The sequence below is a fragment of the Kineococcus sp. AC630 genome, from assembly GCF_979255925.1.
Window position 1 is genome coordinate 1 of sequence record NZ_CEEDMJ010000018.1, and the last position, 57,671, is coordinate 57,671.

Annotated in this window: 46 protein-coding genes and 1 tRNA gene (1 of these 47 running past the window's edge); 30 read left to right on the forward strand and 17 right to left on the reverse strand. The window is 72.2% G+C overall.

The window, feature by feature from the left end:
• A partial coding sequence (locus tag AC0I8G_RS18410) for a chemotaxis protein CheA (RefSeq protein WP_471731240.1) occupies positions 1-1,774 on the forward strand: 1,774 nt, incomplete at its 5' end.
• A 1-nt stretch (position 1,775) separates the two neighbouring features.
• Entirely contained in the window at positions 1,776-2,222 is a 447-nt protein-coding gene (locus AC0I8G_RS18415) for a chemotaxis protein CheW (RefSeq protein ID WP_380159021.1), read from the forward strand.
• A gap of 71 nt (positions 2,223-2,293) precedes the next feature.
• Here the strand turns inward: AC0I8G_RS18415 and AC0I8G_RS18420 are convergent, their stop codons facing one another.
• A complete protein-coding gene (locus AC0I8G_RS18420; RefSeq protein WP_471731241.1) occupies positions 2,294-3,091 on the reverse strand; it encodes a hypothetical protein in 798 nt (265 codons plus the stop codon).
• Positions 3,088-3,933, reverse strand: coding sequence for a hypothetical protein (locus AC0I8G_RS18425; protein ID WP_471731242.1), 846 nt, complete (start codon positions 3,931-3,933; stop codon positions 3,088-3,090). Before AC0I8G_RS18425 ends, AC0I8G_RS18420 begins: the two co-directional genes overlap by 4 nt.
• Positions 3,934-4,134: 201 nt before the next feature.
• On the opposite strand from AC0I8G_RS18425, the gene AC0I8G_RS18430 reads away from it, so the two are divergent.
• The 8 genes from AC0I8G_RS18430 (at position 4,135) to AC0I8G_RS18465 (ending at position 10,944) form a co-directional block, all read left to right on the forward strand.
• Positions 4,135-5,061, forward strand: a complete 927-nt coding sequence (locus AC0I8G_RS18430) for a hypothetical protein (RefSeq protein WP_471731243.1) — start codon at positions 4,135-4,137, stop codon at positions 5,059-5,061.
• 99 nt (positions 5,062-5,160) lie between these two features.
• Positions 5,161-5,784: a hypothetical protein gene (locus AC0I8G_RS18435; RefSeq protein ID WP_471731244.1), complete on the forward strand. Its 624-nt coding sequence runs from the start codon at positions 5,161-5,163 to the stop codon at positions 5,782-5,784.
• Between the two features lie 20 nt (positions 5,785-5,804).
• Positions 5,805-6,521 carry a YcnI family copper-binding membrane protein gene (locus tag AC0I8G_RS18440; RefSeq protein WP_471731245.1) on the forward strand — a complete coding sequence of 239 codons (717 nt, stop codon included), beginning with the start codon at positions 5,805-5,807 and terminating at the stop codon, positions 6,519-6,521.
• A gap of 538 nt (positions 6,522-7,059) precedes the next feature.
• Positions 7,060-8,319, forward strand: coding sequence for a protein-glutamate methylesterase/protein-glutamine glutaminase (locus AC0I8G_RS18445; RefSeq protein ID WP_471731246.1), 1,260 nt, complete (start codon positions 7,060-7,062; stop codon positions 8,317-8,319).
• A 1-nt stretch (position 8,320) separates the two neighbouring features.
• On the forward strand, positions 8,321-9,151 hold the full coding sequence (locus tag AC0I8G_RS18450) for a CheR family methyltransferase (RefSeq protein ID WP_471731247.1): 831 nt from the start codon (positions 8,321-8,323) through the stop codon (positions 9,149-9,151).
• Entirely contained in the window at positions 9,148-9,531 is a 384-nt protein-coding gene (locus AC0I8G_RS18455) for a response regulator (protein ID WP_380257720.1), read from the forward strand. Before AC0I8G_RS18450 ends, AC0I8G_RS18455 begins: the two co-directional genes overlap by 4 nt.
• Positions 9,528-10,043, forward strand: coding sequence for a chemotaxis protein CheX (locus tag AC0I8G_RS18460; RefSeq protein ID WP_380257722.1), 516 nt, complete (start codon positions 9,528-9,530; stop codon positions 10,041-10,043). Before AC0I8G_RS18455 ends, AC0I8G_RS18460 begins: the two co-directional genes overlap by 4 nt.
• Before the next feature lie 4 nt (positions 10,044-10,047).
• Positions 10,048-10,944 carry a response regulator gene (locus tag AC0I8G_RS18465; RefSeq protein WP_471731248.1) on the forward strand — a complete coding sequence of 299 codons (897 nt, stop codon included), beginning with the start codon at positions 10,048-10,050 and terminating at the stop codon, positions 10,942-10,944.
• 96 nt (positions 10,945-11,040) lie between these two features.
• On the opposite strand, the gene AC0I8G_RS18470 is transcribed toward AC0I8G_RS18465, so the two are convergent.
• Positions 11,041-12,147, reverse strand: coding sequence for an EAL domain-containing protein (locus AC0I8G_RS18470; RefSeq protein WP_471731249.1), 1,107 nt, complete (start codon positions 12,145-12,147; stop codon positions 11,041-11,043).
• Positions 12,148-12,428: 281 nt separating this feature from the next.
• On the opposite strand from AC0I8G_RS18470, the gene AC0I8G_RS18475 reads away from it, so the two are divergent.
• On the forward strand, positions 12,429-12,842 hold the full coding sequence (locus AC0I8G_RS18475; RefSeq protein WP_471731250.1) for a VOC family protein: 414 nt from the start codon (positions 12,429-12,431) through the stop codon (positions 12,840-12,842).
• Positions 12,843-12,887: 45 nt separating this feature from the next.
• Here AC0I8G_RS18475 and AC0I8G_RS18480 read toward each other — a convergent pair whose 3' ends face one another.
• Entirely contained in the window at positions 12,888-13,628 is a 741-nt protein-coding gene (locus AC0I8G_RS18480; protein ID WP_471731251.1) for a polyprenol monophosphomannose synthase, read from the reverse strand.
• 129 nt (positions 13,629-13,757) lie between these two features.
• Between AC0I8G_RS18480 and AC0I8G_RS18485 the strand changes: the two genes are divergently transcribed.
• From AC0I8G_RS18485 to AC0I8G_RS18510, 6 genes are all read left to right on the forward strand, one after another.
• Positions 13,758-15,974, forward strand: a complete 2,217-nt coding sequence (locus AC0I8G_RS18485) for a sensor domain-containing protein (protein WP_471731252.1) — start codon at positions 13,758-13,760, stop codon at positions 15,972-15,974.
• A gap of 70 nt (positions 15,975-16,044) precedes the next feature.
• Positions 16,045-16,137 (forward strand) — tRNA-Ser (locus AC0I8G_RS18490).
• Between the two features lie 78 nt (positions 16,138-16,215).
• Complete coding sequence (locus AC0I8G_RS18495) at positions 16,216-16,593, forward strand: hypothetical protein (protein ID WP_380257734.1); 378 nt, start codon at positions 16,216-16,218, stop codon at positions 16,591-16,593.
• A gap of 98 nt (positions 16,594-16,691) precedes the next feature.
• Positions 16,692-18,242, forward strand: coding sequence for a GGDEF domain-containing protein (locus AC0I8G_RS18500; protein ID WP_471731253.1), 1,551 nt, complete (start codon positions 16,692-16,694; stop codon positions 18,240-18,242).
• A gap of 10 nt (positions 18,243-18,252) precedes the next feature.
• Positions 18,253-19,041, forward strand: coding sequence for an alpha/beta fold hydrolase (locus tag AC0I8G_RS18505; RefSeq protein ID WP_471731254.1), 789 nt, complete (start codon positions 18,253-18,255; stop codon positions 19,039-19,041).
• A 50-nt stretch (positions 19,042-19,091) separates the two neighbouring features.
• Positions 19,092-19,886: a nucleotidyltransferase domain-containing protein gene (locus AC0I8G_RS18510; protein WP_471731255.1), complete on the forward strand. Its 795-nt coding sequence runs from the start codon at positions 19,092-19,094 to the stop codon at positions 19,884-19,886.
• Here AC0I8G_RS18510 and AC0I8G_RS18515 read toward each other — a convergent pair.
• The 5 genes from AC0I8G_RS18515 to AC0I8G_RS18535 form a co-directional block, all read right to left on the reverse strand.
• Positions 19,879-20,757, reverse strand: coding sequence for a diacylglycerol/lipid kinase family protein (locus AC0I8G_RS18515; protein WP_471731256.1), 879 nt, complete (start codon positions 20,755-20,757; stop codon positions 19,879-19,881). The genes AC0I8G_RS18510 and AC0I8G_RS18515 overlap by 8 nt on opposite strands.
• Complete coding sequence (locus tag AC0I8G_RS18520; RefSeq protein WP_471731257.1) at positions 20,754-21,743, reverse strand: D-2-hydroxyacid dehydrogenase; 990 nt, start codon at positions 21,741-21,743, stop codon at positions 20,754-20,756. Before AC0I8G_RS18520 ends, AC0I8G_RS18515 begins: the two co-directional genes overlap by 4 nt.
• The gene (locus AC0I8G_RS18525) at positions 21,740-24,013 is read right to left on the reverse strand and encodes a putative bifunctional diguanylate cyclase/phosphodiesterase (protein WP_471731258.1); all 2,274 of its coding nucleotides are present in this window, start codon (positions 24,011-24,013) and stop codon (positions 21,740-21,742) included. Before AC0I8G_RS18525 ends, AC0I8G_RS18520 begins: the two co-directional genes overlap by 4 nt.
• A 138-nt stretch (positions 24,014-24,151) precedes the next feature.
• Positions 24,152-24,823 (reverse strand): NADPH-dependent F420 reductase, encoded by a 672-nt coding sequence (locus tag AC0I8G_RS18530; RefSeq protein ID WP_471731259.1) that lies wholly within the window; start codon positions 24,821-24,823, stop codon positions 24,152-24,154.
• Positions 24,824-24,920: 97 nt separating this feature from the next.
• On the reverse strand, positions 24,921-25,964 hold the full coding sequence (locus AC0I8G_RS18535; protein ID WP_471731260.1) for an NAD(P)-dependent alcohol dehydrogenase: 1,044 nt from the start codon (positions 25,962-25,964) through the stop codon (positions 24,921-24,923).
• A gap of 158 nt (positions 25,965-26,122) precedes the next feature.
• On the opposite strand from AC0I8G_RS18535, the gene AC0I8G_RS18540 reads away from it, so the two are divergent.
• A complete protein-coding gene (locus tag AC0I8G_RS18540; RefSeq protein ID WP_471731261.1) occupies positions 26,123-26,491 on the forward strand; it encodes an ATP-binding protein in 369 nt (122 codons plus the stop codon).
• 10 nt (positions 26,492-26,501) lie between these two features.
• Here AC0I8G_RS18540 and AC0I8G_RS18545 read toward each other — a convergent pair whose 3' ends face one another.
• The 3 genes from AC0I8G_RS18545 to AC0I8G_RS18555 all read right to left on the reverse strand — a co-directional run bounded on the left by AC0I8G_RS18545 (position 26,502) and on the right by AC0I8G_RS18555 (position 33,459).
• Positions 26,502-28,994 (reverse strand): SpoIIE family protein phosphatase, encoded by a 2,493-nt coding sequence (locus AC0I8G_RS18545; RefSeq protein ID WP_471731262.1) that lies wholly within the window; start codon positions 28,992-28,994, stop codon positions 26,502-26,504.
• Between the two features lie 115 nt (positions 28,995-29,109).
• Complete coding sequence (locus AC0I8G_RS18550) at positions 29,110-31,227, reverse strand: SpoIIE family protein phosphatase (protein ID WP_471731263.1); 2,118 nt, start codon at positions 31,225-31,227, stop codon at positions 29,110-29,112.
• A 78-nt stretch (positions 31,228-31,305) separates the two neighbouring features.
• A complete protein-coding gene (locus tag AC0I8G_RS18555) occupies positions 31,306-33,459 on the reverse strand; it encodes a putative bifunctional diguanylate cyclase/phosphodiesterase (RefSeq protein WP_471731264.1) in 2,154 nt (717 codons plus the stop codon).
• Positions 33,460-33,706: 247 nt separating this feature from the next.
• Between AC0I8G_RS18555 and AC0I8G_RS18560 the strand changes: the two genes are divergently transcribed.
• The 3 genes from AC0I8G_RS18560 (at position 33,707) to AC0I8G_RS18570 (ending at position 35,699) form a co-directional block, all read left to right on the forward strand.
• The gene (locus AC0I8G_RS18560) at positions 33,707-33,994 is read left to right on the forward strand and encodes a hypothetical protein (RefSeq protein WP_471731265.1); all 288 of its coding nucleotides are present in this window, start codon (positions 33,707-33,709) and stop codon (positions 33,992-33,994) included.
• 8 nt (positions 33,995-34,002) lie between these two features.
• Positions 34,003-34,506, forward strand: coding sequence for an OsmC family protein (locus tag AC0I8G_RS18565; protein WP_471731266.1), 504 nt, complete (start codon positions 34,003-34,005; stop codon positions 34,504-34,506).
• Positions 34,507-34,655: 149 nt separating this feature from the next.
• Complete coding sequence (locus AC0I8G_RS18570) at positions 34,656-35,699, forward strand: DUF559 domain-containing protein (protein WP_471731267.1); 1,044 nt, start codon at positions 34,656-34,658, stop codon at positions 35,697-35,699.
• Here the strand turns inward: AC0I8G_RS18570 and AC0I8G_RS18575 are convergent.
• Both AC0I8G_RS18575 and AC0I8G_RS18580 read right to left on the reverse strand, forming a co-directional pair.
• Positions 35,674-38,034 (reverse strand): diguanylate cyclase domain-containing protein, encoded by a 2,361-nt coding sequence (locus AC0I8G_RS18575; protein ID WP_471731268.1) that lies wholly within the window; start codon positions 38,032-38,034, stop codon positions 35,674-35,676. The genes AC0I8G_RS18570 and AC0I8G_RS18575 overlap by 26 nt on opposite strands.
• Before the next feature lie 74 nt (positions 38,035-38,108).
• Entirely contained in the window at positions 38,109-40,373 is a 2,265-nt protein-coding gene (locus AC0I8G_RS18580) for a putative bifunctional diguanylate cyclase/phosphodiesterase (protein WP_471731269.1), read from the reverse strand.
• Between the two features lie 146 nt (positions 40,374-40,519).
• Between AC0I8G_RS18580 and AC0I8G_RS18585 the strand changes: the two genes are divergently transcribed.
• A complete protein-coding gene (locus AC0I8G_RS18585) occupies positions 40,520-40,957 on the forward strand; it encodes a cold-shock protein (RefSeq protein ID WP_328294293.1) in 438 nt (145 codons plus the stop codon).
• A 196-nt stretch (positions 40,958-41,153) separates the two neighbouring features.
• Here AC0I8G_RS18585 and AC0I8G_RS18590 read toward each other — a convergent pair whose 3' ends face one another.
• The 3 genes from AC0I8G_RS18590 to AC0I8G_RS18600 are packed head-to-tail and all read right to left on the reverse strand — an operon-like array spanning position 41,154 to position 44,144.
• On the reverse strand, positions 41,154-41,558 hold the full coding sequence (locus AC0I8G_RS18590) for a type II toxin-antitoxin system VapC family toxin (RefSeq protein WP_471731270.1): 405 nt from the start codon (positions 41,556-41,558) through the stop codon (positions 41,154-41,156).
• On the reverse strand, positions 41,555-41,872 hold the full coding sequence (locus tag AC0I8G_RS18595; RefSeq protein WP_471731271.1) for a type II toxin-antitoxin system Phd/YefM family antitoxin: 318 nt from the start codon (positions 41,870-41,872) through the stop codon (positions 41,555-41,557). Before AC0I8G_RS18595 ends, AC0I8G_RS18590 begins: the two co-directional genes overlap by 4 nt.
• A gap of 43 nt (positions 41,873-41,915) precedes the next feature.
• The gene (locus AC0I8G_RS18600; RefSeq protein WP_471731272.1) at positions 41,916-44,144 is read right to left on the reverse strand and encodes an EAL domain-containing protein; all 2,229 of its coding nucleotides are present in this window, start codon (positions 44,142-44,144) and stop codon (positions 41,916-41,918) included.
• 370 nt (positions 44,145-44,514) lie between these two features.
• Here AC0I8G_RS18600 and AC0I8G_RS18605 point away from each other — a divergent pair, with 370 nt between their 5' ends.
• The 8 genes from AC0I8G_RS18605 to AC0I8G_RS18640 all read left to right on the forward strand — a co-directional run.
• Entirely contained in the window at positions 44,515-47,262 is a 2,748-nt protein-coding gene (locus AC0I8G_RS18605) for a beta strand repeat-containing protein (protein ID WP_471731273.1), read from the forward strand.
• Positions 47,263-47,405: 143 nt separating this feature from the next.
• The gene (locus tag AC0I8G_RS18610) at positions 47,406-50,540 is read left to right on the forward strand and encodes a beta strand repeat-containing protein (RefSeq protein WP_471731274.1); all 3,135 of its coding nucleotides are present in this window, start codon (positions 47,406-47,408) and stop codon (positions 50,538-50,540) included.
• 440 nt (positions 50,541-50,980) lie between these two features.
• The gene (locus tag AC0I8G_RS18615) at positions 50,981-51,988 is read left to right on the forward strand and encodes a glycosyltransferase family 2 protein (protein ID WP_471731275.1); all 1,008 of its coding nucleotides are present in this window, start codon (positions 50,981-50,983) and stop codon (positions 51,986-51,988) included.
• Positions 51,985-53,289 (forward strand): hypothetical protein, encoded by a 1,305-nt coding sequence (locus AC0I8G_RS18620; RefSeq protein ID WP_471731276.1) that lies wholly within the window; start codon positions 51,985-51,987, stop codon positions 53,287-53,289. Before AC0I8G_RS18615 ends, AC0I8G_RS18620 begins: the two co-directional genes overlap by 4 nt.
• Positions 53,290-53,561: 272 nt before the next feature.
• Positions 53,562-55,727: a M57 family metalloprotease gene (locus tag AC0I8G_RS18625; RefSeq protein WP_471731277.1), complete on the forward strand. Its 2,166-nt coding sequence runs from the start codon at positions 53,562-53,564 to the stop codon at positions 55,725-55,727.
• A 157-nt stretch (positions 55,728-55,884) separates the two neighbouring features.
• On the forward strand, positions 55,885-56,625 hold the full coding sequence (locus AC0I8G_RS18630; protein ID WP_471731278.1) for a helix-turn-helix domain-containing protein: 741 nt from the start codon (positions 55,885-55,887) through the stop codon (positions 56,623-56,625).
• A 136-nt stretch (positions 56,626-56,761) separates the two neighbouring features.
• Positions 56,762-57,454: a Fic family protein gene (locus tag AC0I8G_RS18635; protein ID WP_471731279.1), complete on the forward strand. Its 693-nt coding sequence runs from the start codon at positions 56,762-56,764 to the stop codon at positions 57,452-57,454.
• Positions 57,455-57,566: 112 nt separating this feature from the next.
• Positions 57,567-57,671, forward strand: partial view of a methyl-accepting chemotaxis protein gene (locus tag AC0I8G_RS18640; protein ID WP_471731280.1) — the beginning only. The gene runs 1,629 nt beyond the window's last position; 105 of the gene's 1,734 nt are visible here — the first part of the coding sequence; the start codon lies at positions 57,567-57,569; its stop codon lies beyond the right edge, outside the window.

Sequence of the window (57,671 nt, forward strand, 5' to 3'; positions counted from 1 at the left end):
GGGGAGCACCGCCCCCGCCGCCGCCCCGGCCGGTGGGGGCGGTGCTCCCCCCGAGAAGGCCTCCGCGGCCGAGTCGACCATCCGCGTCGACGTGGAACTCCTCGAGTCCCTCGTCCGCCAGGCCGGTGAGCTCGTCCTCGCCCGCAACCAGATCCTGCAGCGGGCCGGAGCCCTGCGCGACGAGGACCTCACCCGCGCCTGCCACCGCCTGAACCTCGTCGCGAGCGAGATGCAGGAATCGGTCATGCGCACCCGCATGCAGGCCATCGACCACCTGTGGTCGAAGCTGCCCCGCGTCGTCCGCGACCTCGGGAACATGCTGAACCGCAAGATCAAGCTGGAGATGGAGGGCGGCGACACCGAACTCGACCGCACCCTCCTCGAGGCCGTCAAGGACCCCTTGACCCACATCGTCCGCAACGCGGTCGACCACGGCATCGAGTCCCCGGACGTCCGCCTCGCCGCCGGCAAGAACGAGGTCGGAACCCTCAAGCTGCGCGCCGCCCACGAGGGCGGCCAGGTCGTCGTCGAGATCCGCGACGACGGCAAGGGCATCGACCCGGTCATCATCGGGAACAAGGCCGTCGAGAAGGGCCTGGTGTCCGCGGCCAAGCTCGAGACGCTGACCCCCAACGACATCCTGCAGTTCCTCTTCCTGCCCGGGTTCTCCACCGCGGCGAAGGTCACGAACGTCTCCGGCCGTGGGGTCGGGATGGACGTCGTGAAGACGAACATCGAGCGCATCGGCGGTTCCGTCGACGTCGAGTCCGTCACCGGGCAGGGCACCGTCTGGCGTCTGCGGATCCCGTTGACGCTGGCGATCGTCCCGGCCCTGACCGTCGAGTGCGCCGGTCAGCGCTACGCCATGCCGCAGGTGAACCTGCTCGAACTCGTGAGCCTGGACACCGAGAAGATGGGCAAGGCGATCGAGGACGTCGGTGGCGCGAAGGTGTACCGCCTGCGCGGTGCGCTGCTGCCGCTGATCCGCCTCGAGGAGGCGCTGGAACTCAAGCGCCCCACCGACGTGGAACTCCCGACGAACCTCGTCATCGCCGTCCTCGAGTGCGACGGGCGCCGCTTCGGCCTGCTCGTCGACCGGGTCCTGGACACCGAGGAGATCGTCGTCAAGCCGCTCTCCGGGGCGTTGAAGGCCATCGGCGCCTACGCGGGCGCCACCATCCTCGGTGACGGTCGCGTCTCCCTGATCCTCGACGTGCAGTCGCTGGCGCGCCGCACGATGCGTTCCGACGGCATCGACCACGCCAACGACCAGGCCGCCGCGGAACAGGCCGCGAGCAGCGACGGGCAGCGCCTGCTGGTCGTCGGTCTCGGCGGGAACCGCCGCGTCGCGATCCCGCTGGACGTCGTCACCCGCCTCGAGGAGTTCAAGACCGACTCCATCGAACGGGTCGGGCGCCGCGAGGTCGTCCGCTACCGCGGCGAGATCCTGCCGCTGGTCCGCCTGGCGAACCACCTCGGTGGCGGTTCGCGCTCGTCGTACTCGGGGGGCGAGGTCGCCTCGGTCCCGGGTGTCGTCTACTCGGCCCGCGGTCGCTCGGTCGCGATCGTCGTCGACGAGATCGTCGACATCGTCTCCGGCCAGGACGCGCACAGCGACATCGACGACGCCGGTCTGGTCGGTTCCGCGGTCATCCGCGACCGCGTGACCGAACTCCTCGACGTGCGGTCCGCGATCCTCGCGGCCGACCCGAACTTCTTCTCCGAGCAGGCTCAGAACGAGCTCGCCGCAGCATCCACGCGACTGGGGGTCTGACGTGTCCACGCAGTACGCCACGTTCCACCTGGCCGGACACCTCTTCGGTGTCGAGGTCCGGCGAGTGCAGGAAGTGCTCACCGAGCAGCCGCGCACACCCGCGCCGCTGGCTCCGCGGGCCGTCGCGGGTCTCATCAACCTGCGCGGTCAGGTCGTCACCGCGCTCGACCTGCGCCGCCGGCTCAACATGCCCGACCGCGAGGAGGGGCGCGTCGCGATGAACGTCGTCGTCCGCGCCGGCGACGAGGTCTGGAGCCTGCTGGTCGACTCCATCGGCGGCGTCATCGAGGTCACCGACTCGACCTTCGAGCCGCCGCCGGACACGCTGTCCGGCCCGATCCGCGAACTCATCCGCGGTGCCTACAAGCTCGACGAGGCGCTGCTGCTCGTCCTCGACGTGGACAAGGCGCTCGAGATCGAGGGCATCGGCGCGGTCGTCGCGGCCTGACCTGACGGCGAACGGGGTGGGACCTTCCGGGTCCCACCCCGTCCTGCGTTCCCGGACCCCGCGAGCGGGGTTCAGCGGGGGCGGCGGTAGGCGTCGAGTTCCGCGGCCGAGAGCCGGGGGACCTCGGACGGTCGTTCCTCGACCGGTGGTTCGGGGCGGGGTTCCGCGCAGGGTTCCGCGACCGGTTCGGCGGCGGGTTCGGCGGCGAGTTCGGCGGCGGGTTCGGCGGCGGGTTCCGCGGCGGGTTCCGCGGCGACTCGGGCGGCGCTCGGGGCCCGCCAGAGCACGAGGGCCGCGACGGCCGGCACGACCGTCAGCACCACCAGCAACGCCATGACCGGCGCGATCTCGGGGAAGTCCCCGGTCGAGGGGAGCAGGTAGCTCAGCTGCAGGTTGCCGTAGGCGCTGCTGCGGGGTTCGTCGGCGAGTTCGACGAGCATCACCAGGCACACCAGGCTCTCGAGCGCGCTCAGCACGGCGGCGCCCGCGACGACGCGGGCACCCCACCGCGGCGGGACGAGCCACTCCGGCCGCCCGGCCACGACGACGGCGGCCAGCCCCAGCACCACCGGCAGGGCCGCGATCAGGACGTCCGGCACCGCGACGCTCGCCCACAGCAACCGGAACCGGACGGTGAACGTGAAGTCGAGACGCGCGCGGACGTCGGCCTCCGAGACGTAGGCCCCGAAGTAGCTCGCGTCCGCGCTCCCCGTCAGGAACCGCCGGGACACCTCGGCCAGGACCACCGGCGGGGTGACCGCGACGAGGACGAGCAGCCAGGAGACCCAGCCCAGGGGCACCTGCCGCGCCTCGTCCTCCTCCTCGTCCCCCGCCGGCCCCTCGTGCTCCCCGTCCCGCTCGGACGTCACGCGCCCTCCCCGGAGACCGGCCGGCGGTAGGCGTCGAGGTCGTCGGCGGAGGGTTTCGGGACGTCGGCCACCCCGGCCTGCGGTGCGGGCCCGGGCCCGGGCCCGGGTGCGGGATCGGGTGCGGGATCGGGCGTCGGCTCGGGTTCGGCGTCGACCACGGTGGGGGCGGCGGGTTCCGCGGGTTCGGCGGGAACCGGTCCCGCCGCCGGGTCCACGGCCCGCCACAGCACGAGGGCGGCGAGCGCCGGCAGGGCCGTCGTCACGACCAGCAGCGCGAGGACACCGAGGAGTTCCGGGAACTCCCCCGTCGAGGGGATGTAGTAGCTGATCTGGGAACCGCCGAAGGACTCCCGCTCGGGTTCCCCGGCGCGCGTGACCAGGCTGACCAGGCAGGCCAGGCTCTCGAGCGCCGTGAGGGCCGCGGCCCCCGCGCCCACCCGGGCCGCCCAGCGCCGCGGGACCAGCCAGTCCGGCCGGCCCGCCACGACGAGAGCGGCCACGACGAGCACGCCGCACAGGGCCGCGAGCAGCACCTGCGGGACGGGGACCGTCATCCAGAGCAGACCGAACCGGTTGGACCAGCCCAGGTCGATCCCGTCACCGTCGCCGGGGTCGGCGCGGGTCCCGACGTAGGCGGCGTCCGCCCCACCCCCCAGGAACCGGCGGCCGAGGACGGCCAGCGCGAGCGGTGGGACCGCGGAGACGGCGACGACCAGCCAGGACGCCCACCGGCCGGGAGCCGACCCCTGTTCCGCGCCCGTCTCGGACCCCCCGTCGAACTCGTCGGGTCCCTCGTCGGCGAGCGGGTGGGTCCCCGGGTGCTCGCTGTGCTGGTGGTCCACGACCTGACGTTACGGCGGTCGTGCTCCCACGTCCCCCGGACGGCGCAACGCCGTCGCGGTGGGTGCGCCGCACGGGGGGTGCGGACCTCTGGCGTGCCGCCGGACGGCTGACGACGTGTGGCCCCCTCGTTCACCCAGTGTCAGGGTGGGACCACTCCGCCGGAACCGGCGGTGAGACACCACGCACCGGAGGCGACGACCGTGCACTACTCCCTGGTGAGTTCTCCTGTCCTGGGCTTCGACCTCGTGCGACTGCCCGCGGGCGACTCCGCGGCGGAGGTCCTGCTGCGCGCTCTCGACTCCGGCCCCCGCGAGATCGAGGTCCTGGCCGAGCGTCACGACCCGGCGACCCGGGCCTCGGCCTGGGACGCGGTCCGCACCGCCACCGACGCCGTCCCGCAGATCGGCGACGTGCTGCACCAGGTCGCCAACGGCCTCGCCCACGAGGACTTCGCCGACGAGGTGTCCGGCGCCCGGGTCGAGGCCGGCATCGTCCGGGTCCTGCAGACCAGCACCATCGCCGACGCCGACGCCCTCGTCCGCCTGGTCCACCACGACGTCTTCGACTGGACATGGTCGGCCCCGCTGGAGGGCGGGCCCCGGCTGCGCACCGAGGACGCGGGTCGCGCCGCCGACGTGCTCGCCGACGCCGCCGTCTCCGCCTACCTCGGCGACCGGCTGCCCGACCACGCGCGACGGGTCCTCGCGCACCCCTACCTGCAGGCCGCCCGCGACCTCGCCCCGCTGCCCGAGCACCCGACCGGTCTCGGGGAGGCGCAGGCCGGGGTGACCCGCGTCCTCGACACCCTGCGCCGCCTCGACGGCACCGACCGCGCCTGCCTGCGGGCGGTGGGGGAGACCAGCCGTCCGAGCGCGGGCGAGTGGGCCGGCGCCGTCCACGACGCCTCCTGGGCCGTGCACCTCTCCGACCGCGTCCGCACCGCCGCGGTGGCCCAGCTGCTCGCGGTCCGCGCCTTCCGCGCCGGTGGGCTCGACGCCGCCGACGGCGCGAACGGTCTGTGGAACGTCGTCAGCGGGGTCGTGCACGCCGAGGTCGTCGCCGACCTGCTGTCCTCCGACGCCCGTGCGGTCCTGATGCGTCCGTGGGAAGCGGCCTTCGGCGCCTGAGCCAGCAGAGCCACCTAGGACCACCCCGGAGCGCCCGGTCACCGGCCCGGTCGGTGACCGGGCGCTCTCGCGTCCGGCGCGCGGCGGTACGGTGCTGGCGTGTCCAGCCCCCTGACGTCCGGCCCCGCCGGGCCGTCGCGGGGGTCGCTGCGGGTGCTGCGCGCCGGGGCCGTCTCCGCGAGCGTCGTGGGGCTCGCCGCGGGCGCCCACCTCGCCGGTGGGGGAGAACTCCCCGGCCCGGCGCTGCTGCTCGCGGTCGTGGTCGTCCTCGCCGCGGTGACCCTGCTGCTGGCCGGTCGCCGGTTCACGTGGCCGGTCCTCACCGCTCTGCTGGGCACCGGGCAGGTCGTCCTGCACGAGGTCTTCGAGCAGTGCTCCGGACCGGCCGCCACGGTCGTGGGCCACGGACACCACCAGACCCTCGCCCCGGCGCTCGGAGCGGGCGCCGCGACCGCCGCGGGATCCCCTGCGATGACGGTCGCCCACGTCGCGGCCACGGTCGTCGCGACGGTCCTGCTGCTGCACGGCGAGGCGCTGGTGTGGTCGCTGTGGGCGTGGTTGCGCCCGCTGGTCCGGGTGCTGCTCGCCCTGCTGGGCCCGGCCGTGGGAGTCCTGCCGCGGTTCCCGAGGACGACGGTGCCGCGACCGCGTTCAGTGCTCGCCCGTCGGGTTCGTCGACGTGGGCCACCGGGAGCGACCGCTCTCGCCACCCCATCGTCCTGACGACACCCCGAGGATCCACCGTGAAGAGCTCCACCCTGCCCACCCGCGCCCTCGCCGTCTCCGTGACCGCCTGCGCCGCAGTGCTCCTGGGCGCCTCCAGCGCCTCCGCCCACGTGCACGCGACCCCCGACACGACCGCCGCCGACGGCTACAGCGTCGTGACGTTCCGGGTCCCGAACGAGTCCGACACCTCCGCCACGACGTCGGTCGAGGTGTCCCTGCCGACCGACCACCCCTTCAGCTACGTGGCCGTGAGGCCCCTCCCGGGGTGGACCGCCGTCGTCACCGAAGGCGCCCTGCCCGCACCCGTCGAGCACGACGGGACGACCGTGACCAAGGCCGCCCTGAAGATCACCTGGACCGCCGCGGCCGGATCGCCCGGGATCGCCGTCGGGCAGTTCGAGGAGTTCGAGGCGAACGTCGGCCCGCTGCCCGACGCCGGCACGCAGGTCGTGCTGCCCACCGTCCAGACCTACGCCGACGGTGAGGTGTCGGACTGGACCGAGGTGGCCGCCGCGGGCGCGGCCGAACCCGAGAACCCCGCGCCCGGGTTCACCACCACCGCGGCCACCGACGACGAGCACGCCGGTGCGAGCACCGCGCACGAGGCGGCGGGCGCCGACACGACGTCGACCACCGGCGGGTCGGACCCGCTGGCCCGCGGCCTGGCGGGGGGCGGACTCGTCCTCGGTCTCGCCGCGCTCGTGATCGTCCTGCTGCGTCGCCAGCGGTCCTGAGCCCAGCCCGTCCCGGCAGGGACGGGACCTGAGCGCTCCACCCGTGATCGCGGGTGGTGCGACCGAGCCGGTCCACCACCCGCGGTCCGCGGCGCGACCCGGTGCCCGTCGGCACCGTCGCCCACCCGCCGAGCTACCCCGAGACGACGGGAAACCCGAGCTCGTCCAGCTCTCCCACGCCCGGAAGGACCCCACCCCGCCCAACCCGTGATCTTGCTGGGAGACCCTGCAAGATCGCGGTGCGGTGGGGGCCGGCAGGGGCGGGTGCGCAGGCGGGGTTCCCGCCCGACGGGCCGATCCCCGCGGCCCGGTCCTCCGCGCGTCACCGTGGCGGCGTCCCCCTACCCCGTCGAGCGACGCGGCACCACTCGACGCGTGACGAATGGAGACGCACAGTAGCTGTGTACACGGAGTGACGACACGTGCGCTTCGCCGTTCAGGGTTGGCCGCCGAGCGCCGATGGACAGGTAGTCGTCCGCCCCCGGACGGTGTTCACGGTGCGGTCCTCCGCACCGACGGCAGGAAGGCAAGGTGCGACGTGAGCCAACGCATCAAGGTGCTCACCGTGGACGACTCGGTCGTCGTCCGCCGACTGGTCACCGACGTGCTCGCGTCCGACCCGGCCATCGAGGTCGTGGGGACCGCCGCGAACGGCAAGATCGCGCTCGAGAAGATCGCCCAGCTGAAACCCGACGTGGTCACCCTGGACATCGAGATGCCCGTCATGGACGGCCTCGAGACGATCAAGGAGATCCGCAAGATCGACCGGAGACTCCCGGTCATCATGTTCTCCACCCTCACCGAACGCGGGGCCACCGCCACGCTGGAGGCCCTCTCCTCCGGGGCGTCCGACTACGTGACGAAACCCGCGAACGTCGGCTCGGTCAGCGAGTCGATGGAGTCGGTCCGTCAGCAGCTCATCCCCAAGATCAAGGCGCTCGTCCCGCACCTCGGTCTGACCGCCGCGCCCGCCCCGGCGGCCCGGACGGCGACGTCCGCCCCGGCGGGCCACGCGAGCTCCTCGACGCCCGTCACGACCCGGGCCCGCAGCGGAGCCACCAAGGCTCCCCGCGCGCTCGTCATCGGGTCCTCCACCGGCGGCCCGGAGGCGCTCTCGGCCGTCCTGGCCAAGCTCCCCGCGAACCTCGGCGTGCCCGTGCTGGTGACCCAGCACATGCCCCCCGTCTTCACCCGCCTCTACGCGCAGCGACTGGACAAGGCCAGCGCGCTGCGCGTCGTCGAGGCCACCGACGGCGAGCCCGTCGTGGCCGGAACGGTCTACGTGGCCCCCGGCGACTTCCACATGGAGGTCGCCCGACGCGGTCCGCAGATGGTGATCAAGTTGCACCAGGGACCTGCCGAGAACTTCTGCAGACCCGCGGTGGACGTCATGGTCCGCTCGGCGGTCGCCGCGTTCGGTGGGGAACTCCTCGCCGTGATCCTCACCGGCATGGGCTCCGACGGGAAGCTCGGCTGCAAGGACGTGGCGGCGGCCGGCGGCCAGGTGCTGGCGCAGGACGAGGCCACCTCGGTGGTCTGGGGGATGCCCGGAGCCGTGGCCCGGGAGGGCATCGCGGACGAGGTGCTCCCCCTGTCCGGAATCGCCGACGCGATCCAGCGTCGACTCGGTTCCGCCGCCCGCACGCACGCAGCCCCACCGGCCCCGCCCGCACGCCCCGCGGTCGGCGCCGGCTCCACCAGCACCTCCCGCTTCACCCCCAGCAGCACTGCACCGGCCCGACCGCCGGTGTCCCGACCCGCCGCCCCCGCGGCCCGTCCCTCTCAAGGCAGGTGGTGACATGGCCCTCACGACCACAGCCTTCGACTGGGTCTGCACGCTCGTGCGCAAGGAAAGTGCGATCGTCCTCGAAGCAGGCAAGGAGTACCTCGTCGAGTCCCGGCTCGTGCCTCTGGCACGTGCCGCGGGTGCGGCCGACGTCTCGGCCTACGTCGACGGCATCCGGTTGCGCCCCGACCGCCGCGCGCAGACCGCCATCGTCGAGGCTCTGACGACGAACGAGACGTCGTGGTTCCGCGACGGTGCGCCGTTCCAGGCGTTCACGACGTCGGTGGTCCCGGCCCTCAAGCAGGCCCGCGCGGCGACGCGTTCGCTGCGCATCTGGTCGGCGGCCTCCTCCACCGGCCAGGAGGCCTACAGCCTGGCGATGGGGTTGCAGGACAGCCTGGTCGCCGACGGGTGGCGTGCGGAGATCATCGGTACCGACCTCTCCAGCGAGGTGCTGGAGAAGGCCAAGGCCGGTCGGTACTCGCAGCTGGACATGAACCGCGGACTGCCGGCGCCCCTGCTGGTGCGTCACTTCACGCGGGTCGGGACCCAGTGGCAGGTGAACGACAACCTGAAGAAGATGGTCCGGTTCCAGCAGCTGAACCTGACGAGTTCCTACGCCGCCCTCGGTCAGTTCGACGTGGTCTTCCTGCGGAACGTGCTCATCTACTTCGACCTCGCGACCAAGCGGGACATCCTCTCCAGGGTCCGCAAGTCGCTCAAACCCGGGGGATACATGTTCCTCGGTGGTGCAGAGACGACGCTCGGCGTCGACGACAACTGGGACCGGGAACTCATCGGACGGGTTTCGGTCCACCGTCCCAAGAACGGAGGTCAGGCATGAAGGCTCTTGTGGTGGATGACTCCCGCGCCATGCGGAAGATCATCGGAGGTGCCCTGCGCAAGCTGGGGTACGAAACGGTCGAAGCGGCCGACGGCGCCGAGGCGCTGAAGGTCCTCGAGGGCGGCCCGCTGCCCGACCTCGCGACGGTCGACTGGAACATGCCGGTGATGGACGGTCTCACGTTCGTCACCCAGGTCCGGGCGAACCGCGAGTACCGCGCGCTGACCCTCATGATGGTCACCACCGAGGCCGAGCACGGGCAGATCGTCCGCGCCCTCGCCGCCGGTGCGCACGAGTACCTCATCAAGCCCTTCACCGTGGAGTCGCTGGAGGAGAAGCTCTCCCTCCTCGGCCTCCTGCCGGAGGTGAGCCAGGCGTGACCGAACTCGTCGAAGAGACCTACGAAGAACCCGTCGACTACGTCGAGGACGAGGCTCTCGAGCAGATCGTCGACCAGATGTGGGCGTCGTACTTCGCGCACACCGACTACCTGGTCCCGGCCTACGACCCGCACGACATCGAGGGCGACATCCTGTGCGCCTCGGTGACGATCTCCGGCGGTCGCCCGGGCATCGTCACGGTCAGCGTCGAGAAGGCGGTCGCCCTGCCGCTGTCCGCGGCCCTGCTGCAGGAGGACGACGGCCTGACCGACGAGGACGTCTACGACTCCCTCGGCGAGATCGCCAACATCATCGGCGGCAACATCAAGGCGCTCGTCCCCGACGCCGGCCCGCTGGGTCTGCCCGTGGTGTCGACGGCCAAGCCCCTGCACGGTTCCTCCGGTCGCCTCGCGGCGCGCCTGGACGGCAACTGGCAGGGTTCGTGGCTCACGTTCGAGGTGTGGCTCGCCGGCTCCGGCGAGCAGTCCCAGTCCCAGTCTCAGGAAGGGTGATCCCGTGAAGGCCCTGGTTGTCGACGACAGTCGCGTCATGCGGCAGATCGTCATCCGCACGCTGCGGCAGGCGGGCTACGACTGGGTCGAGGTCGTCCAGGCCGAGAACGGCAAGGAGGGGTTCGACCAGGTTCGCAAGGAGAACCCCGACATCGTCCTCTCGGACTGGAACATGCCCGAGGCGTCCGGTTACGAGATGCTGCAGAACCTGCGTGGTTCCGGGATCGACGTGCCGTTCGGCTTCGTGACCTCGGAGGGGTCGGAGGAGATGCGGGAGAAGGCGGCCGCCGCCGGTGCCCTGTTCCTCATCGCCAAACCCTTCACCCCGGAAGCCTTCGCGGCCGCCCTGGCGCCCGTGCTGGGTGGCGACGGTGGTTCCGCCGCCGCCGAGGCCTCGATCGTGCAGGGCGAGGTGAAGTTCGAGGTCAACCCGTTGCCGTCGAACCTCGCGATCCGCAACCTGCTCTCGGACCTGCTCAACCGCGACGTCGAACTCTCCGACGGCCGGCCCCTGCCGGTCGGCGGGAAGCCCGGCTCGCTCGTCGGTCTGTACGTCGACGACCACCTGAAGTCCAAGGCCGTCGTCGTGTTCGACTTCGCCCTCGCCGCGCACGCCGGGGCGTCGATCGGTCTGCTACCCCCCGGGGCCAGCGAGGCCGCGATCGAGGACAAGGAACTGCCGGACAACCTCGCGGTGAACTCCCGCGAGGTGCTCAACATCATGGCGTCGCTGTTCAACGTCGAAGGTGCCGCGCACCTGAAGCTGTACGCGTCCTACGTGCCCGGTGAGGTCCTGCGTCCCGACGTGGCCGACTGGGCCACGCGGACCGGCAGCCGTCTCGACCTCGTGGTCGAGGTGGCGCGCTACGGCAAGGGCGGGCTCAGCATCATCACCTTCTGAGCTTCGCCGCACCAACTTCTGGGGACCTTTCCACCCTTCCCGACCTCGGGAAGGGTGGGAAGATCCCCAGAAGTCGTTGCGGGGTCAGGTGCGGGGTCAGAGCAGGACGATGCCCGTCGTGTCGTCCGGCCGGACGTCCCAGGTGGGATTCGGGGTGGGCCGGCCCAGCAGGTACCCCTGCCCGCAGTCGACTCCGAGGTCGCGCAGCGCGGCGAGTTCGCCGGCGCGTTCGACGCCCTCGGCGACCATCGTCGAGCCCAGCTCGGAGGCGAAACCCACGAGGGCGCGGGCGACGGCGCGGCGCGCGGGATCGGCGTCGATGCCGCGGACGAAGGCGATGTCGAGCTTCACGATGTCGGGGGTCAGGTGCAGGACGTGCTGCAGGCTCGCGAACCCCGACCCGGCGTCGTCGACGGCGATCCGGACCCCGTGCGAGCGCAAGGACGTCGTCGCGTCGTTGAGGGCGTCGTAGTCGGCGACGGGGTCGTGCTCGGTGATCTCGACGACGAGACGATCGGGCCGGTCGGAGAGCAGCAGGTCGTGGGTCCGGTCGTCCAGCAGCGCCTCCGCGGAGGCGTTGACGCTGAGGTAGGTGCCCCACGGCATCGCGTGCAGCAGCGGCAGTGCCGAGGCGATCGCGGCCTGTTCCAGCCGCACCCCGATGCCCGACGAGCGCGCGTCCGTGAAGACCTGCTCGGGTCGGCGGGCCGCCCCCTCGGAACTGGTGAACCGGCTCAGGGCCTCGGCGCCCACGACCGTCCCGGTGCGCAGGTCGACGATCGGCTGGACGACGGTCTGGCGGCCCTGGCCGGCCAGCAGGGCGTCGAGGGAGGCCATCCGGTCGTCGTGCGCGACCCGGCGTCGCTCGCGGTGGTGCAGCACGCCGGCGACGAGCGCGGCCACCACGTGCAGGGCCTCGAGCTGGCGCGAGCCCAGCGCCTGCACGGGTTCGTGGTCGACCCCGACGATGCGCCCGTCGGGTTCACCGTCGGGCCGCACGACGTCGACGGCGAGGACGCAGCTGTCGAGGTCGGTGTCGGCGAGCAGGCGGACCGTGGCGTGCGGGTCCAGGGTGGACGCCGTCTGCTCGACGTGGTTCCGCTCGGTGTCGGTGACCCGGGTCAGCGCGGCCACGGGCGTACCGAAGATGTCCCGGGCGAGTTCCAGGAGTTGGGCGACGGCGTCGGCGTCGTCGTCCCGCACGTGCCCCTGCACCTGTCGACCTCCCGCGGACGTGCGTGTGGGCAGTCGGCACCTCGGTCCCGTCGGGGACGCACCGCGCGGGGACGGTACGGCCTCACCGTGACACTGCCGACTCCTCGACCCTCCCAGATGACCGGGGCCGAGGCAATCACGGGTCGGTCCCGGTCACCACCCGGGGTTCGTCCGGTGCTGCCGCGCCGGCGAACCGCAGGTCGGAGGGGGTCCGCGGACGCACCCGGCGCGGTAGCTTCGGGGAACCGGTCCACTCCCTGGAGGTTCCCGTGGCATCCCGTCTGACCCCCTACATCACCTTCCCCGGCACGGCCCGCGAGGCGCTGACGTTCTACCGCTCGGTGCTCGGCGGCGAGCTGACCATCTCGACGTTCGGCGAGTTCGGCGGCGGCGAGGGCGTCGACCCCGAGGGCGTCATGCACGGCATGGTCGACGGCCCCGCCGGGTTCGCGCTGATGGCGTCCGACACGCCCACGGGGAGGCCCGTCGAGGTGGGGAACAACGTCACGATCAGCCTGTTCGGTGACGACGTCGAGGAGCTGCGCGGCTTCTTCGCCGGCCTCGCCGAGGGCGGGACCGTCACGACCCCGCTGGAGGAGCAGGTGTGGGGCGACGAGTACGGCTCCCTCACCGACCGGTTCGGGATCGACTGGCTCGTCAACATCACCCTCGCCACCGACTGACCCGTGATCTCGCGGGAATCCCGCGAGATCACGGATCGGAGGGGGTCAGCGGCGGCCGGTGGGGCCGAAGCGGCGCATCCGGACGACGGCGAGCATCGCCTCGCCGATGATCTCCTTCGACATCTTCGACGTCCCGTGGGTGCGCTCGGTGAAGAGGATCGGCACCTCGCGCACCGTCGCGCCCTGCTGGAGCGCGGCGAGGGTCGTCTGGATCTGGAAGGCGTAGCCCGCCGCGGTGAGCTGGGAGAGGTCCAGCGCGCGCAGGAAGTCGGCGCGCCAGGCCTTGAAGCCGCCGGTGAGGTCGGCGACGGGTGCGCTCAGCAGCACCCGCGCGTAGACGTTCGCTCCGCGCGACAACGCCTTCCGGTACCAGGGCCACGCGTCGTCCAGCGCACCGCCGGGGACGTAGCGCGCGCCCAGGACGAGGTCGGCCCCGCCGGCGATCTCGGCGAGCATCCGGGGGAGAGCCTCGACGGGGTGGGAGCCGTCGGCGTCCATCTGCACGACGACGTCGTGGTCGCCGGTGGCGAGGGCGTGCGCGAACCCGGCGCGGTAGGCGGCGCCGAGGCCGTCCTTCGTGGTGCGGGTCAGCAACCGCACCCGTCCCTCCGGGTACCGGGCCGCGATCCGTTCCACGAGCGCGCCGGTGCCGTCGGGGGAGGAGTCGTCGACGACCAGGACGTCCGGGGCGACGGGGCAGGCGAGCACCCGCTCGATCATCCCGGTGATGTTGTCGGCCTCGTCGTAGGTGGGCAGGACGACGACGCAGCGCAGGGCTTCGGCCAACGTGGACTCACTCGTGATCGGGGACGGACGGGCGCCCGACGCTACCCCAGTCCACCCCGCGCACCGGCCGCTCACCCGCTCGTGACTCCTCGTGCTGCGCCGAACGCGGTGTGCGAGGAGGATCCGTGAGTGGCCATCGGAGCGCGAGTCGCCGGGTCCGCCGTCGAGCTGACCTCCGCGACGGTGGCCGGGCCGCCTGTCGTCGACTTCACCTCGGCCGCCACCGCGACCCTCGAGCACCTGCACCGCCACGTCGGCATGGACACCTGGGCGATCGCCCGTCGCGACGGGGACGACTACGTGGTCCTCTCCGCGCTGGACGGGGGCGAGGTCGGTCTGGTCGACGGCAGCGTCCTGGCCTGGGCCGACACCTTCTGCGCCCCCAGCGTGGCCGGCGACGCACCCCGGTTCAGCAACCGGGTCGACGAGGTCGCGGCCTGGGCCCACGCCCGCGAGACGACCGGTTTCCCCTGGATCAGCTACCTCTCCGTCCCGCTCCGTGCCCCGGACGGCACGGTGCTCGGCAGCCTGTGCGCCGGGGCCCGCGAGGCGCAGAGCGACCCGGGCCTGCTGCTGGGCGAGGTGGAGCTCGCCGCGAACCTGCTGGGCACCCTGCTCGCCTACGAGGTGCGGCTGCAGGCCGAGGCCCGGCGCGCGGAGCACGCCGAGGCCAGCGCGGACCACGACGCGCTGACCGGTCTCGGCAACCGCCGGGCCTGGGACGTGGCGCTGGCCCTGGAGGAGGCCCGGGCCCGGCGGCTCGGCACCACCGCCTCCGTCCTGGTCCTCGACCTCGACGCGCTCAAGGAGACCAACGACACCCAGGGTCACGAGGCCGGGGACGAACTGCTGGTGCGCACCGCGCGGGTGCTGCGTGACCTGCTGCGGCCGGAGGACCTGGTGGTGCGCCTGGGCGGGGACGAGTTCGCGGCCCTGCTCCCCGACCTCGAGTCGGGGGCGGTGGCCGACCTGGTCGCCCGGCTGCGGACCGGTCTGCGCGTCGGCCGGGTCCGGGCCTCCCTGGGGGTGGCGACCCGGCGAGCGGCCGAGGGTCTGCACACCGCCTGGCACGCAGCCGATTCCGCCATGTACGCGGACAAGGCCACCCGGGCCGGGACGGCCGAACTGGCGACGGGGTCCGCCGCCCTCGACCTGACCTCCCCCGGGCCGGGACGCGTGGTGGGCGCCCCGGCGACCGGGCCGCACGCCCCGACCGTGCCCGAACGCATCGAGCACCTGCTGGACGCCGTCCGTCGTCAGCTCGGGATGGACGCGGCGGTGCTCGTCCACCTCGAGGACGACGCCTGGCGGTTGCAGTACACCGCCACCGGGCCGGGGGTGCGCGATCCGCGGGGTTTCGCCTGCCCCCGCGAGGAGTCCTACTGCCAGCGGCTGCTGGACGGGCACCTGGACTCCGTGATCCCCGACGCCCGGGCCCATCCCGCGACCGCGTCGCTGGCGCTGACCGAGGTCCTGGACATCGGGGCCTACCTGGCGGCCCCGGTCCACCTCCGGGACGGGTCGCTGTACGGAACCCTCTGCGCGATCTCGAACCGGCCCCAACCCGACCTGCGTCAGCGCGACGCCGGGGTCCTCGAGGTGCTCGCGGAAGCCATGAGCGACCTGCTCACCCAGGAGGAGGCGCGCAACGGGCGACGTCGCCGGGTGCTGGCCCGCCTGGACCAGCTGCACCGCGACGGCGGCCCGCGGCCCGTGTTCCAGCCCGTCGTCGACCTGCGGACCCTGCGCCCCGTCGGGGTCGAGGCGCTGAGCCGGTTCCCCGAGGGGGAACCCGCCGACTGGTTCACGCAGGCGGCCGACGTCGGTGCCGGTGTGCAGTTGGAACTGGCGGCGCTGACGGCCGCGCTGCGCGAGGCGCCGGAGGCGGGTTTCCTCGCCCTCAACGTCAGTCCCGAGGTGGCGTCGTCGCCGGCCCTGGCGCGGCTGCTGCAGGGACGACGTCTCGACGCGATCGTCCTGGAGATCACCGAGCACGAGCAGGTGGAGGACTACGCCACGCTGCTGCGCCACCTCGACCCGCTGCGGCGCGAGGGGGTCCGCATCGCCGTCGACGACGCCGGTGCGGGCTTCGCCAGCATGCGCCACGTCCTGGCCCTGGACCCGGAGTTCGTGAAGCTCGACATGAGCCTCGTCCAGGGCATCGACCGCGACGGGACCCGGCAGGCGCTGACGGCGTCGCTGGCCACCTTCGCCCAGCGCACCGGGGCGACGCTCATCGCCGAGGGGATCGAGACCCAGGCGGAACTCGACTGCGTCCTCGGCCTCGGGGTCCTGCACGGGCAGGGTTTCCACCTGGGCCGACCGCGCGCCGCCGGCGGGGGCTGAGGCTCCGTCCCGCCGGCCGACGCCCCTACGATGGTCCCCGTCCGGCGGACCGTGCGAACGGTGCGCCGGGGGAGGGCTGGCAGAGCGGCCGAATGCGGCGGTCTTGAAAACCGCTGGGGAGGTAACCACCCCTTCCTCATGGGTTCGAATCCCATGCCCTCCGCACCAGCACGACCGGCGCCACCCGTCGCAGGGCCCCGGCGCCACGCGCCTACGATGGGGCCGTGCACGAGGTAGGACGATGAGCGCGGTCGTGGGGCCCGAACTGCCCCCGCAGCGGCGGGTCAACGCCGTCCGGGCCTTCGAGGCCCTCCCGGTCGAGGACCGCAAGGACGTCCTGGCCCTGGCCCGTCAGGGCCGCCGCCACCCCGACGAACGCGTCGCCGCCGTGGCCTGGTGGTACGCCGCGGCCGTCCTGCAGCCCCGCTGGTACAACCGCATGCCCGTCGTGGTCCCCCTCGTGGTCGCGCTGGTGCTGCTGGCGCTGGCGGTCGCGCTGAACTTCTGGCCGCTGGCGTTCCTGGGCCTGGTCGTCGTGCTCGTCGGTGCCGCCCTCACCCGGCAGCGGCTGACGACGGCGCCCGTGCTGCGGCTCATGCGCCCCGCCGACGGGGAGTAGCCCTCGCAGTTCGCAGGGTGCTGCCGGACGGGTGACCCCACCCGGCTGACGGGTGAACGGACGTCCAGTCGCCGCCCGTCCGGACCGATCAACCCCAGGTGCGGGACCGCTCGAGCAGGGGACGGGACGCGCTGGGCGCCTCGGGCCGCCTCGGCGTGGACTCCGCCGTCCTCGCGCTCCTCCTGGTGACCCTGGCCGTCCTCCAGCAGGTGCTCGGCCGCGGGAGCGCGGGGACCCTGCTCGCCTTCGGCCTCGTCGAGGCGCTCGCCGCCCTGGTCGCCGGCGTCACGTACGCCTGGGTCTCCCGGAGCGTCACCGCGGGGTGGATGCGGCGTCCGCGTCTGCTGTTCTCCGCGGCCTGCCTCTGCTGGGGTTCCGGGCAGGGGATCTTCGCGGTGCAGGACGTGCTGCACCTGCGGGTCGGCACCACCAACTGGGCCGACGTGCCCTTCCTGGCCTTCTCCGCGCTCTCGGTGGGTTCGGCCCTGGTGCACCTGCGCGGTCGCGTCCGTTCGCGCGCGGGGATCCGGGCGGCGATCGACGGGAGCCTCGTCGGCCTCTCGCTGCTCACCGTGCTCTGGGTGCTGTGGCTGGGGTCGGCCGTCCGCGGGTCCGGCCAGTCCCTGCACGAACTCGTCGTCCCCCTGGCCTACCCGGTGTTCGACGTCGTGTTCGTCACCGTGACCCTGATCTCGATCCTCCGCGCGGGACTGACGCTCCCCGGGGTCCTCATGCTGGCGGGGGGCGGGGTCTTCGCGTTCGCCGACGCGACGTACTTCTACGGGCTGCTGCGGGGTGGTTTCGAGACGGGCGGGCCGGCCGACGTCGGCTGGATCGTCGGGTTCGGGTTGTTCACCCTGACCGCCCGCTACCGGCGTACCACCCGGGACCCGGGACGTCCGCCGTCCGCGGGGTCCTGGGGGTGGCTCGTCCCGTACTTCGCCCTCGTCCCGGCGACGGCCTTCGCCGTGGTCAGGTTGTGGAGTTCCACCGACCGGTTCGTCCTCGCCCTCCTGCTGACGATCGCCGTCCTGGTCGTGGTCCGGCAGTTCCTGGCCCTGCAGGACCACCGGGTCCTGCTCGCCACCGCCGAACGACAGCGACGCCAACTCGACCTGATGGCCCACGTCGACCCCCTGACGGGACTGGAGAACCGTCGCCGGTTCTCCGACCGGATCGGCGAGGCGGTCCGGGAGTCCCTGGCGACCGGGGTTCCCGTCGTCGTGGCCTTCGTGGACCTCGACGGGTTCAAGGCCGTCAACGACACCTTCGGCCACGCCGCGGGGGACGAGTTGCTGCGCGGGGTGGCCGAACGTCTGCGCGGTTGCGTCCGCGAGGGCGACTGCGCGGCGCGCTGGGGTGGTGACGAGTTCGCCGTCCTGGTGACCGAGCCGGGCCTGGAGGCGGGCGACGTGAGCGAACGGCTGCGCCGGGCGCTGCTGGAACCCTTCCTCATCGCGGGGCGACCGCTCACCGCGACCGCGAGCATCGGGGCCGTCCGCGAGGACCCGTTCCGGTTGGCCGCCGCGCTGCCCGCCTCGTGCACCGACGAGGTCGGCGGGCTCGTCGAGACGTTGCTGGCGGCCGCCGACGCCCGGATGTACCTGGTCAAGAAGGCCCGTCGAGGATCGGTGCGCATCGAGAGCTAGCCTGCTCGGCGTGGAGTTCGAGGAGCGGACGATCCCGGTCGAGGGTGGGACCCTCGGGTTCGACGTGGGTGGCGGTTCGACGACGGTCCTGCTGCTCGCCGGGCAGTCGCTGGGGCCGGAGGTGTTCCTGGGGTTGCGCTCCGACCTCGCCGCGGCCGGTCTCCGGGTCGTCGTCGTGCACACCCGCGGGACGGGCGCGGGACGGGTCATCCCGGGGGAGTGGAGCACGTCGACCTTCGCCGACGACGCCGTCGCCGTGCTCGACCACCTGGGCCTCGACCGCGCCCACGTGTACGGGTTCTCGATGGGGGGCCGGGTCGCGACGGTCCTCGCCGCGCGCCACCCCGACCGCGTCGGCCGCCTCGTGCTGGGGGCGAGCGGACCCGGTGGTGCGCAGGAGGTCCCGCGCGATCCGGAGGTCACCCGGTCGATGCGGCACACGGCCACCCCGGAGGGTCTGCGGGGGTTGCAGGAACTGTTCTTCACCCCCGGCTGGATCGACGCCAACCCCGACGTCGCGCAGCGGTTCACCCCGCGCGGGACCCCGCGCGTCCGTCGCGCGCACCACGCGGCCAGCACCACCCACGACGGCGGCGAACTCCTGGCGGCGATCTCCGCGCCGACGCTGGTCCTGCACGGCGCCGACGACGCGATGACGCCCGTCGCCAACGCGGAACTCCTCGCCCGGGCCGTTCCCGACGCCCGGCTCACGGTGTTCCCGGGGGCCCGGCACGGCTACCTGGAGGAGTTCCGGGCCCTCGCCACCCCTGCCACCCTCGCCTTCCTCACCCCGCTCTGACGCAGGAAACCACTGGACGCCGCGGGGGGACGGTGCGAGATGCTCGCCCCGTGGACCCGGAACCCGTCGCCGCCCGGCTCGTCGGGATCGGCGGAGTCGTGGGTGTCACCCTGGGCGGGTCCCGCGCCCGCGGTGAGCACACCCCGGACTCCGACGTCGACCTCGGCCTCCACTACCGCCCGCCCCTGGACGTCGCCGCGCTCCAGCGCCTCGCGGACGAGGTGTCGCAGACGCCGACGGGGGTGAGCGAACCCGGCGACTGGGGCGCCTGGGTGGACGGCGGGGCGTGGCTGCGGGTCGACGGCACGGCCGTGGACTGGATCTACCGCGACGTCGACCGCGTCGCGCGGAGTTGCCGCGACGCGGTGGCGGGACGTTGCGACTGGCACTTCCAGGTCGGGCACCCGCTGGGGTTCCCGGGCACGACGTACGCCGGGGAACTCGCCCACGGGGTGCTCCTGGCCGACCCGACCGGGGAACTGGCGGCGTTGAAGGAGACCGTCGCCGGGTTCCCGCCGGCGTTGCGGGCCGCGGTCGTGCAGCGCCTCGACGAGGCGGAGTTCCTGCTGGGCGGCGTCGCGAAGGCGGTTCCCCGCGGGGACGCCGCCTACGTCGCGGCGGTCCTCTTCCGGGTCCTGCTGCTGTGCGCGCACGCCCTGCACGCCGACGCGGGGCGCTACGTCCTCAACGAGAAGGGGGCGATCGCGGCCACCGACCGGTTGCCGCGGGCACCCGAGGGTTTCGCCCGGCGGGCCCAGTCGGTGTTCGCCCACGGCGGTGAACTCGCCCGCAGCCTCGACACCGCCCGGGAACTCCTCGAGGAGACGGTCGCCGTGGTCAGGTGACGGTCTGCAGGGCCAGGGGCAGGCACCGCACGGTGACGCTCGACCCGGCGTCGACGTGGAACACCTCGCCGTCGAGCTGCAACGGCATCGGGGTGTGGGTGCGGAACTCGTAGGGCGTCGAACGCGACCGGTACTCGTGCCGCCCGCTCAGGACGCGGAGGAACTCCGCGATGAGGCGGAGCTTGCCGCGGTGCGGGATGAGCAGCGTCTCGAACTTGCCGTCGTCGGGGGCGGAGCCCTCGGAGAGCTGGGCGTACTTGCCCATCCGGTCGATGTTGGCGAACACCAGGCTGTCGATGTCGATGTCGGTGCCGTCGTGGGTGATCGTCAACGGTCGGTACCCCCAGAAGGCCTTGGCCACCAGGAGCGACTCCTTGACGGCGTCGAGGTCGTGCTCGTTGAGCGCGGCCGCTGCGACCGGGGTGATCCCGGCGCCGACGTAGGAGTGCGCCACCCGGGTCCGCCCGGAACCGGAGACCTCGAGCAGGTCGATCCTCGTGCTCACCCCGGCGGTGGCGGCGTCCCGGATCGCTTCCGCGAGAGGCCGTTCCTGGGTCGCGGTGGCGTGGTCGTTGGCGTTGCCGGACGGCAGCACCGCGGCCGCGCCCCGGCCCGCGGAGATCACGCCGTTGACGACCTCGTGGTAGCCACCGTCCCCGCTGGCGGACACGACGAGGGTTCCCGGTTCGGCCCGGACCGCGTCCCGGGCGAGTTCCTCCGCGTGGCCGGCGCGCTCCGTCTCGACGAGTTCGACGGGGAGGTCCGGTGCCGTCAGGGCGAGTTCGTCGCGCAGGCCGCGGGCGTTGTCGGGGCCGTCACCGGTGCTGTTCGGGTTCAGCACGACGACGACACGACGCAGTGGTTCGCTCACGACGCCACCGTAGGGGTTGTGACGTACCCGTGCTCCTTGTCGACGACGTGGCGCAGCGGTTCACCGGCGACGAAGCGGGCGACCTGGTCCAGCAGCAGCAGTTCGAGTCGCGCGGTGAACCCCACCACGTCGCCGGCCAGGTGCGGGGAGACGAGGGCGCCGGGGGTGTCCCACCAGGGGCTGTCGGCGGCCAGCGGTTCGCGGGTCCAGACGTCGAGGGCGACACCGCCGATCCGACGCTCCTGCAACGCTTCCAGCAGCGCGTCCTCGTCCACGACCGGCCCACGGCCGACGTTGACGACGATCGTCCCCGGCCGCATCCGCTGCACGACCTCACGCCCGAGCAGACCGCGGGTGCTCTCGGAGAGGGGGGCCGTGACGAGGACGAGGTCGTGGTCACCGACCACGTCGGCCAGGGTCTCCGGGCCGGAGAACGACCCGAACGGAGCAACGGCGGGCCGTGCGCTGCGCACGATCCCGTCGACGCGGACCCCGAGCGCGGCGAACAACCGGGCGACCTCGGTGCCGATCGACCCCGCCCCGACCACCAGCGCGCGACGCCCGGCGAGGCTGCGGGTCTCGCGGTGCTCCCAGCGGTGCTCGTCCTGCAACCGCACCGTGGCGGGGAGGTCCTTGAGGAACCCCAGGACGCAGGTCAGCACGTACTCCGCGATGTCGGTGTCCAGGACGCCGCGGCTGCAGGTCAGCGTGGAGGCGTGGCGGCGCAACGCGGGGAACAGCAGCCGGTCCGGACCCGCGCTGCTCGTGTGCACCCAGCGGAGCCGCTGCGGTGCAGCGGCTTCCCAGGCCTGCGCGATCCGCGCGTCGAACCCGTCCCAGACGACGAGCCCGTCGGCGTCCGAGAGGGCCTGGGCCAGTAGGGGGTCCTCCGGCCGCACGAGGCGGACGGTCGTGAGTTCCCGCAGCGGCGCGAGGTCCGGGGACGAACCGGCGGGGACGACGAGGAGGTCGTGGTCGGCGGTCACCGGACCATCCTGGCGATCCGGTCCTGCCCTCCGGCGGCGGGGACGGGGGAGTGCCCGGCCAGCCAGGCGAGGACGGCCGCGGCGGGCATCGGCCGTGCGTGGAGGTAGCCCTGCGTCTCGTCGACGCCGAGTTCGGCCAGGCGGTGCAGCGTCTCCGCGTCCTCGACCCCTTCGACCAGCATCCGCAGCCCGAGGCTGTGGGCGAGGTCGGCGGTGCTCGCGATGATGGCCGCCGTGCGGGGATCTCCCGTCAGGCGCACGGTGAAGGCGCGGTCCAGCTTGAGTTCGGCGGCGGGCAGGTCCTGCAGGTAGGCGAGGGAGGAGTACCCCGTCCCGTAGTCGTCGATGCTCACCGAGGTGCCGAGCAGCAGGAGGTCCTCGATCGTCTCCCGGCTGCGTTCCGGGTCGGCCATCAACGTCGTCTCGGTGATCTCGAGGACCAGTGCGGCGGGGTCGAGGCCGGACTCCTGGAGCACCGTCGCGACCAGGTCGGGCAGCGAGGGGTTCAGCAGGCAGCTCGTCGCCAGGTTCACCGAGATGCGCAACGGACGGCCGTGCCGGGCCCAGGTGGTGGCGTCGGCCGCGGCCTGGCGCAGGACGGTGCTCGTGATGTCGGCCATCAGCCCGTGGCTCTCGGCCAGGTCCAGGAAGGCGGCCGGAGCGAGCGTCCCCAGCCGCGGGTGCTGCCAGCGGACCAGGGCCTCCATGCCCACGGTCCGGCCGGTGCGGACGTCCACCTGGGGCTGGTAGTGCGGCGTCAGCTGCCCGGCGGCGATGCCGTGGGTGAGTTCCTCGACCAGGGACCGCTGCGCCCGCGCGGCGCGGTCGGCCTCGTCGTCGTAGACCGAGAACCCTCCGCCGGCGCGCTTGGCGACGTACATCGACGCGTCGGCGCGACGCAGCAGTTCACCCGCGGGGTCGGCGACGGGTCCGTGACCGCTCAGGGGCCACGACGCGATGCCGGTGCTGGAGGCGAGGGAGGTCCAGCGGGATCCCACGAGCACGGGTTCGTCCAGGGCCTCGGCGATCCGCACGGCGACGACGCTCGCCTGCGCCGCACCGAGTCCGGGCAGCAGGACGGCGAACTCGTCACCGCCGACCCGGGTCAGCAGACCGCCCACGGGGACGACGCCGCGGACCCGCTGGGCCGTCAGCTGCAGGAGGAGGTCTCCCTGGGCGTGCCCGTGGGTGTCGTTGACCTCCTTGAACCCGTCGAGGTCGAGCAGCAGCAGGGCGGCGGGGGCGTCGTCCTCCTGGGTCGCTCGCAGCGCCGCCGCCAGGGCCCGGCGGTTCGGCAGACCGGTCAGGTCGTCGGTGAGGGCCAGACGGCGGCTGTCGGCGAGGCGGAGCACCTCGCGGAAGACGACCGCGCCCTTGAACCCCACCCCGACCAGGCCGAGCAGCGCGAGCTGAGCCGTCGGGGCGGGCAGCCGGTCGACGTGGTCGACGGCGAGCAGGGAGCAGCTGATGACCAGCACGACGAGCGGGGTCAGCATGGTCGACCACCCGGCGACGACCCGCTCCGCGACGTGCTCGGTGCCGCGCGCCCAGGAGGCCAGGCAGACCAGGGCGAGCGCCACGAGACGGCCGGCGTCGACGGCCGGGCTCAGGGCGGGCCCGGTGAACGTGCCGCACAGGCGGAGCACGCCGGCGACGTCGGACAGCGTGAGCACCCCGAACGCCACGACCAGCAGCACCGTGCCGCGCTCGGTGCGTCGGCGCAGGATGGCGCAGGTCGCCAGGGCCACGGAGAACAGCAGCAGGTCGAACGCGGGTCGGCCGACGAGCGCGAGGGCCGCGAGGCGGCCGACCCCGGTCGCCTCGGCGACGGGCTCGACGAACACCGCCGCGGCGAACGCCGCGAGGGCGATCATGGTGAGCGCGCCGTCCAGCCAGGCGCTCGGGAGGAGGTCCTGCACGCGCCGGCGCAGCAGACCCATCTGGGCGCTGTAGAAGACGGGGTAGGCCAGCAGCCCGAGCGAGGCGAGGACCTGGTGCTCGGTCAGTGCCGCCGCGGTGACGTCGCTCGCGCCGTGCGAGGCCAGCAGGAGGACCAGCTGGGTCCCGGCGAGCAGCGCGGCACCGGCCGCGAAACCGCCCCAGACCCACCGGCTCTCCGCTCGGACGACGGGGCGGACGACGAGCGCCAGGAGCAGCAGGACGAGCAGCACGACGTAGCCGGCCGTGGCCAGCGGCGACGCGAGCCCGGCCGCGCCGACGGCACACAGCAGCGCCAGCCCGGTCACCCTGCGTCGAGGAATCGTCTTCACAACGCCACCTTCGACGCTGAACGGGTGCCGGAAAGGTGATTTGACGTTCAACCACCCGGATGGCCGCGTTTCCCCTCGACACACGGGAGGCCCACCTCCGCGAACGCGGGGGTGGACCTCCCGGTCACCGGGGTGAGGTCAGGCGCGGAAGTCGGCGGGGCGCTCGCGCGGCGCGGCGGCGAGGGCCGCGGTGATCGTCTCGGCGCTGCCCTCGGCCCCGTAGACGGGGGTGCCGGGCTGCTGGCGCCAGGAGTCGGCCAGCGATCCGCCGTCGACGCCGTCGAAGCCCATCTCGTCCAGCAGGGCGATGACGGTGGCCTTGGCCTCCTCGTCGTCGGCGGCGACGGGCAGGGCCCGGCGTTCCATGTCGCCCACGGGACGGGTCGCGCTGAGCAGGTGCTCGGCGTGGATGCCGTTGAACGCCTTCACCCACCGCAGCCGACCGGCCGGGTCGAGGTGCTGCGCGGCCCACACGGTCTCCGGGGTGCCGGCCTCGATCTCGGCGATCAGGCCGTCGCGTTCACGGGGGTAGTAGTTGCCGGTGTCGATCACGACGGTGCCGTCGGGGAGGGCGTCGAGCAGACCCGCGGGCAGGTCCGGCACGTTCTTCTGCGGCACGGTCACCACCACGAGTTCAGCGCCCTGCGCCGCCTCGCCCGCCGGCACGGCGACCGCGCCGGTCTCCGCGGCGAGGTCCGCGAGCGTCTCCGGTCCGCGGGAGTTGGCGATCCGGACCCGGTGACCGAGACCGGTGAAGGAGCGTGCGAGGTTTCCGCCGATGTTGCCGGCGCCGATGATGCCGATGTCCATGTCCGCACCGTAGGTCGCCTCCCGCCGGTGCGCTCCCCCGGGGGTCGAGGGCAGGGCACGTCCCGGCGCGCGAGGTCGCGCGCCGGGACGCAGCGGGTCAGAGGGTGGCGGTGTCGATCACGAAGCGGTAGCGCACGTCGGAGGCGAGCACGCGTTCGTAGGCCTCGTTGATCTTCTCGGCCGGGATCGTCTCGATCTCGGACCCGAGGTGGTGCTCGGCGCAGAAGTCGAGCATCTCCTGGGTCTCGCGGATCCCGCCGATGTTGGAACCGGCGAAGCTGCGGTTGCCCATGACGACGGAGAACATGTGCAGCGAGATCGGCTTCTCGGGCAGGCCGACGTTGACCATCGCGCCGTTGACCTCGAGCAGCGAGAGGAACTTGTCGAAGTCCAGCTGCGCGCTGACGGTGTTGACGATGAGGTCGAAGGAGCCCTTGAGGTCCTCGAAGGTCGCGTCGTCGGAGGTCGCGTAGTAGTGCGCGGCGCCCAGGCGCAACCCGTCCTCCTGCTTCTTCAGCGACTGCGACAGGACGGTGACCTCGGCGCCCATGGCGGCGGCGATCTTGACGGCCATGTGGCCGAGCCCACCGAGGCCGACGACGGCGACCTTCTTGCCGGGGCCGGCGCCCCAGTGGCGCAGCGGGGAGTACGTGGTGATCCCCGCGCACAGCAGCGGCGCGGCCTCGTCGAGCTCGATGCCGTCGGGGATGTTCAGGACGAAGGCCTCGGTCACGACGATGGCCTGGGAGTAGCCGCCCTGGGTGGGCTGGCCGTCCTTGCCGACGCTGTTGTAGGTGCCGATGTTGCCCTTGAGGCAGAACTGCTCGTTGCCGGCGGTGCAGTTCTTGCACTCCCCGCAGGAGTCGACCATGCAGCCGACGCCGACGCGGTCGCCGACGGAGAACTTGGTGACCTCGGAGCCGACCTCGGTGACGATGCCGGCGATCTCGTGGCCGACGACGACCGGGTAGTTCGCGGGGCCCCACTCGCTGCGGGCGGTGTGGATGTCGGAGTGGCAGATGCCGGCGAACTTGATGTCGATCGCGACGTCCTTGGGCCCGACGTCGCGGCGTTCGACCTCGAACGGCGTCAGGGGCTCGGTCGCGGACGTGGCGGCGTAGGCCTTGACTGTGGTGGGCACGACTTCTCCAGTGCTTGTTGCCGGGGGGTGCGGACACGCGTCGTTGCGCCGTGGCCGACGGTATCCCGACACCTGGGAAGGCGCAGAACAAGTGGTTGCACCTTCTACCAGACGCGGCCCACCCGTACCGGCAGCACCATGGTCATGTGTGCGAGGCGATGCCCGAAGCCGAGCTCGACCTGCCGGCGGACCTGTCCGCGGCCCGTCGGGCCCGAGTGTTCGTGCGCTCGCGCATGTGCCCGGACCACGCGGGGGACGTCCTGGACCGGGCTCTGCTGGTCATCTCCGAGCTGATCGTCAACGCCGTCGAGCACGGTCAGCCCCCCGTCCGCGCCTGCGTGGACTGCCGCTCGGGGGTCCTGCACCTCGAGGTCAGCGACGGCAGCGAGGCCACGCCGCAGCTGTCCACCCCCGGCGCCGACGCCGAGTCCGGACGCGGGGTCGGGCTCGTCGCCGTCCTGAGCTCCGCCTGGGGTGTGCGCCCGGAAGCGAGCGGCAAGACCGTCTGGTGCGACCTCTCCGCTTGACCCCGCCGGGTCAGGACGTGGGGTGCACGCGGAGCAGCAGGAGCGCGATGTCGTCCTCGCTGCCCGGTGACATCCGCGCCAGCAGCGTGTCGCAGAACCGGTCCGCAGGCAGTCCGGCGAGCTCGACGGCGTTGCGCCGCAACCGGTCGAGCCCCTCGTCGAGGTCCTCGTCGCGGCGTTCCACCAGTCCGTCGGTGTAGAGCAGCAGCGTGTCGCCCTCGAGCAGGGCGACGGTGTGGTCGTGCCGTTGCAGGCCGGAGTCGAGACCCAGCAGCAGGTCGTGCGGGCGGTCGAGGAGTTCCGCCCGCCCGTCGGCGTGCACCACCAGCGGGGGGAGGTGGCCCGCGCTGGACCAGCGCAGCACGCGCGTGGTGTCGGTCGGACCCCGTTCGACCCGGGCCAGGACGGCCGTCCCGAGGGTGTCGACGGCGAGGTCGCGCATCGCCCGTTCCAGGGCCTCGAGGATGCGGGCGGGGGAGTCGCGGAGGGCGTGGGCCACCCCGCGCAGGACGTTGCGCACCTGCGCCATCGCGACGGCCGCACCCCGGTCGTGGCCGGTGACGTCGCCGATCACCAGGAAGGTGCTGCCGTCGGCGACGGTGAAGCCGTCGTACCAGTCGCCGCCGATCTGGGCGCCGTCGGCGGCGGCGACGTAGCGCGCGACGAGTTGCAGGTCGTCGAAGCGGGGGAGTTCCGTGAGCAGGCTCAGCTGCAGTTCCTCGGCCAGACCGCGCTGCGCGGCGGAGAGCTGCGCGTTGTCCAGGCCGAGTCCGATCTGGCGGCTGACCTCCTCCAGCGTGGCGGTGTCCTCGGCGGAGAACGGTTCGCGGTCCGCGGTGCGGACCACGGTCAGCAGTCCCCGGGTCCGGCCCCGCCCGCGCAACGGCAGGACGACGGTGGTGGCGGGAGCCAGGTCGACGAGGAGTTCGTGCGCGCGCCCGGGTTCCAGGAGGCGACCGGGGGGCAGGGCGGCGGAGTCCACCAGGACGAGGGTCCCGTGGGTCAGCGCGTCGCGGACCGGGGAGTCGTCGGTGAACGCCTCGACCCGCAGTCCGCGGTACTCCTCGAGGACCCCCCGCAGCAGGGGGTCGTGGTGCCAGGCCCCCACGTCGCGCAGCCGCTTCTTCCAGGGCGCCGTTCCCCCGTCGAGGGTGGACACGATGGTCCAGTCGGCGAACCGCGGCACGAGCGCGCGGACGGCGTCCAGCAGGGCCTGTTCGGCGTCGAGGGTCTCGGCGAACGCGCCGGCGACCTCGGCCAGGGCGGCGGCCCGTTCCGCGTTGCGTTCCGCTTCCTGTTGCGCCGCGATTCGTCCGCTGATGTCCAGGAAGTAGATCCCGACCCCGTCGTCGACGGGCACGACCCGGACCTCGAACCACGCGTCGAGCGGGGGTGGGTAGTAGGCGTCGAAGGACACGTTCGCGCCGCCGTCCGCGACGCGGCGGTACTCCTGGATCAGCGTCGAGCCCTCGATCCGCGGGAACGCGTCCCGGACCGTCCGGCCGAGGAACTGCGCCCGCGGGGTCGCGAGGACCCGTTCGGCCTCGGCGTTGGCGTAGGAGAACCGTCCGTCCCGGTCGAGGGCGACGTACCCGACGGCCATCGTGTCGAGGACGGTCCCGATGCGCGCCTCCCCGCGCCGCAACGCCGTCAGGTCGGTCACCGCGCCCACGAACCGGTCGACGCGACCGTCCAGGCCGGGGGAGGGTTTCCCGCGGGCGGCGATCCAGCGCAGTCCGCCGTCGGGGCGCAGGATCCGGAACTGCGCCTCGTAGACCCGGCTGGTGGCGATGGCCTCGGCCAGGAGGCGGGTGACCTCGGGCAGGTCCTCGGGGTGAACGGCGGCGTTGAAGCTGTCGATGCGGCCGCCGAACGTCTCCGGGGTGAGCCCGAAGAGGTCCAGCAGCACGTCGTCCCAGACGAGGGAGTCGTCGGCGAAGTTCCACTCCCAGGTGCCGATCCCGGCCGCCGTGGCGGCCGACCCGAGTTCCGCGGCCCGCTGTCGCCCCCGGTAGTCGTCGGTGAGGGCGGAGATCTCGAGATGGCCGGTGGCCGCGCTCGCGAGCTCGGTGAGGATCTCCTGGTCGCGGGCCGTCCAGCCGCGGGGTTCGTGCTGGTGCACGCAGAGCGACCCGACGACGTGGCCGTCGTCGGCGACCATCGGCACCCCGAGGTAGGACCCGAGGAACCCCGTCACCACGGGGCGGCGGTCGCGCACCCGGACGTCGTGCACCGCGTCGGCGACGACGAGGGCCTGCCCCTCCTCCACGACGATGGCGCAGAAGGAGTCGATGCGGGAGGTGCTCGAACCGGCGTTCTGCGCCGTCTCGCCGGCCGCGGTGACGGTGTGGCGCACGTCGGTGACCAGCGAGACCTCGGCGGAGGTGGTGTGCAGCATCTGCGCCGCCAGCGACGTCACGACGTCGAGGGCGCCGAGCGGTGCGGCACCCAGCAGGCGCTCGGTCGCGGCGATGCGGGCGTCCTCGCCGGTCTGTTCCGTCACCCGTCGGCTCCCCTCGAAGGGGCGGCGTCGAATGCTCCCCGTCACACATCATGACGCAGAGTGTTCGGTTCGGTACGGTCGGGAGCGTCTAGAAGGGTCTAGAAGGTGTGTGGAGTCAGGTACGGGTGACGCGGACCGCGACGATCGCCACGTCGTCGTCGCTGCCGTCGGGCAGCATCCGCACCAGCAGCTGGTCGCAGAGCGTCTCCACGTCCGCCCCCTCCACCCCGGCCACGGCGTGCACGACGTCGCGCAGTTCACCCAGACGGACGTCCATCGGACGGTCGCGCCGCTCCACCAGACCGTCGGTGTAGAGCAGCAGCGTGGACCCCCGCTCGAGGCGAGCCTCCTGCTGCACGCGCTGCTGACCGGCACCGAGTCCCAGGACGATCCCCTCCCCGGCCAGGAAGCGCACCGATCCGTCCGGGTCGGCGACCACCGGGGGCAGGTGACCGGCCGTGCACCAGCGGATCACGCGTGCGCCGTCGGCGGACTCGGGGTCGAGCTGCAGGACGACCGCCGTGGCCAGCGTCGTCAGGCCGAGGCCCGCGAGGACCTCGTCGAGACGCCGCAGGACCTCGTCGGGCTGCGCGGAACGGTCGTAGGCCAGTGCCCGCACCAGGGTCCGCAGCTGGCCCATCGCGGCCGCCGCCGACACGTCGTGACCCATGACGTCACCGATGACGACGACGGTCCGCCCGTCGGGCTGGGTGAACGCGTCGTACCAGTCCCCACCGACCTGGGCCGCCTCGGCCGCCGGGTGGTAGCGGGTGGCGATGGACAGCCCGGCCGACTGGGTCGGCGGACTCAACATGCTGCGCTGCAACGTCTCCGACGACGTCCGCTGCTGGGCGTAGAGCCGGGCGTTCTCCAGCGCCACCCCGGCCCGGGCCCCCAGGTCGCTCGCCGTCGCCAGGTCGTCCTCGGTGAAGGCGGCCCGGTCGGGACCGGAGAGCAGCGTCAGCGAACCCGTCACCAGGCCCCGCGCGCGCAACGGCACGACGATCGCGCTGCCCAGCCCGAGACGGCGCAGGACCTGCGCGGTCTCGGTGGACGCGACGGCGTCGACGTGCTCGTCCTCGACGGTCACCAGCGTCGGCCCGAGCTCCCCGTGCAGGACGCGCAGGGAGATCGAGCCGTTACCCAGACCGTGGTGCAGCTCCTGGAACCGGTCGGTCTCGGCGGCCAGCGTCGGGTTGGCGTGCGACGCGTGGACGTGCCGCGTCCGGCCGCTCCCGTCGAGGAGGGTCGCGAACGCCCACTGGGCGAACTCCGGGACGACCAGCGAGGGCAGGAGGTCCTGCGCGGCAGCGGGGTCCAGGACCTCCGACAACTGCTCGGTCACCCTGGAGAGGAACTCCAGCCGGTGCCGGGCGTCGCGGGCGTAGGCCAGCGCCGCATCGCGTTCGCGCTCGGCCTGCACCCGCAACGTCACGTCGGACTGCACGCCGACGAAGTGCGTGACCCGACCCTCGGCGTTGCGGATGGGGGAGATCACCACCTCGTTCCAGAACGCCGTGCCGTCCTTGCGGTAGTTCAGCAGGAGCTCCGTGATCGTTTCGCCCGTCTCCAGGGCGTGTCGGATCCGCTGGACCGCGTCGCGATCGGTCTCCGGCCCCTGCAGGAACCGGCAGTTCGTCCCCAGCACCTCGCGGCCGTACCCGGTCACCCGCTCGAAGGCGGGGTTCACCCACACCAGCGGGTTGTCCGGCTGGGCCGGGTCGGAGATCGTGAACGACAGGTCGCTGGCCAGGACCGCGCGGCTGTGGAGGCGCTCCGCGGACTCCTTCGCGTCCCGGACCAGTCCCTCCTCGCGCAGCGGCAGCAACGCCACCAGGGCCAGCCCGCTGAGCTCGTCGACGGGCGCGTCCGACAACGGCAGGCCGATGACCCACAACGCCTCACGGGCGCCCGACATGTCGGAGGACCGGGCCGCGGTGACGCGTTCGCCGTGCACGGGTTCGCCGCGGGCGATCCGCGACAGCGGCGACGAGCCCGTCGCCGGGTCCGAGATGTCGATGCCGTCGGGAGCCTGCAGACCCGCCGCCCGCGACCAGTCGTCCACCGCGCAGGGCAGGGACACCCCGGGAGCGAGCTGGTCCGCGAGGGGGTTGGCGAACAGGACCACGCCGTCGGCCACCCGCACCAGCAGCACCGCACCGGGCTGACCGTGCAGGACCTGTGGCAACTGCGCGGCGGTCCCGGCGAACGCCGTCGAGTTCGTCCCGTCCATCGGAAAGAGGTTAAGCCCCACTCCGGGGTGGCGCGAGCCTGAGCGCGGGGCCCGGGGGCCGTCCCGGTGGTCCTGCCCTCACACCACGGCGACGGCCGCGGCCCGACGCCGCTCCAGGACCCAGCGCACCAGCTCCGCCGCCGGGACCGGCCGCGAGTGCAGGTAGCCCTGCGACTCGTCGCACCCCGTGCGCCGCAGCAGCTCCAGCGTCGCCTCGTCCTCGACCCCCTCCGCCACCGTCCGCAGACCCAGGTGGTGGGCCAGCTCCACCGTCCCCGCGACGATCGCCGCGATCCGCTCGTCGGTCAGCGCACGCATCGTGAACGAGCGGTCGATCTTCAGCTCCGTGGCCGGCAGGTTCGCCAGGTAGGCCAACGAGGAGTACCCCGTCCCGAAGTCGTCGATGCTCAGCGCGCAACCGCGCGCGGTGATCTCGTGGCACATCGCCAGCGCCCGCTCCGGGTCCCGCATCAGGGTGGTCTCGGTGACCTCGACGACCAGGCGGGAGGAGGCCGTACCGCTGCGGACGACCTCGTCGAGGACCTCCAGCAGCTGCGGGTCCGACAGGTACGTCGTGGAGGTGTTGATCGACAACCGCAGGTCGAGCCCCGCCGTGCGCCACCGGGCCAGGTCGGCGCTCGCGGTCCGGGCGACGTGGGAGGTGAGGGCCGGCATCAGCCCGCGCTCCTCGACGATCGAGAGGAACGCGGCCGGGGCGAGCAGCCCGTGCCGGGGGTGCTGCCAGCGCACCAGGGCCTCGACGCCGACGACCTCGCCGCTGCGCAGGCAGAGCTGGGGTTGGTAGTGCACCTCGAACGGGAGGGCCTGCGGGCACTCGAAGGCGGCGTGCAGGTCCTCGGCCAGGTCGGCGCGCCCCCGCCAGAGCCGGTCGATCTCGTCGTCGTGCAGCGTGGCGCCGCCGCCGTCGCCCTTCGCCACGTACATCGCGGCGTCCGCTCGGCGCAGCAGCTCCAGCCCGTCGAGGTCGTCGAGACCGGTAGAGGTGGCGACGCCGACGCTGGCGCCGACGTCGAAGGAGCGGCCCTCGACGATCAGGCCGCCGCCGATCGCCGCGGCGAAGGTCCGAGCGGTGCGCAGCGCGGCGGCCGCGTCGGCTCCGGTGAGGACGACGGCGAACTCGTCGCCGCCGAGCCGCGTCAGCAGGCCCCGCGGCGGGGTGAGTTCCTGCAGCCGGACGGCCGCGACCTGCAGCAGCCGGTCCCCGACGCCGTGACCGTGGTGGTCGTTGACCTCCTTGAAGCGGTCCAGGTCGAGCAGGGCGACGGCGACCGGCGCCTCTCCCGCGCAGGCTTCCTCGACGGCCGCGGTGAAGGCCCGGCGGTTGCCCAGCCCGGTCAGCTCGTCGGTGCGGGCGGCGCGACGGTCGCGGTCCTGCCCGGTGATCTCGCCGACGAAGCGGAACAACCGCACGCAGGCCAGCAGCATCGCGAGCCCCGCCCAGACCAGCGCGGCGCGGGCCCCGGGGACGCTGAGGGCGGCGAAGGCCGTCACCAGACCCAGCCCGAGCGCCCCGAACGCGCTGAGCGCCAGCGAGAGCGGCGACGGCACCGAGGGGTCCCCGCGCGAGGGGCGCAGCAGCGCGCACCCGCCGAGGGTGGCGGCGAGCGCGGCCCAGGACAGCGAGGCCAGGACCTGAGCCGTCGCCGAGGGGTGCAGCGCGAGGTGCGCCTGTCCGGCCAGCACCGCGGCGACGCTCGCCACGACCACCCAGCCGCGGGCGTTGCGCACGGCCTGGGCCGAGATCATCACGACGACGTAGGAGGCCAGGAGCACCAGCAGGGCGCCGAGGTGGAAGGCGTGCAGCTGCGTCGCGAAGGTGCCCGCCCGGTGGCCGGCGGACGCGGCCACCGTCAGCAGGATCCCGGTGAACGCAGCCGTGCTCCCGACGCCGAGCAGCCAGTCCGCCCGGCCGGTGCCCGACGTCGAGGTGCGCTGGCGGTTCCAGTGCAGCAGGGCGCGGTAGAGGAAGAAGCACGTCGTCTGCGCGCAGGCGACGAGCGCGACGTCCGTGAGGGGGGACCGGATCCCGCCGGCCCGGACGACGGTGTCGAGCGCGGAACCGAGGAGCAGCGTCCCGACGCCGAACTGGTAGGAGCGCCACACCGACCTCTCACCGGCGGGGCGGCGCACCCGGAAGGTCAGGGCCGCGAACGAGGCGGCGATGACCGTCGTGCGGACGAGCGCGACCGCGGTGACGACCGTGTCCCCCATGACTGCCCCCTCGGTGCTCGTGGCCCCTCCCGCCCGCCATCCTGGTCATCGGCGCGGGTGATGACCAGATAGATCGGTCGAATGGGTGAGATCCAGGCCGGGATAGGCCTGCGGGACAAGCCATCTCGTTGCGCGTGACACCACTTTGGTGACGGAGGGAGATTGTGTGGTGACCATTCGTGGTCGGGTCCCCTCGGTCGGCCCTCGGGTGATCCGGAGGTGGACGACCGGGGTGCACACTGACCGCGTGATCGCCTCCTTCGACGACTGGTTGGACGGGCTCGACCTGACTCTCCGCGCCGAGGCCAGGCACTGTCTGCTCGCGGGGACGTACTCCCGTCGCCTCCTCCTGTCGCTGCGCGCCACCGGCCCTCAGGTCTCCCGCCGCGAACGGGGCCTGGACGACCCCGAGAAGGCCCAACCCGGCGACCCGCTGGGCGCGAACCTCCAGACCTTCCTGCGGGAGCGGCTGATGAGCCGCGCGCCCGAGCCGTCCCGGCTGACCTCCGTTGGCGCTTCCCCCCGGCGACCGTAGGTTTCGTCGTGCGTTCCCGACCGCCGGGCGCAGCGCAGGAGGACCTCGTGGCCAAGCAGACCGTCCCGTTCGTCGTCGAGGCCGAGGGGACCGGGGTCGCCCAGACCCTCACCGCCCTCGGTGACGACCCGCACCAGTTCCGGGCCGACACCCTGCCCGCCTTCGGCGGCGCCGACGCCGAACCCAGCCCGCTCAGCTACGCCCTCGGGGCCCTGACCTCCTGCCACCAGGTCACCGGCAGCCTCGTCGCCAAGAGCCTCGGGCTCACCCTCGGCCGCTGGCAGCTGCGGGCCCAGGGCGACCTCGACCCGTCGGTCATCTCCACCGGCGCCGAGGGCAACGCCAACTTCGACGCCGTCACCGTCGAGGTGACCCTCGAGACCGACGCGACCCCCGAGCAGTTCGCGCGGCTGCAGGGCGAGACCGAGCGCCGCTGCCCCGTCACCCAGCTCTTCCAGCGCAGCGGCCTCGCCTTCACCAGCACCTGGAGCGCGGTCCCGCTGAGCGTCTGACGAGAAGAGGAACGTTCGGCGGCTTCCCGGCCGGTGGAAGCCGCCGAACGTTCCCCTTCCGTCGCGTTCTTCTGTGCACAGGGACGCTCTGGACCGGTGCCTGTGGACGGTGCGGACCGTGGGCGCGGCCGGGTGTCCACCCTCGGTGGATGGACCTCCCCGAGCGCACCGCCGACCTCACCGCTGCAGGGATCAGCAAGGACGTCCTCGCGGGGCGCCGGTTCCGTCGGGTGCACCGTGGGATCCACGTCGCCGCGGACGTTCCCGACTCCCCGGACCTGCGCATCCAGGCCGCCTCCCGGTTGATGCGCCCCGGCGACGTGCTGGGTGGCTGGGCCGCAGCCAGGCTCCTCGGCGCGCGACACCTCGACGGCATCGGCCCCGACGGGCCCCAGGACGTCCTCATCCACCTGCCCAGGACGTCGAAGCTGCGCCCGAGGCCGGGCATCCGCTACCTGCGCTCGGGCATCCAGGACGTCCGTGACGCCGCCGGTCTGCCCGTGACCAGCCCCGAGCAGACGGTCGTCGACCTCATCCGGTGGGCGCAGGACCCGAGGGAGGGGATCGCGGCCGCGGAGTGCCTGCTGGCGACGCCGCTGGTCTCCGTCGCGGACGTCCGGGCCTTCGTGGCGGCTCACCCGGGGATGCGGGGACTGCCGTCGCTGCGCAAGCTCCTCGAGCTGCTGAGCGAGCACTCGTGGTCCCCGGGGGAGACCCGGTTGCGACTGGTCTGGCAGTGCGACGCGGGTCTCGTCCGTCCCCTGGCCAACGTCGAGGTGTTCACCGCGGACGGGCACCGTCTGGGTGTGGTCGACCTGCTCGACCCCGTGACCGGTCTCGTCGCCGAGTACGACGGTCGGACGTGGCACGAGCGACGGGCCCGCGAGGACCACCTGCGGGAGGCGCGTCTCGAGATCGTCGGTCTGCGGGTGCTGCGCTTCTTCGAGCCCGACGTCACCATCCGCCGACCCCGCACCGTCCACCGCCTCCACGAGGCTCAGCGGCTCGGGCTCGCCGGCGCTGGGTGGTTCGCGCGACTCTCCGACGGTCGCATCGTCCGACCCGGCGGAGGAGTGGAACCTTCGGCGGCTTCCCAGGCGCGAACGGCCGCCGAACGTTCCACTTCCTGGCGAGACCTCGCCGGTGCTGCTGTCGGGTCCGCCGCGTTCACCTCGCCGGGCCCACGACGGTGACGTCGGCGCAGGACCCGACGACGGTGACGTTCCGGGTGTCCTTGCCCCGGTACAGCGCCCGGTCCGCGCCGGCCATGACCTCCTCGGCATCCATCCCCGGCAGCCACTCGCAGACCCCGACCGTGCAGGTCTGGCCGTCGGGCACGGCGGCGCGGATGCGGTCCAGCACGTCGACGGCGTCGATCGCGGCGCAGCCGGGCAGCAGCACGGCGAACTCCTCCCCGCCCCAGCGCGAGAGCGTGTCCAGCTCGCGCAGCTGCTCGCCCGCCGCCGCGGCGAAGGCCCGCAGCAGCTCGTCGCCCGCGAGGTGGCCGCGGGTGTCGTTGTAGCGCTTGAAGTGGTCGAGGTCGAGCAGCGCGAACGTCAGCGGTGCGCGCTGCCGGGTCGCGCGGGCGATCTCCTGGCGGGCCACGTCGTCCCAGCGGCGGCGGTTGACCAGGCCGGTGAGGGCGTCGTGCTGGGCGGCGCGGGCGAGCTGGGTGTGCAGGTCGGCGCGGGCGAAGGCGTGGGCGGCCTCCGCGGCCAGGCCTTCGAGGACGACGGCGGTCGTCGGTTCCAGCACCGCGAGCCGGTGGCGCCAGATGATCCCGAGGACCCCCACGACGCGGCCGTCGGCGTCGACGACGGGCTGCCAGGCGCCCGACACCGTGCCGCAGGCCTCGATGAGGACCGCGCTGGCGTGCGGGTGGGTCTCGACGTCGGCCACGAACACGGGTTCGCAGAACAGGTAGCTGGTCAGGACCAGGCTGACGTCGTGGCGGACGTCGACGCTCAGCACCAGGTCCTCGGGCAGGCCGACGGTCGACGTCGTCACCAGTCGCCCCTGCCCGTCGGGCTGCATGAGGTAGGCGGCGTCGGCACCGGCGATCTCGGCGGCGGCGGCGCAGACGGCCTGGCGCGGGTCCTCGGCCCTCAGCACCGTCCGGGACGCCGCAGCCAGCTGCTCGACCTTGGTGGCGTGCGTGGCCAGCCGGGCGTTCGCCTCCGCTAGGGCGGTCTCGCGGGCCCGGAGGTCGCTGAGGTCGTGCATGGCGACGACGGCTCCGAGGACCTCCCCGTCGACACCGGTGACGGTGCGGCCGTTGCAGACCACGGGGACCGGGGGGCCGTCCGGACGGGCGATGACGATCTCGGCGTTGCTCACCGTGCCCTCCGCGAGCGTCCGCAGCAGCGGGATGTCGGCGTCGGCCAGCGGGGTCGAGCCGTCGGGGCCGTAGAGGTGGTAGTTCCCGGCGTGCTCGGCGGGATCGAGGCCGGCGTCGGCGTCGAGACCGTGCCAGGCGCGCGCGGTGTCGTTGAAGAGCAGCAGCCGCCCGTCCCGGTCGGAGACGACGATGCCGGAGCCGACGCCGGCCAGGACGGCGTCGGTGAAGCGGCCGTGGCGCTCGGCCTCGGCGCGTGCCTCGACAGCCTCCGCGGTCGCGGCGGAGAGCCGGCCCACCAGCGAGGTGCGTTCGTCGCGGCCGACGGCGAGGGCGAGGCCCAGCACGGCCAGGAAGGCGACGTGGACCTGGACGACCAGGACCTGGGTGAGGGGGTCGTGGATCGAGGCGAACGGGCCGTGGCCGGTGAGGGTCCCGAGGATCGTGATCGCCGCCATCACGAGGTCGGTGACGACGACGATCGTGGTGTCGAAGCGCAGGGCCAGCCAGATCGTCGTGGCCAGCGGCAGGAACGCCAGGGGCAGTCCCTCGATGCCCCAGAACACCCCGACGTAGGCCAGCAGCGACAGGCCCAGGACGCCGGTGAGTTCCGCGTTGCGACCGGCGCCGCGCGGGAGGCGGACGGGGACGCGGTGGAACGCGCGCAGCAGCACCGGGGTGACCAGCAGGATCCCGGCCCAGTTCCGGGTGAACCAGACGGCGATCCGGATCCAGGTCACGGGCGAACCGTTCAGCAGCATCGTCACGATCCCGCCGAGGGTCCCCACGGCGCAGGCGGCGGTCGTCACGGCGAGCAGCACCGCGAGCTGGCGGCTGCCGAAGGAGGTCGCGGCGGGGGAGAAGCAGCGTCGGCGCAGCACCGCGAACAGTTCCGCCTGCACCACGTTGGTCACGACGAAACCCGCGAGGAGGACGGGCCCGGCGCCCGTCGCCGCGTTCACGGCGACGGTGACCGCGGCGAGGAGGCCGAGGTCGAGCCAGCGGGTCCGGGTTCCGTGCTGGACGCTCAGCCACGCGGCGGCGACCCCGGCGGCGGGCCACACGACGGCCAGGCTGGTCCCGTCCATGACGGTGAGCCGCCCGAGGTAGACGGCGCCGAAGAACAGAGCGGCGAAGCAGACGCTCCGGGCCGACGCAGGTACGTCGACCCGCGGGAGGGGCCGGAGAGTCACCCTCGAGACATCGGCACCTGGAGCGGTGGAACGTAGTCCGGACACCCGTTCGGACCGGCTCGGAACCCCGTCGCTCAGACGCGGGTCTCGTCCTCGAGCCCCAGCACCCCGGGCACGGGATAGACGTGGGCGAGCTGTGCGCCGAGCAGTTCCCGCGGCACGGCGGGGGAGTACAACCACCCCTGCCCGAGCGGCGCGGAGATGAAGCGGCAGATGTCGGCCTGCTGCTCGGTCTCGACGCCCTCGACGACGACGCTCAGCCCGAGGCGGTTCGCGAGGTCGACGACGCAGGTCACGACGGACTGGCCGTTGACGTCGTCGGTGAGGGACTGCGTCAGCGAACGGTCGATCTTGAGCACGTGGACGGGCAGCCGCCCGAGGTAGCCGAAGGCGGAGTACCCGGTGCCGAAGTCGTCGATCGCGATCTGGCAGCCCAGGCCCGCGAGTTCGGTGACGACGCGTTCGGCGGGGGAGTCCTCGTCCAGGAACACCGACTCGGTGAGTTCCAGGGTCAGCAGGTGCGGGGCGATCCGGTACTGGTCGAGGATCTCGCGGACGATGTCGGCGAAACCCGGGGACTGCAGCTGCACGACGGAGACGTTGACGGCCAGGCCGACGCCGACGGAGAACACCCCGGCCTCGTAGGCCCACTGCACGGCGTGGCGCAGGACGTGCTCGCCGAGCGCGACGACGAGGTTCGACTCCTCGGCGATCGCGATGAACTCCACGGGGGAGATCCGCCCCAGCACCGGGTCCTCCCAGCGGGCGAGCGCCTCGAACTTGTCGACGCGCCCGGTCGTGAACGACACCACCGGTTGGTAGTGGACGTCGACGCCGCCCTCGGCGACGGCCAGGGTGAGGCGTTCGCGCATGAGGCCGCGACGGGCGTGCTCGACCGCGACCGTCCCGGAGTACACCGACACGGCGCCGCCGCCGAGGTGCTTGGCGTCGCGCAGGGCGATGTCGGCCTGCACGAAGGGCGCCATCACGTCGCCGACCGCGTCGGGGTCGGTGCCGTCGGGCGCGCGGCCGGCGATGCCGGCGACCGCGGTCAGCGGGAAGCGTCCGGCCCCGGCGACCTTCGCCGGTGCGGTGGTGATCGCGGCGATGAGGCTCTCGGCGTGGCGCAGGCAGTGCGCGGGGTCTCCGCGCAGGACGACGGCGATCTGGTCACCGCCGGTGCGGTAGGCGCTGCCGTCGAGGCCGCCGACGACGAGTAGGACCTCCTCGGCGGCGGCCCGGATGAGGGCGTCGCCGGCGCTGACGCCGAGGACGTCGTTGACGTCGTCGAGCCCGACGAGTTCCAGCAGCACGAGCGACTGGTCGTGGTCGGGTCCGGTGAGGGCGCGTTCGAGCAGGGTGCGGTTGCCGAGGCCGGTGAGGGCGTCGTGCAGGGCCAGGAACTTCAGGTGCGCGGTGGTGCGGTCGATCGAGCGCGCCGTCGCGGCGTGCCGGATGGTGAACGTGACGAGCACGGTGATGAACGTCGCGAACAGCACGGGGTCGGCCCGGGGGAACACGACGAGCAGCAGGATGTCGACGAGCAGGATCGGGCCGGGGATCAGTGAGGCGACCTCGAGGCGGCGGGCGGCGCGTTCGGCGTCGGCCCCGCCGTGGCGGACGACCCCGTCGCGCGGCAGCGTCAGCAGCCCGACGATCCCGCCGGCCATCGCGAGGGCGGCGGCGACGCCGGCGATCGCGACGTCGTGCGGGAGGCAGACGGCGACCACCGCGGTGGCGACCCCGTTGACGGTGAGGCCGGTGGCCGAGACCCGCAGGCGGGGCTGTTCGACGCCGAGCGCGACGGCGGAGCCCGCGACGAGGGAGGCGGCGACGACGACCAGCAGCGTCGCGGCGTTCTCGCCGCCCGTACCACTGTGCCTGGTGCGGGCGAACGCGTCCCAGCCGAGGGTGATCAGGGCGCTGCCGAGCATCAGCGCGTCGACGACGAGGGGCGGGTCGTCGCTGCCCGCGCGGGCCCGGACCAGCAGCTGCAGGAGGACGGCCAGCGCGCCGAGCTCACCGAGGGCGAACACGACGTGGGACAACGGGAACGGGCCGAGGTCGAGGTCCGGGAGGAGCCCGGCGACGACCGCGCCCAGACCCCACAGGACCCCGGCCGCGAGGTACTTGGCGGAGTTGTGCCCGCGGTGCAGCACGATCAGCGAGACCGCCGACACGACGATGGACGCGACCCCGACGACGACGACCGCTGTGCGCGGTGTCCCGGGGACCACGGTCGCCAGGTGGGTGAGGACCGCGGCGAGCGCCAGCAACGCGAGTCCACCGACGACGCGACCCGCGGTGGGGCGCGTCGGGGCGAACGGAGCGGCGGCCATGGTGGTGGTCTCGGTCAGTTGATCTTCGGACTTGACGGGGTGGGGACCGGCGAGGTCGGTCCGACGTCCCGGAGTGCGAGACCATGGGGCCTGGCCCGTCGCGCAGTGGCGGGTGAGTCGAGGCAGCAGTGGAAGTGGTGGGTGGCGTGGCCAAGGGCAAGATCCGGTCGTTCGACGACGAGCGGGGGTTCGGCTTCATCAAGAGCTCGGACGCTCCCGACGACGTGTTCTTCCACATCAAGGACGTCGCGGGCGCCGAGAACGAGGACCTGTCCGAGGGCGTCTGGGTGGACTTCACCCTCACCGAGGGCGACCGCGGCCTGAAGGCGACCCAGGTGCGGCTGCAGTCCCCGTCGCGCACCGCCGGTGCCAGCACCGGTCGCGCGCCGGCCGCCTCCTCCGAGCGTCCCCGGACCTCCGCCCCCCGCAGCGGCGGCGTGCTGCCGATGGACCAGTACCGCCGCGAGATCACCGAGATCCTGCTCAGCGCCGTCGACGACCTCGAGGGCCGTCAGATCGTCGCGCTGCGCGACGTGCTGACCGACTACGGCATCGACCGCGGGTTCGTCTCCGAAGGTCGCTGACCTTCGAGCGTCGGGAGGGTGCTGCGGCCGGTGCCGCAGCCCCGTCCCCCCGGAAGTCCGGGAGTGGAACGTTCCGCGTCGTTCCGAGCCCCGGTGGGCCGCTGAACGTTCCACTCCCCGCCTCCGCGGTGGCTCGAGTGGAGCGTTCCGCGTCTCCAGGCGCTCGCCGAGCCGCCGAACGCTCCACTCGACGACCTCAGTGCAACGAGCGGGTCGGCAACGTGCCCATGAGGGCCTCGCGCAGAGTCCTGTCGTCGGTGACGAGTGTCGCTTCGTGGGCGAGGGCAGTTGCCGCGATCGTGAGGTCGGCGATCTGCCGTTTCGGACTCTGCCCGGCCGCGACCGCGGAGGCGACGATGACCGGAAAGGCTGCCACCACCGCCGCGTCGGTCGGGAGTCCCCGGTAGTTCTGCGTCAGCCAGGTGAGGGTGTGCAGGATCCGCACGTTCCCGGGGCGCAGTCCTGCACCGAGGCGCACCTCCAGTTCGGTCATGGCGGAGATGGCCAGAGAGTCTGCGTCCCCGATGCCGGCGAACGCTGTTCCGGCGGGAGCAGCGGCCAGAGTGATGACTGCGTTGGTGTCGAGCAGCAGGCGTGTCACCGGTCGGAGGAGCCTTCTTCGCTCGCCCGTTCGGACTCCCACCGCTCCAGGGGGTCCTCGACCTCGGTGACGAAGTGTTCGTCCAGATCCCGACGGAGGGCCTGCGCGAAGTCCGCGGGGAGGTCGAGGTGAGCGAGCCCCCCGACCGCGCGGCTGGCCGGAAGCCAGGTCTGCGGACCCTCGGGCTCGACGTACGGGGTGAGGCTCGCGACCGGTCGCCCGTCACTCGTCACGGTGAAGGTCTCGCCCGCCTCGATCTCGCGGATGATCTGGGCGTAGTCGTTGCGCAGGTCGCGCACGCGGATCGTCTTCACTCCACCACTGTAGCCGTCCTGGCTACGGCGGTCGAGGTACTCCTCAGCGCACCGGCTCCGCCGACACGGGGTACTCCCGACCCAGCTCCGCGGAGATCTTGTCCGCGGTGACCGCCGCCGAGTACAGCCAGCCCTGCCCGAGCCCGGCGGAGATCTGCCGGCAGATCGCGGCCTCCTCGTCGGTCTCGACGCCTTCGACGACGACGGTCAGCCCGAGGCGGTTGGCGAGGTCGACGACGGCGGTGACGACGGACAGGCCGTTGCCGGCGCCGGTCATCGACTGCGTCAGCGACCGGTCGACCTTCAGGACGTGGACGGGCAGCCGGTCGAGGTAGCCGAACGCGGAGTAGCCGGTGCCGAAGTCGTCGATGGCGATCTGGCAGCCGAGCGCCGCGAGTTCGGTGACGACGCGTTCGGCGGGGGAGTCGGAGTCCAGGAACACGGACTCGGTGAGTTCCAGCGTCAGCAGGTGTGGCGGGATCCGGTAGTGCCCGAGGATCTCGCGCACGACGTCCGCGAAGCCGGGCGACTGCAGCTGCACGACGGACACGTTGACCGCCAGCCGCGCACCGGAGGCGAACACCCCCGCGGCGTACGCGCTGGCGACGGCCCGGCGCAGGACGTGCTCGCCGAGCGCCACGACGAGGTTGGACTCCTCCGCGACGGCGATGAACTCGACGGGCGAGATCCGTCCGAGCTGCACGTCGTCCCAGCGGGCGAGGGCCTCGAACTTCTCGACGCGACCCGTCGTGAAGTTCACGATCGGCTGGTAGTGGACGTCGACCCCGCCCTCGGCGACGGCCAGCGCGAGGCGTTCGCGCAGCAGCAGGCGACGGGCGTGGGCGCTGGCGACCTCACCGGAGTAGACCGACCACCCGGGGCCGCCCGTGGCGCGGGCGGCGCGCAGGGCCAGGTCGGCGTGGACGAGGGGGACCATCGCGCCGGCCTCCTGGCCGCGCAGGCCGGCTTCGACGCACGCGACCCCGGCGACGGCCTCGACGGGGAAGCGTCCCGCGCCGGTGACCTGCAACGGCGCGGCGCTGATCGCGGCGAGCGCGGCGGGCAGGTGGGCGACGACCTCCTCGGGGCGGCCCGGCAGCAGCACGGCGAACTCGTCGTGGCGGACGCGGAACGTGGTGCCGCCGTGGGCGGTGACGTGCTCGCGCAGGTTCGCCCCCGCGGCCGTCAGGACCTCCTCACCCACGGCCACCCCGAGGACGTCGGTGACGTCGTCGAGCCCGCCGAGCTCGAGGATCACCAACGACTGCGCGGAGTCCGGTGCCGTGAGTGCCTCCGCCAGGGCGGCGCGGTTGCCGAGACCGGTGAGGGAGTCGTGCAGCGCCTGGAACGACAGCCGCGCGTGGGTGCGGTCGATGGCCCGGGCGCTCGCGGCCTGGCGGACGGCGGCCACCACGATGACGACGGCGATGAAGACGAACTGCACCCCGTCGGCGCGGGGGGAGACCGCGAACACGACGGTGTCGGCCACCAGCAGAGCCACCACCGGCAGGCTCGCGAGCCGCATCCGGCGCACGGCCTGCGTCGCGGCGGTCCCCCCGTGGCGGACCATCCCGCCGCGCGGCTGGAACGCGACGAGCATGGCCGCGGCGACGACCCCCATGACCGCGCCCACGTTGCCGGCCGCGGGATCGCGCGTGGAGGTGATCGCGGTGAGGACGGTGCCGACCGCACCGATGGCGATGCCCAGGTGGGCCAGGCGCAACCGCGGGTGCTCGACCGCGAGGACCGCGGTCGCGGCGGCGACGAACGCGCCGACCGCGATGACGAGCGCGGCGCTCGCGTTCCACCACCCGTCGCCCCGGTACCCGCACCGCGCGAACACGTCCCAGGAGACGGACGCGGTGATCGCCCCGAACAGCAGGGCCTCCACGAGCAGCGACTCGTCGTCCCGCACCACCCGGGCGACCCGCAACTGCTGGACGGTGAGGCTCAGCATCCCCAGCAACGACACCGCGTGCAGGAGGTGCGGCGCGGGGAACGGTCCGATCAGCAGCGCCGGGTAGGCCCCCGCGACGATCGTCCCCACCGAGAACACCGACGCAGCGAGCACCCACCGGGAGGTGCTCGACCGGGTGCCACCCCGGACGACGAGGGGGAGGGCGACGCAGACGGCCAGGCAGGCGAGCCCCAGCAGGAGCTTGAGCTGCACCGCCTCGTCCCACCGGCGCTCGCCGACGTAGGCCAACGGCACGAAGACGGCCAGGACGGCGGTCGAGAGCGCCGCCCGCCAGGCGAGCCGTGGGAACGTCATGCATGGGGTTCGGTACGGCGAGGCGATGGCTGGATGGGCCGAGTGCGTGACGTCGAGCCTGGACAGGGCCTGGTGTGCGCCCGTCGGCCCGGAGAGGGCCGGCTGCTGGCGACCCTCAGTCACCACGCGTCGTGGGCACTTCGACGCATCCCCTGCGGGAGGGATCCGCAGCGTGATCCTTCTCGTCACACTCTGCGACGACGGTCCCGATGAACCAGGAGGGCATGGCCCAGAGGGGGTCACCCACATGAGCCATCGGCGGTGATCACCCCTGCGCGGGTGGTGACTCCACCCGATGTGACTACTCCAGATGGGTTGCTGGGACCAGTGGTACGGATGAGGCTGCCCGTTACCAAACTGTAACTTTTACTTGCCGGACACAAACCCGCAGGTCACAGGCAGTGCGTGGATCACGACACGCCGTGCCTGCTCTGGATCTTTCATTACTCCCCGTGTTGCTGGTGTGACTCTCGTGTACGTTCGGTTTTGTCACCGAGTCACTCCGCTGAGTAGCGGGGAGGGCGGGGTGACGAGGCCCGAACTGGGCCGGCCCCTCACGGGGGGGAACTCACTTTCACATGCCTTGGAGGCAATCGTGACCGCAGCAACCTCCCGGTTGCGCCGGCGTTCGATCGGGGCCGGCGTCGCGGCTCTTGTTGGTCTGACGGGTCTCGGCTTCGCCGCGGTTCCCGCCCAGGCTGCAGCTGGCTTCAACCCTGCCGCTACGCAGGTTTCTGGCGTTGACCGTTTCGACACCGCCGCGCAGATCGCCACGAAGGCGTTCACGACGGCCACCACCGTCGTCGTCGCCAACGGCGACCGCGCCATCGACGCTCAGGCCGGCGCCTACGTCGCCGGTCTGAACAACGCGCCGATCCTGCTCACGCAGAAGAGCAACGTCCCGGCCTACACCGTCGACGCCATCAAGAAGCTCGGTGCCACCAAGGCGATCGTGCTCGGTGACTCGAACTCCGTCGACGCCACCGCCCTCGCGCAGATGACCGCCGCCGGCCTCACCGTCACCGTCGTTGCCGGTGCCGACCGCTTCGAGACCGCGGCTGACATCTACAACCTCGGCACCACGAAGTCCTCCACGGTCTTCTTGGCCCGTGCGGACCTCCTCGCCGGTCAGGTCTCCCCGGACGCGCTCGCGGCCAGCCCGCTGTCCTACGACGGCACCCCGGTGCTGCTGACCAACGCGGCCTCGCTGCCGCAGGCGACCGCGGACGCCATCAAGAACGGCGGCGTGAAGAACGTCGTCGTCCTCGGCAACGCGATCACCGACTCGGTGAAGACCGCCGTCACCGCCCTCGGTGCGACCGTCACCACCATCGCCGGTGACGACCGCTCGCTGACCGCGCAGAAGATCGCGGACTACGGCATCGCGCAGGGCAAGTACCAGAAGACCACGGCGACCATCGCCAACGGGGACAAGATCGACGCCCTCGCGGCCGGCCCCTGGGCCGCTCGCAACAACGCGCCGATTCTTCTGACGCTGGGTACCAACTCCCTCGGGACCGGTACCACCAACTACCTGACGGCGAACGCTTCGACGCTGACCACGGGTGTTGCTTTCGGTGACACCAGCAGCGTCCCGGCCACGTTGACGTCTGCGGCCAAGACGGCGGCTGGCGGCGACGTCACGAGCAACCAGACGTTCGCGGTGACCCCGGCTGACAGTGTGGTTCTGCCTTTCGGAGCTTCGGCGACGTCGGCGAACACCCGCACCTACACTGCGACGGTTCCGGCCGGCACGGTCGTCGACATCAAGCTGTTCGCTGCGGCAAACGTGACGACCAACGCCAATGGTGTGGTCACGCTCGCGGACGCCGACTCGAACAACATCGCCGACGGAGGCACGATCACGGGTGCTTCGATCACCCAGGTCAACGGTGTTCCGAGCGCGAGCACGGACAACATCACCTCTGGTGGCACGGTCACCTTCTCGGTGACGTCGACCGCGGCCGTCAACGTCATTCCGGTGGTCTTCGCTGACTCCGCTGATGACGACAACCTGAACCTCACGGTTCCGGCGACCGCAAACGCGAACGCGAAGACCCCGGCCGATGCAATCGGTGTTGGTGGGCAGACCATCTTCACTGCTGCAGCAGCAGGTCTGGGTTCCATCAGTGCTGTGAGCGTTGTTGCTGCTGACACCACGAACAACTTCTTCACCTCGTCTGCGGCGTCGTACTTCTACGACTCCAACGACACCTTCCAGTACGGTGGGCAGCCGCTGACGCTGGACCAGTTCGAGGGTGCGCTCGGTGCTGGTGCCGTCATCTCCGGTTCCTACGCTTCCACTGCGGCTGGGGTGTCGACCTTCAACATCACCACCGCAGCAACGGTGACCGCAGTTGGTGCGCCCACCGTCTCGGTGATCAACGCTGACAGTGGCACCACCGCCAACGACGTGCGTGTCACCTACACCCGCCCCGCGAGTAACCCGTCGGGCACCACGTACAAGCTGCAGCGGGCCACCTTCACCGCCGGTACTCCTGGCGTGGCGGGTACTTACGCGGACGTGACCGGTGCGACTGACGCTGTGACCAGCGCCGGTGCCAGCACCAACACGTTCACGGCGAACAACCAGGCGGACGGTACGTACGTCTACCGCGTTGTTGCGACCGCTCCGGTCACCGGTACCGCTACCAACGGCGCCGCGTCTAGCACCACGACCGGCACCGTCGTCCCCGGCGCCAGCGACACCGCTGGTCCCCAGTCGACCTACGCCGCCGTGACCACCTCCGCTGGCTTGGCCAACACGCTGGACAGCGGTGACGTCCTGACCTTCTCCTTCGGGGAGGAGGTCGCTGCTCCGGCAAACGGTGCGACCATCCGCGTCACGGACGCCGATGGAACGATTGCCGACCTGGTTGCGGGGACCAACGCCACGTTCGCGCTGAACTCGGCGGTCCGTACGGTCAACACCGTTTCGCAGCCCGTAAACACCGTCCTGACGGTCACCCTCACGGGTAGCCCGACGGCTGTTGCGCCTGGTACGACCACGGGTACGCAGCTGGCCGTGACCACCGTCGTCTCGGACGCCTCTGGCATCCGCGACCTCGCAGGAAACGCCTGGGACATCTCGGGCAGCACCGACAAGGCCATCGGCTGACGATCGCCTAGGGGGGGCGCTCACATCGAATGGTGTGAGCGCCCTTCTGCGTCCCGTCGTTGAGGTCGGGCGCGTCTCGTAGGCCCGAACTGGGCCGGCCCCTCACGGGGGGGAACTCACTTTCACATGCCTTGGAGGCAATCGTGACCGCAGCAACCTCCCGGTTGCGCCGGCGTTCGATCGGGGCCGGCGTCGCGGCTCTTGTTGGTCTGACGGGTCTCGGCTTCGCCGCGGTTCCCGCCCAGGCTGCAGCTGGCTTCAACCCTGCCGCTACGCAGGTTTCTGGCGTTGACCGTTTCGACACCGCCGCGCAGATCGCCACGAAGGCGTTCACGACGGCCACCACCGTCGTCGTCGCCAACGGCGACCGCGCCATCGACGCTCAGGCCGGCGCCTACGTCGCCGGTCTGAACAACGCGCCGATCCTGCTCACGCAGAAGAGCAACGTCCCGGCCTACACCGTCGACGCCATCAAGAAGCTCGGTGCCACCAAGGCGATCGTGCTCGGTGACTCGAACTCCGTCGACGCCACCGCCCTCGCGCAGATGACCGCCGCCGGCCTCACCGTCACCGTCGTTGCCGGTGCCGACCGCTTCGAGACCGCGGCTGACATCTACAACCTCGGCACCACGAAGTCCTCCACGGTCTTCTTGGCCCGTGCGGACCTCCTCGCCGGTCAGGTCTCCCCGGACGCGCTCGCGGCCAGCCCGCTGTCCTACGACGGCACCCCGGTGCTGCTGACCAACGCGGCCTCGCTGCCGCAGGCGACCGCGGACGCCATCAAGAACGGCGGCGTGAAGAACGTCGTCGTCCTCGGCAACGCGATCACCGACTCGGTGAAGACCGCCGTCACCGCCCTCGGTGCGACCGTCACCACCATCGCCGGTGACGACCGCTCGCTGACCGCGCAGAAGATCGCGGACTACGGCATCGCGCAGGGCAAGTACCAGAAGACCACGGCGACCATCGCCAACGGGGACAAGATCGACGCCCTCGCGGCCGGCCCCTGGGCCGCTCGCAACAACGCGCCGATTCTTCTGACGCTGGGTACCAACTCCCTCGGGACCGGTACCACCAACTACCTGACGGCGAACGCTTCGACGCTGACCACGGGTGTTGCTTTCGGTGACACCAGCAGCGTCCCGGCCACGTTGACGTCTGCGGCCAAGACGGCGGCTGGCGGCGACGTCACGAGCAACCAGACGTTCGCGGTGACCCCGGCTGACAGTGTGGTTCTGCCTTTCGGAGCTTCGGCGACGTCGGCGAACACCCGCACCTACACTGCGACGGTTCCGGCCGGCACGGTCGTCGACATCAAGCTGTTCGCTGCGGCAAACGTGACGACCAACGCCAATGGTGTGGTCACGCTCGCGGACGCCGACTCGAACAACATCGCCGACGGAGGCACGATCACGGGTGCTTCGATCACCCAGGTCAACGGTGTTCCGAGCGCGAGCACGGACAACATCACCTCTGGTGGCACGGTCACCTTCTCGGTGACGTCGACCGCGGCCGTCAACGTCATTCCGGTGGTCTTCGCTGACTCCGCTGATGACGACAACCTGAACCTCACGGTTCCGGCGACCGCAAACGCGAACGCGAAGACCCCGGCCGATGCAATCGGTGTTGGTGGGCAGACCATCTTCACTGCTGCAGCAGCAGGTCTGGGTTCCATCAGTGCTGTGAGCGTTGTTGCTGCTGACACCACGAACAACTTCTTCACCTCGTCTGCGGCGTCGTACTTCTACGACTCCAACGACACCTTCCAGTACGGTGGGCAGCCGCTGACGCTGGACCAGTTCGAGGGTGCGCTCGGTGCTGGTGCCGTCATCTCCGGTTCCTACGCTTCCACTGCGGCTGGGGTGTCGACCTTCAACATCACCACCGCAGCAACGGTGACCGCAGTTGGTGCGCCCACCGTCTCGGTGATCAACGCTGACAGTGGCACCACCGCCAACGACGTGCGTGTCACCTACACCCGCCCCGCGAGTAACCCGTCGGGCACCACGTACAAGCTGCAGCGGGCCACCTTCACCGCCGGTACTCCTGGCGTGGCGGGTACTTACGCGGACGTGACCGGTGCGACTGACGCTGTGACCAGCGCCGGTGCCAGCACCAACACGTTCACGGCGAACAACCAGGCGGACGGTACGTACGTCTACCGCGTTGTTGCGACCGCTCCGGTCACCGGTACCGCTACCAACGGCGCCGCGTCTAGCACCACGACCGGCACCGTCGTCCCCGGCGCCAGCGACACCACAGCGCCGCAGGCTCGCGACGCGATCCAGACCACGTCCGGTGGACTTTCGACCACGGTCGACGCCGGTGACGTCTTCAAGATCTCCTTCAACGAGCCTGTCTCTGTGGCCGGCGGCGCCACGATCCGCCTGTCTGATGGAGATACGACGCCCACGGTTGCGTCCCTCACTGCCGGGTCGAACGCCACGTTCACGCTGAACGCGGCGACGGAGACTGTCAACGGGGTCGCTCGGGCGGCTGGGACGGTCCTTACTGTGGCTGTCACTGGAGTCCCCGCCATCTTGAACGCAGGTTCGGCAACCGGCGTGCAGTTGCCGGCGACGATCATCGACCAGCAGGGAATCTCCGACACTGCGGGCAACACGTGGGTCCCGGGGACGACGGCGCAGGACGTCGTGCTCGAGGCGGTCGGGACAGACACCCAGACTGACGCCACGGTCACCCTCACGGTGTCGAGCACTTCCCCGACCGGCAGCGGCGTATTGCTGAACACCAGCAACCCGTCCGTGACCTTTAACCGCGCTTTGGTTTCGGGCACAGCCACCCTCTCGACGGGTGGTACACCCGTGGCTGGAACCGCCTCGGTGTCGGGCTCCACGCTCACTCTCGACCCGACCCCAACCCTTACCGGCGGGTCGTCATACACGCTGACCTACAGCGGGACGGACAGCGTGGGTAACGTGCGCACCGGTACGCTTGTGTTCACGGCCGTGGCGGCACCGACTTGGACCGCAGCGCCCACCTTCACAACGGTGGACGAGTCGACAGTAGGGGCCAACGATGGGGAGACCACCCTCAACTGGACCGCCCCGAACGCAAACGGTTCGCCCATCACCGGCTACTACGTCCACATTCACGCCTCGAACGGTAGCCACGTGGCTGGCACGAGCGTCAGCAGCAGCACGTTGACCTTCGACACGGGTGCAACTTTGCCGGCTGACACCTACACCGCGTACGTGTTGGCCACCAACGGTGTTGGTTCTACGGTCAGCTCGACAGTGACAATCGTCGTCAACTGACCAGACGACGGACGCGTCGTCCACTGGGGTGACTCGCGCGTCAGGTCGACGGGCCGGGCTCGCAACATCGGAGCCCGGCTCGTCGTCGTTTGGCCCCTCTCGACCGAGCTCGGTCTCCCGCAACACTGCGTGACGCCGAGTCGTTCAATTACGCCGTAATGCACGGTCTACGGTCGGTTCTCGAGTCCGTGCAGGCGGAGGCGCTTCCTTTTTGTCGGGTCTGCTGTGCCGATGAATCTGCCCGCCCGGTTGATCCAGGAGGTACTAGGGCGCTTGGGACGTCAGTCACCGTCCAGACCCCTCACCTCCACGCCAGGAGCGACCATGCCTCAGCCGGTGACCGTCGTCCTGCCGACAATGCGCCCGTGCGTCGTTGACGGGGGGCCAGCACCCACGCGTGACCTCCCCGAGGAGGACCACAGCACCCCTAGGCTCTTCCCATGCCTCACCCGCCCACCCCCGTCCCGCACGTCGCGGTGATCCTCCCGTGCCTCAACGAGGCGGCTGCGGTCGGCCACGTCATCGACGAGGTCCGGGCGGCGCTGCCCGAGGCGACGGTCTACGTCTACGACAACCGCAGCACCGACGACACCGCGGCCGTGGCGCGCGCTCACGGCGCCCAGGTCCGCCACGAACCGCGCCCGGGGAAGGGCAACGTCATCCGGCGGGCCTTCGCCGACGTCGAGGCCGACGTGTACGTGATGCTCGACGGGGACGACACCTACGACGCGTCGGTGGCGGGGGAGCTCGTCCAGAAGCTGATCACCGAGGGCCTGGACCACCTCGTCGGGACGCGGCGGGCCAGCAGCCTCACTGCGTACCGCCCGGGGCACGCCGCCGGCAACCGGGCCCTGAACCACGTCGTGTCCACGGTCTTCGGGGAGCCCGTCACGGACATGCTCAGCGGGTACCGGGTGATGTCGCGACGCTTCGTGAAGTCCTTCCCGGCGATCTCGCGCGGGTTCGAGGTCGAGACGGAGCTGACCGTGCACGCGGTGAACCTGCGCGTTCCGCAGGCCGAGGTGCCCGTCGGGTTCAAGGACCGGGCCGAGGGGTCGGCGAGCAAGTTGCGCACCTACCGCGACGGGTGGGCCATCCTCCGCTGGATCGTCCGCCTCGCCCGCTACGAGCGGCCGACGCTCGTGCACTCCACGCTCGGCGGGCTCATCGCCGTCGTCGCGCTGATCCTCGGCATTCCGGTGGTCGTCGAGTTCTTCCGGATCGGGCTCGTCCCCAAGTTCCCGACGGCCATCCTCGCGTCGGCCCTCATGATGATCGCCGTGGTCGTCGCGGCGGTCGGCGTCATCCTCGAAGCCGTCCGGCACGCTTCCGACGAGGCCTCGCGGCTGATCTACCTGCAGTACCCGAGTCCGCATGGCCTGCTCGACGAACGAGCACCCGTGGAGCCCTCCGTCGACGTGCGTCGCGACAACGTGGCCCAGCGGTGAGCGGCGTCGTCCGGTTCGCGGCGAAGGCCTTCGCGGGGCTCGTGGCCCTGCAGGTCCTGTTCTTCGTCCTGCTGGTGGGGGCGCAGGCCGTGCCGAACCAACCGATCATCGATCACCTCGCCCAGGCCATCCAGACCGGGGACTACGGCGACCCCTACGGCCCCGACGGGGTCGGGGGAACCGCCGACCGGTTCACCGAGTGTGCGGAACTCGGGTACGGCGTCACGACCCCGAACGACCCTCGCAGCCTCTGGGACCTCACCACCGGTGGGCCGCGGTTGTCCTCCTGCGACGACGGCAAGGGCGAGATCCAGCAGCTCGCCGCCGGAGACGACTTCCAGACGCAGGCCACCTACTTCCGCTACTGGAGCGGGTACTCGATCCTCACCCGCCCGGTGCTCGCGCTCACCGACGTCCCCGGGCTGCGTCTCGTCGTCACCGGGGTGTTCGCCGCCGCCGTCCTCGCGGCGTTCCTGGCCGTCGCCCGGAGGGTCGGGACAGCAGCGGGTTTCGCGCTGCTCCTGCCGATCGCCGCGACGACGAACGCGCTCGCGATGCCCGACCGGGCCTTCACCCACGGCATCGCACTGGCGAGCGCCGCGGCCGGGGTCGCGATCACCGCGGTCGCGGCGTCCCGGGGGTGGCGTGCGGCGGTCCTCGGAGCGGGTTTCTCCGCCGCGCTGTTCTGCTACATGGACCTGCTCACTGTCCCGCCGATGAGCTGGGCGTTGTGCGCGGGGGTCGCCGCCGCCGTCACCCAGGTGCGGACACGCGACGCGCGGGAGACCTGGCGCACCGTCCTCGCCGTCGGCGCCGCCTGGCCCGTGGCCTTCGGGTTCACCTGGGTGTTCCGCTGGTTCATCGGGGCCCTCGGGCAGGGGCTGTCGGTGTTCTCCCGGGTGCAGGAGGTCAGCCAGTTCCGCCTCGACGGGGGCGACGTGTCCCACGCCTTCGGGGCCGGGGTCGTCGCGAACTGGAACTACTGGACGGAGCACTCGGTGACGGCGGTGCCGGTGGCCGTCGCGGCGGCCGTCGTGGTGCTCGTCCTCCTCGTGCTGACGGTCGCCCGCCACGGTGCGGGCGGTCTGTCCGTGTTCGCCGCGGTCGCGCTGCCCGCCCTCGTCGTGCCCGCCTGGTACTGCGTGCTGAGCAACCACTCCCAGATCCACGCGTTCTTCGTCTACCGCAGCCTGCCCGCCGCGGTGGGGGTGGTGCTGCTCGCCGCTGTCGTGTCCGCGCGACGAGCGGGCTCCCCGGTGTCCGAGCAGGTACCGGCGAACGGTCTCGTCGAGAGTCGCTGAGCCCGAGCCGACGGCCCTCCAACCGGCCCCGACCCGGCACGCCCCTCACCCCGACCGCGTCGCCCGCCCGGCCGATCACGGTCACCCCCCGCACCGCCGAAACCTCTCGTACCGGGCCGCCACCGCAGCCCCGACGAGGGTGAGGCGCTGTGCGTTTCCGACGGACGATGGCCATGACGTGCGTGCTGGCCGGGGTGGCGGTGGCGTCCGCCACACCGGCGTTCGCGCAGGCGGGTCACGCTACGACGCGTCACGCCGCGTTTCGACCGGCGGTGGCTCGACCCACCGCGGGTGTGGGGGCCGAGGCCGGCGTGCCCGCGACGGGCACGGCGCCGCAGCGGGTTGTGGCTCCGGGCCGGACCGCGGACGTCACCGGGACCGTGCTGCGCCTGGACGACGAGGACTCCGGTGGTGCGGGAACGCTCCTCAGGACCGCCACCGGTTTCGTTCCCCTGACCGGCGACGTGGCGCGCCGGCTGACGAACGGCGCCAAGGTCACCCTGCGGGTCTCCGCGTCGACCGCGGACCCCGCTGCGGTGCAGGTCGAACAGGTGCTCGGCTCCGCCGCCCGCACCCTGTCGACCCCGACCGGCGGCAGCCGGGTCCAGCACCTCAAGGTGGCCCTCGTCGCGCCGAAGGGCACGAACCCGGGTGACTACTCGGTGGCCGACGTGCGGGCCGCGATCGGCAAGGCCTCCACCTACTGGTCGTCGGTGACGAACGGGCAGGTGAGCTTCGTCGTCGACACCGTCGCCGACTGGACGAGTTCCCCCTACGGGTGCGGGGACTTCACGTCGATCTGGTCCGCGGCGGCGAACGCCACCGGCTACACGGGAGCCCCGGCCGAGCACGTCCTCACCGTGTTCCCCCGCTCGGCCGGGTCCGCGGCGAACGGCTGCGCCTACGGCAAGGGGACCATCGGGGCCGACGCCTCCAGCAGCGGTGCCGCCTACGTCGCCGACATCTCCCAGTCGGTCATCGCCCACGAACTCGGTCACAACATGGGCTTCGACCACGCCAACGCCCGCTACGGCACGGCGAGCGCCCCCGACCCGGGCACCACCGGCGGCACGTACGTCCCCTACGGGGACGTCTTCGACGTCATGGGGTGGTCCGACGCCCAGGACGCCATCGGCACCGGGGCGCTCGACGTCGTCCATCGCGACCAGCAGCCCGCCCTCTTCCCCGGGCAGGTGCAGACCATGACCGCGGCCGGGAACGTGACCCTGCAGGCCGTGGGATCCACGGCGACCCCGGCGGTCAAGGGGGTCAAGGTCGTCGACGGCTCCGACGTCTACTACCTGGAGTACCGCGCGAACGTCGGGACCGACGCCCGGGTCTTCGCCAGCCCCTACGCTCCCGCCGCGGGGGTTCGCGTGCTGCGCAAGGACACCACCTCCCCCTACAACGCCTCTGTCGTGCTCGACCCCACCCCCACCGGCTCGACCCGCGACTGGAACCAGGTGATCCCCGTGGGCGCCACGTTCACCACCGCTTCCGGGCGGCTGCGTTTCACCGTCGGTTCCGCGGTGGGGGAGAACGCCACCGTGTCGGTGGCCTTCGGCGCCACCACCTCCACGCCTGCCCCCACCGCTGCTGCCCCCGCCGCCCCGACGGGGCTCACCGCCACCCTCGACGGCGGTTCCGCCGCCCTGGCGTGGACGGCTCCCGTCGGTGGTCCCGCCGTGACGGGGTACCGGGTCAACGTCACGTCGGGGACGGCGGTGGTGTGGACGGGGACGAGCACGACCACGAGCACCCGGACTCCCGCCCTGCCGGCCGGTTCCTACACGTACACGGTGACCGCGTCGAACGGTGCCGGGACCTCGGCGGCCTCCGCGCCCAAGGCGTTCGTCGTCGCCCCCGCGCAGGTCGCGCCGGGTGCCGTGACCCTGACCGGCAGCGGAACCGGCGACCGTTCGCTCTGGGTGAGCTTCACCCCGCCCCCGGCCGTCGCCGGCGTCCCCGTCACCGCGTACCAGGTGACGATCTCTTCCGGTGGGACCGTGCTGCAGACCGGCACGATGGCCGCCAACGTCGGCAAGGTCACCGTCGACGGGCTGGTCAACGGCCGCAGCTACACGGTGGGGGTGAAGGCACGCAACCAGTACGGGTTCGGCACCGAGACCACCAGTACCGCCCTCGTCCCGCGGACCGTCCCCGGTCAGGTCGCCGGCGTCACCGCCGTCCGCACCGGGCCGAACGTCGCCCTGGCGTGGAAGGCGCCCGTCGACGGCGGGGCGCCCATCACCGGGTACACCGTCGCCGTCCAGCGCGACGGGGTGGTGCAGCGCAGCGTCTCGGTCACCGCGACGTCGGCGAGCTACCCCGTCGAGGCCAAGCACCAGTACCTGTTCACGGTGACCGCGACGTCGGCCGCCGGGACGGGGAAGGCGTCGGCGGCGGTCACTGTCGTCGTCCCCGCCGTCGCGCGCTGACCACACCCCGGCCGGCGGGCCCGGGCCACGGCTGGGGCTACCCACCCCGCCACCGCGGAGCCGGATCACCTCAGGGGCCGACCGGTGCCAGCCGATAGCGTCCCAGAACAGGGATGACATCTATCGTTGTCCCAATTCTGGGATGTATGCTGGCACTGTGCACGCTGCCGATCTGCTCCGCGACGCGATGACGCGTGCCGGCCTCAGCGCGTCCGAGTTGGCACACCGGTCGGGGCTCGGCCGTTCGACGATCTACCGCTACCTCGACGGCAGTCAGGAACCGGGCCTGACGACGCTCGACAACGTGCTGGCCGTGGCCGGCGTCCAAGCTCACGTGAGCCTCGCGCCCTTGTCCGACCCCGATGCCGCAACAGCCCTCCTGTCGTGGCTCCTTCCCGACCAGGAACACCCTCGCACCGAGGGGGTCGAGCGTTGGGTGGAACGGTTCGGTCGCACCGGGAACCCCACAGACGCCCTGCGCCTGGGCGGGTCGGTCGGCTCCGTCCTCCGACGTCCCGGTGCGATCGGTCTCGCCGCGGCGGAGTGGTCGATCGACCGCCTCGTCTCCGCCGGCAATGCATCGCGACAGCCGTGGGCCCTGTCCGGGTGGGCTGCCCTGGACGCCATGGGCCACGACGTGTCGGCGACCACGATCTTCTGGGCGGAGGACCCGCGGAGGGTCCGCCAACTCCTCGCGGACACCTTCACCACGACATCCCTCGGCGACGCGGACCTGATCGTCGTTCGCGCTGATGACGAGACCCTGCAGGAGGCCACGTCGGTGCAGGACGTCCGACTCGTCGCCCCGACACGGGCCTACGTCGACGCCCTCGGTCTGGGCGGCGAGGCCGAAACCCTCGCCCTGCGCGCACTGGGGAGGAGACTCCGTGAGCGGTGACGGTAACCCCGCCGAGCACGCGGCGTACGTCCGGCGTCCGTCGCGACCGCCGAGACCTGCTCGAGGCGGCACCTCAACCCCCGTCGATCACGAAGAACAGCGCGTCGCGACAGGCCTCTCCTGGGACGTCAGCCAGGTGGATCTGCGCCGCATCGCCCCCAGTGGCAGCGATCGGGCCCGGCAGCGGTTCCGGTCGAGCCTGCCCGACCTCATCTGGAACACGGCTGCGCTGGAAGGAAACACCTTCACGTTGCCGGAAGTCAGGACCCTGCTCGACGGAGTGTCCGTCGGAGGGAGGCCACTGGAGGACCAGGAACAGATCCTCGCCCTGTCCGAGGGCTACAGCCGCCTCGACGAGGCGGTCGGCGACGGCTCGTTCCGCCTCACCAAGGACATCAGCGACGAACTGCACCTCCTCGTGGCGGCCCGAGAGGCCAAGGAGGCCGGGCACTTCCGTGGCGAAGGGGTAGCCACCGGAGGGGGTACGGTCCGGCTCGCCAACGGCGGGACGGTTCCCGGCCTCGAGGCGGGCCCCCGCGGGACCCTGCTGGTGGCGCGCTACGACCACGTCCTGAGGTTCTTGCGTGAACTCAGCGACCCCCGAGAGCGGGCTCTCGCGTACTTCGCGATCGCGACCCGCAGTCAGTTCTACTTCGACGGGAACAAGCGCACCGCACGTCTGATGATGAGCGGCGAACTGATGCGCGCGGGCTTCGAGGCGGTGAGCATCCCCTACGCGCGTCAGTACGAGTTCAACGTGGCGCTGGACGAGCTGTTCGAGAAGGACGACGCCACGACCCTCATGGGGTTCATCGCGAGCTGCGCGTGAACGGTGCCGGCCAGACCCGGTTGAAGATCACTGCTGCGCAGGCAGCTGCAGCGGTCGGAGACGCCTGGTCCCGACTCGACCGGTGAGGTGCCGGAGCGACGACGTGGCCCGAGTGCGCGAACACCTGACGACCCCGACGAGCTGGATCCCGGGCCCCGGCTACCGATGGAAGACGGTGAGCTTCCCCGGTATCCCCACCCGTCCCGCCCAGCCCGGC

What these genes read in the sequence shown, in the direction of transcription:
- AC0I8G_RS18615 (WP_471731275.1), top strand. Translation starts at nt 50,981, where the DNA reads ATGCCTCACCCGCCCACCCCCGTCCCGCACGTCGCGGTGATCCTCCCG.
- AC0I8G_RS18450 (WP_471731247.1), top strand. Translation starts at nt 8,321, where the DNA reads ATGGCCCTCACGACCACAGCCTTCGACTGGGTCTGCACGCTCGTGCGC.
- AC0I8G_RS18600 (WP_471731272.1), bottom strand. Translation starts at nt 44,144, where the DNA reads ATGACGTTCCCACGGCTCGCCTGGCGGGCGGCGCTCTCGACCGCCGTC.
- AC0I8G_RS18580 (WP_471731269.1), bottom strand. Translation starts at nt 40,373, where the DNA reads ATGGCCGCCGCTCCGTTCGCCCCGACGCGCCCCACCGCGGGTCGCGTC.
- AC0I8G_RS18530 (WP_471731259.1), bottom strand. Translation starts at nt 24,823, where the DNA reads ATGGACATCGGCATCATCGGCGCCGGCAACATCGGCGGAAACCTCGCA.
- AC0I8G_RS18540 (WP_471731261.1), top strand. Translation starts at nt 26,123, where the DNA reads ATGCCCGAAGCCGAGCTCGACCTGCCGGCGGACCTGTCCGCGGCCCGT.
- AC0I8G_RS18555 (WP_471731264.1), bottom strand. Translation starts at nt 33,459, where the DNA reads ATGGGGGACACGGTCGTCACCGCGGTCGCGCTCGTCCGCACGACGGTC.
- AC0I8G_RS18570 (WP_471731267.1), top strand. Translation starts at nt 34,656, where the DNA reads ATGGACCTCCCCGAGCGCACCGCCGACCTCACCGCTGCAGGGATCAGC.
- AC0I8G_RS18455 (WP_380257720.1), top strand. Translation starts at nt 9,148, where the DNA reads ATGAAGGCTCTTGTGGTGGATGACTCCCGCGCCATGCGGAAGATCATC.
- AC0I8G_RS18550 (WP_471731263.1), bottom strand. Translation starts at nt 31,227, where the DNA reads ATGGACGGGACGAACTCGACGGCGTTCGCCGGGACCGCCGCGCAGTTG.
- AC0I8G_RS18495 (WP_380257734.1), top strand. Translation starts at nt 16,216, where the DNA reads ATGAGCGCGGTCGTGGGGCCCGAACTGCCCCCGCAGCGGCGGGTCAAC.